This window comes from Haloferax elongans ATCC BAA-1513 (assembly GCF_000336755.1).
GTDB lineage: Archaea > Halobacteriota > Halobacteria > Halobacteriales > Haloferacaceae > Haloferax > Haloferax elongans.
In genome coordinates this window covers 57,129-112,181 of sequence record NZ_AOLK01000018.1, presented here as the reverse complement: position 1 = coordinate 112,181, position 55,053 = coordinate 57,129, and the positions used below count along the sequence as shown (strand labels likewise).

The 55,053-nt window shown below is 62.3% G+C and carries 61 protein-coding genes, 1 tRNA gene and 1 pseudogene (2 of these 63 running past the window's edge); 37 read left to right on the top strand and 26 right to left on the bottom strand.

Translation table 11 applies throughout. The features are described from left to right. From C453_RS10750 to C453_RS10740, 3 genes and pseudogenes are all read left to right on the top strand, one after another. On the top strand, positions 1–161 hold the 3' portion of the coding sequence (locus tag C453_RS10750; RefSeq protein ID WP_008324491.1) for a hypothetical protein. It extends 70 nt beyond the left edge of the window; the window shows 161 of its 231 coding nt (coding positions 71–231); the start codon falls outside the window, past its left edge; its stop codon occupies positions 159–161. A 370-nt stretch (positions 162–531) separates the two neighbouring features. Beyond that, the gene (locus tag C453_RS10745; RefSeq protein WP_008324489.1) at positions 532–1,839 is read left to right on the top strand and encodes an MFS transporter; all 1,308 of its coding nucleotides are present in this window, start codon (positions 532–534) and stop codon (positions 1,837–1,839) included. A 48-nt stretch (positions 1,840–1,887) separates the two neighbouring features. After that, positions 1,888–2,396, top strand: a pseudogene (locus C453_RS10740) (pyridoxamine 5'-phosphate oxidase family protein). Between the two features lie 182 nt (positions 2,397–2,578). Here C453_RS10740 and C453_RS10735 read toward each other — a convergent pair. After that, entirely contained in the window at positions 2,579–3,382 is an 804-nt protein-coding gene (locus tag C453_RS10735) for a sugar phosphate isomerase/epimerase family protein (protein ID WP_008324487.1), read from the bottom strand. 289 nt (positions 3,383–3,671) lie between these two features. On the opposite strand from C453_RS10735, the gene C453_RS10730 reads away from it, so the two are divergent. Together C453_RS10730 and C453_RS10725 are read left to right on the top strand one after the other, a co-directional pair. Next, on the top strand, positions 3,672–4,316 hold the full coding sequence (locus C453_RS10730) for an archaellin/type IV pilin N-terminal domain-containing protein (RefSeq protein ID WP_008324486.1): 645 nt from the start codon (positions 3,672–3,674) through the stop codon (positions 4,314–4,316). 134 nt (positions 4,317–4,450) lie between these two features. After that, positions 4,451–5,884: a hypothetical protein gene (locus C453_RS10725; protein WP_008324485.1), complete on the top strand. Its 1,434-nt coding sequence runs from the start codon at positions 4,451–4,453 to the stop codon at positions 5,882–5,884. A gap of 31 nt (positions 5,885–5,915) precedes the next feature. Here the strand turns inward: C453_RS10725 and thrS are convergent, their stop codons facing one another. Next, the gene (gene thrS, locus C453_RS10720) at positions 5,916–7,847 is read right to left on the bottom strand and encodes a threonine--tRNA ligase (protein WP_008324484.1); all 1,932 of its coding nucleotides are present in this window, start codon (positions 7,845–7,847) and stop codon (positions 5,916–5,918) included. Between the two features lie 160 nt (positions 7,848–8,007). Here thrS and malQ point away from each other — a divergent pair, with 160 nt between their 5' ends. Further along, positions 8,008–9,498 carry a 4-alpha-glucanotransferase gene (malQ, locus tag C453_RS10715; protein ID WP_049907634.1) on the top strand — a complete coding sequence of 497 codons (1,491 nt, stop codon included), beginning with the start codon at positions 8,008–8,010 and terminating at the stop codon, positions 9,496–9,498. Positions 9,499–9,612: 114 nt separating this feature from the next. Here the strand turns inward: malQ and C453_RS10710 are convergent, their stop codons facing one another. Next, entirely contained in the window at positions 9,613–9,819 is a 207-nt protein-coding gene (locus C453_RS10710; protein WP_049907633.1) for a hypothetical protein, read from the bottom strand. A gap of 166 nt (positions 9,820–9,985) precedes the next feature. On the opposite strand from C453_RS10710, the gene C453_RS10705 reads away from it, so the two are divergent. The 4 genes from C453_RS10705 to C453_RS10690 all read left to right on the top strand — a co-directional run bounded on the left by C453_RS10705 (position 9,986) and on the right by C453_RS10690 (position 12,932). Then, positions 9,986–10,429, top strand: coding sequence for a GerW family sporulation protein (locus C453_RS10705; RefSeq protein WP_008324479.1), 444 nt, complete (start codon positions 9,986–9,988; stop codon positions 10,427–10,429). A gap of 69 nt (positions 10,430–10,498) precedes the next feature. Beyond that, positions 10,499–11,443, top strand: coding sequence for a mechanosensitive ion channel family protein (locus tag C453_RS10700; protein WP_049907639.1), 945 nt, complete (start codon positions 10,499–10,501; stop codon positions 11,441–11,443). A gap of 95 nt (positions 11,444–11,538) precedes the next feature. Beyond that, positions 11,539–12,453 carry a DNA-3-methyladenine glycosylase family protein gene (locus C453_RS10695; protein ID WP_008324477.1) on the top strand — a complete coding sequence of 305 codons (915 nt, stop codon included), beginning with the start codon at positions 11,539–11,541 and terminating at the stop codon, positions 12,451–12,453. Positions 12,454–12,512: 59 nt separating this feature from the next. Then, on the top strand, positions 12,513–12,932 hold the full coding sequence (locus C453_RS10690; protein ID WP_008324476.1) for a DUF555 domain-containing protein: 420 nt from the start codon (positions 12,513–12,515) through the stop codon (positions 12,930–12,932). A 148-nt stretch (positions 12,933–13,080) separates the two neighbouring features. Here the strand turns inward: C453_RS10690 and C453_RS10685 are convergent, their stop codons facing one another. Beyond that, positions 13,081–13,317 carry a UPF0058 family protein gene (locus C453_RS10685; protein ID WP_007540537.1) on the bottom strand — a complete coding sequence of 79 codons (237 nt, stop codon included), beginning with the start codon at positions 13,315–13,317 and terminating at the stop codon, positions 13,081–13,083. 253 nt (positions 13,318–13,570) lie between these two features. Between C453_RS10685 and C453_RS10680 the strand changes: the two genes are divergently transcribed. Next, positions 13,571–13,978: a translation initiation factor IF-2 subunit beta gene (locus C453_RS10680; protein WP_008324475.1), complete on the top strand. Its 408-nt coding sequence runs from the start codon at positions 13,571–13,573 to the stop codon at positions 13,976–13,978. Between the two features lie 23 nt (positions 13,979–14,001). Here C453_RS10680 and C453_RS10675 read toward each other — a convergent pair whose 3' ends face one another. The 6 genes from C453_RS10675 to C453_RS10650 all read right to left on the bottom strand — a co-directional run bounded on the left by C453_RS10675 (position 14,002) and on the right by C453_RS10650 (position 18,285). Continuing rightward, positions 14,002–14,181 (bottom strand): DUF7836 family putative zinc-binding protein, encoded by a 180-nt coding sequence (locus C453_RS10675; RefSeq protein ID WP_007540533.1) that lies wholly within the window; start codon positions 14,179–14,181, stop codon positions 14,002–14,004. A gap of 89 nt (positions 14,182–14,270) precedes the next feature. Next, entirely contained in the window at positions 14,271–15,266 is a 996-nt protein-coding gene (locus C453_RS10670; RefSeq protein ID WP_008324474.1) for a transcription initiation factor IIB, read from the bottom strand. A 227-nt stretch (positions 15,267–15,493) separates the two neighbouring features. Then, entirely contained in the window at positions 15,494–16,477 is a 984-nt protein-coding gene (corA, locus tag C453_RS10665) for a magnesium/cobalt transporter CorA (RefSeq protein ID WP_008324472.1), read from the bottom strand. A 201-nt stretch (positions 16,478–16,678) separates the two neighbouring features. Beyond that, entirely contained in the window at positions 16,679–17,335 is a 657-nt protein-coding gene (locus C453_RS10660) for a DUF6517 family protein (RefSeq protein ID WP_008324471.1), read from the bottom strand. A gap of 86 nt (positions 17,336–17,421) precedes the next feature. Next, positions 17,422–17,793 (bottom strand): hypothetical protein, encoded by a 372-nt coding sequence (locus C453_RS10655; RefSeq protein ID WP_008324470.1) that lies wholly within the window; start codon positions 17,791–17,793, stop codon positions 17,422–17,424. A 69-nt stretch (positions 17,794–17,862) separates the two neighbouring features. Next, positions 17,863–18,285, bottom strand: coding sequence for a hypothetical protein (locus C453_RS10650; RefSeq protein WP_008324466.1), 423 nt, complete (start codon positions 18,283–18,285; stop codon positions 17,863–17,865). A gap of 240 nt (positions 18,286–18,525) precedes the next feature. Between C453_RS10650 and C453_RS10645 the strand changes: the two genes are divergently transcribed. The 7 genes from C453_RS10645 to C453_RS10615 all read left to right on the top strand — a co-directional run bounded on the left by C453_RS10645 (position 18,526) and on the right by C453_RS10615 (position 23,587). Next, positions 18,526–19,365: an NOP5/NOP56 family protein gene (locus tag C453_RS10645; RefSeq protein ID WP_008324465.1), complete on the top strand. Its 840-nt coding sequence runs from the start codon at positions 18,526–18,528 to the stop codon at positions 19,363–19,365. Next, the gene (locus C453_RS10640) at positions 19,362–20,000 is read left to right on the top strand and encodes a fibrillarin-like rRNA/tRNA 2'-O-methyltransferase (RefSeq protein WP_008324464.1); all 639 of its coding nucleotides are present in this window, start codon (positions 19,362–19,364) and stop codon (positions 19,998–20,000) included. The genes C453_RS10645 and C453_RS10640 overlap by 4 nt, the downstream gene beginning before the upstream one ends. Before the next feature lie 113 nt (positions 20,001–20,113). Next, a complete protein-coding gene (locus C453_RS10635) occupies positions 20,114–21,190 on the top strand; it encodes a glutamate--cysteine ligase (RefSeq protein WP_008324463.1) in 1,077 nt (358 codons plus the stop codon). Positions 21,191–21,278: 88 nt separating this feature from the next. After that, a complete protein-coding gene (locus C453_RS10630; RefSeq protein WP_008324462.1) occupies positions 21,279–21,743 on the top strand; it encodes a winged helix-turn-helix domain-containing protein in 465 nt (154 codons plus the stop codon). 93 nt (positions 21,744–21,836) lie between these two features. Continuing rightward, positions 21,837–22,340 (top strand): phosphopantetheine adenylyltransferase, encoded by a 504-nt coding sequence (locus C453_RS10625; protein ID WP_008324461.1) that lies wholly within the window; start codon positions 21,837–21,839, stop codon positions 22,338–22,340. 115 nt (positions 22,341–22,455) lie between these two features. Continuing rightward, entirely contained in the window at positions 22,456–23,271 is an 816-nt protein-coding gene (locus tag C453_RS10620; protein WP_008324460.1) for an alpha/beta fold hydrolase, read from the top strand. Between the two features lie 106 nt (positions 23,272–23,377). Continuing rightward, entirely contained in the window at positions 23,378–23,587 is a 210-nt protein-coding gene (locus C453_RS10615) for a hypothetical protein (protein ID WP_008324459.1), read from the top strand. A gap of 43 nt (positions 23,588–23,630) precedes the next feature. On the opposite strand, the gene C453_RS10610 is transcribed toward C453_RS10615, so the two are convergent. Further along, positions 23,631–23,939 carry a cyclin family protein gene (locus tag C453_RS10610; RefSeq protein WP_007540506.1) on the bottom strand — a complete coding sequence of 103 codons (309 nt, stop codon included), beginning with the start codon at positions 23,937–23,939 and terminating at the stop codon, positions 23,631–23,633. Positions 23,940–24,019: 80 nt separating this feature from the next. Here C453_RS10610 and C453_RS10605 point away from each other — a divergent pair. The 7 genes from C453_RS10605 (at position 24,020) to C453_RS10575 (ending at position 28,934) form a co-directional block, all read left to right on the top strand. After that, positions 24,020–24,102: transfer RNA gene (locus C453_RS10605), tRNA-Leu, on the top strand. Between the two features lie 339 nt (positions 24,103–24,441). After that, on the top strand, positions 24,442–24,768 hold the full coding sequence (locus tag C453_RS10600) for a hypothetical protein (RefSeq protein WP_008324458.1): 327 nt from the start codon (positions 24,442–24,444) through the stop codon (positions 24,766–24,768). Between the two features lie 182 nt (positions 24,769–24,950). Beyond that, positions 24,951–25,313, top strand: a complete 363-nt coding sequence (locus tag C453_RS10595) for a group I truncated hemoglobin (protein ID WP_008324456.1) — start codon at positions 24,951–24,953, stop codon at positions 25,311–25,313. A gap of 76 nt (positions 25,314–25,389) precedes the next feature. Next, positions 25,390–26,199 carry a diadenylate cyclase gene (dacZ, locus tag C453_RS10590; protein ID WP_008324455.1) on the top strand — a complete coding sequence of 270 codons (810 nt, stop codon included), beginning with the start codon at positions 25,390–25,392 and terminating at the stop codon, positions 26,197–26,199. Position 26,200: 1 nt separating this feature from the next. After that, positions 26,201–27,013 carry a mechanosensitive ion channel domain-containing protein gene (locus C453_RS10585; RefSeq protein WP_008324454.1) on the top strand — a complete coding sequence of 271 codons (813 nt, stop codon included), beginning with the start codon at positions 26,201–26,203 and terminating at the stop codon, positions 27,011–27,013. 112 nt (positions 27,014–27,125) lie between these two features. Beyond that, on the top strand, positions 27,126–27,833 hold the full coding sequence (locus C453_RS10580) for a hypothetical protein (RefSeq protein WP_008324453.1): 708 nt from the start codon (positions 27,126–27,128) through the stop codon (positions 27,831–27,833). A 69-nt stretch (positions 27,834–27,902) separates the two neighbouring features. Then, a complete protein-coding gene (locus tag C453_RS10575; RefSeq protein WP_008324452.1) occupies positions 27,903–28,934 on the top strand; it encodes a sensor histidine kinase in 1,032 nt (343 codons plus the stop codon). 15 nt (positions 28,935–28,949) lie between these two features. Here C453_RS10575 and C453_RS10570 read toward each other — a convergent pair whose 3' ends face one another. Continuing rightward, positions 28,950–29,495, bottom strand: coding sequence for an acyltransferase (locus C453_RS10570; RefSeq protein ID WP_008324451.1), 546 nt, complete (start codon positions 29,493–29,495; stop codon positions 28,950–28,952). Between the two features lie 121 nt (positions 29,496–29,616). After that, positions 29,617–30,903, bottom strand: coding sequence for a phosphoribosylamine--glycine ligase (purD, locus tag C453_RS10565; protein WP_008324450.1), 1,287 nt, complete (start codon positions 30,901–30,903; stop codon positions 29,617–29,619). 170 nt (positions 30,904–31,073) lie between these two features. Here purD and C453_RS10560 point away from each other — a divergent pair, with 170 nt between their 5' ends. Beyond that, on the top strand, positions 31,074–33,182 hold the full coding sequence (locus tag C453_RS10560) for a thioredoxin domain-containing protein (protein WP_008324449.1): 2,109 nt from the start codon (positions 31,074–31,076) through the stop codon (positions 33,180–33,182). A 12-nt stretch (positions 33,183–33,194) separates the two neighbouring features. Here C453_RS10560 and C453_RS10555 read toward each other — a convergent pair whose 3' ends face one another. Together C453_RS10555 and C453_RS10550 are read right to left on the bottom strand one after the other, a co-directional pair. Continuing rightward, a complete protein-coding gene (locus tag C453_RS10555) occupies positions 33,195–34,442 on the bottom strand; it encodes an outer membrane protein assembly factor BamB family protein (RefSeq protein WP_008324448.1) in 1,248 nt (415 codons plus the stop codon). A 70-nt stretch (positions 34,443–34,512) separates the two neighbouring features. Then, complete coding sequence (locus tag C453_RS10550) at positions 34,513–34,893, bottom strand: thioredoxin family protein (protein WP_008324447.1); 381 nt, start codon at positions 34,891–34,893, stop codon at positions 34,513–34,515. A 153-nt stretch (positions 34,894–35,046) separates the two neighbouring features. Here C453_RS10550 and C453_RS10545 point away from each other — a divergent pair, with 153 nt between their 5' ends. Continuing rightward, positions 35,047–35,961, top strand: coding sequence for a PLP-dependent cysteine synthase family protein (locus tag C453_RS10545; RefSeq protein ID WP_008324446.1), 915 nt, complete (start codon positions 35,047–35,049; stop codon positions 35,959–35,961). Positions 35,962–35,994: 33 nt separating this feature from the next. Here C453_RS10545 and C453_RS10540 read toward each other — a convergent pair whose 3' ends face one another. Next, positions 35,995–36,447, bottom strand: coding sequence for a DUF5804 family protein (locus C453_RS10540; protein ID WP_007540480.1), 453 nt, complete (start codon positions 36,445–36,447; stop codon positions 35,995–35,997). Positions 36,448–36,544: 97 nt separating this feature from the next. Beyond that, positions 36,545–37,705, bottom strand: coding sequence for a tRNA sulfurtransferase (locus tag C453_RS10535; RefSeq protein ID WP_008324445.1), 1,161 nt, complete (start codon positions 37,703–37,705; stop codon positions 36,545–36,547). Positions 37,706–37,958: 253 nt separating this feature from the next. On the opposite strand from C453_RS10535, the gene ppk1 reads away from it, so the two are divergent. Further along, positions 37,959–40,502, top strand: a complete 2,544-nt coding sequence (gene ppk1, locus C453_RS10530) for a polyphosphate kinase 1 (RefSeq protein ID WP_049907637.1) — start codon at positions 37,959–37,961, stop codon at positions 40,500–40,502. A 78-nt stretch (positions 40,503–40,580) separates the two neighbouring features. Here the strand turns inward: ppk1 and C453_RS10525 are convergent, their stop codons facing one another. Both C453_RS10525 and cyaB read right to left on the bottom strand, forming a co-directional pair. Further along, positions 40,581–41,801, bottom strand: a complete 1,221-nt coding sequence (locus C453_RS10525) for a methionine adenosyltransferase (protein ID WP_008324443.1) — start codon at positions 41,799–41,801, stop codon at positions 40,581–40,583. A 94-nt stretch (positions 41,802–41,895) separates the two neighbouring features. Beyond that, positions 41,896–42,453: a class IV adenylate cyclase gene (cyaB, locus tag C453_RS10520; protein ID WP_008324442.1), complete on the bottom strand. Its 558-nt coding sequence runs from the start codon at positions 42,451–42,453 to the stop codon at positions 41,896–41,898. 184 nt (positions 42,454–42,637) lie between these two features. On the opposite strand from cyaB, the gene C453_RS10515 reads away from it, so the two are divergent. The 7 genes from C453_RS10515 to C453_RS10485 all read left to right on the top strand — a co-directional run bounded on the left by C453_RS10515 (position 42,638) and on the right by C453_RS10485 (position 48,881). After that, positions 42,638–43,156 (top strand): DUF6789 family protein, encoded by a 519-nt coding sequence (locus C453_RS10515; protein ID WP_008324441.1) that lies wholly within the window; start codon positions 42,638–42,640, stop codon positions 43,154–43,156. 140 nt (positions 43,157–43,296) lie between these two features. Then, positions 43,297–44,055: a cytochrome c oxidase subunit II gene (gene coxB, locus C453_RS10510; protein ID WP_008324440.1), complete on the top strand. Its 759-nt coding sequence runs from the start codon at positions 43,297–43,299 to the stop codon at positions 44,053–44,055. After that, complete coding sequence (locus C453_RS10505) at positions 44,052–46,634, top strand: cbb3-type cytochrome c oxidase subunit I (protein WP_008324439.1); 2,583 nt, start codon at positions 44,052–44,054, stop codon at positions 46,632–46,634. The genes coxB and C453_RS10505 overlap by 4 nt, the downstream gene beginning before the upstream one ends. Before the next feature lie 10 nt (positions 46,635–46,644). Beyond that, positions 46,645–46,905, top strand: a complete 261-nt coding sequence (locus tag C453_RS10500; RefSeq protein ID WP_049907636.1) for a cytochrome C oxidase subunit IV family protein — start codon at positions 46,645–46,647, stop codon at positions 46,903–46,905. After that, positions 46,902–47,174 (top strand): hypothetical protein, encoded by a 273-nt coding sequence (locus tag C453_RS10495; RefSeq protein WP_008324437.1) that lies wholly within the window; start codon positions 46,902–46,904, stop codon positions 47,172–47,174. The genes C453_RS10500 and C453_RS10495 overlap by 4 nt, the downstream gene beginning before the upstream one ends. A gap of 60 nt (positions 47,175–47,234) precedes the next feature. Continuing rightward, entirely contained in the window at positions 47,235–47,450 is a 216-nt protein-coding gene (locus C453_RS10490) for a hypothetical protein (protein ID WP_008324436.1), read from the top strand. A gap of 180 nt (positions 47,451–47,630) precedes the next feature. After that, on the top strand, positions 47,631–48,881 hold the full coding sequence (locus C453_RS10485) for an RNA-guided endonuclease InsQ/TnpB family protein (protein WP_008324435.1): 1,251 nt from the start codon (positions 47,631–47,633) through the stop codon (positions 48,879–48,881). A gap of 76 nt (positions 48,882–48,957) precedes the next feature. Here the strand turns inward: C453_RS10485 and C453_RS10480 are convergent, their stop codons facing one another. From C453_RS10480 to C453_RS10470, 3 genes are all read right to left on the bottom strand, one after another. After that, positions 48,958–49,257 (bottom strand): DUF7410 domain-containing protein, encoded by a 300-nt coding sequence (locus tag C453_RS10480; RefSeq protein ID WP_008324434.1) that lies wholly within the window; start codon positions 49,255–49,257, stop codon positions 48,958–48,960. After that, on the bottom strand, positions 49,254–50,648 hold the full coding sequence (locus C453_RS10475) for a hypothetical protein (RefSeq protein ID WP_008324433.1): 1,395 nt from the start codon (positions 50,646–50,648) through the stop codon (positions 49,254–49,256). The genes C453_RS10480 and C453_RS10475 overlap by 4 nt, the downstream gene beginning before the upstream one ends. Before the next feature lie 86 nt (positions 50,649–50,734). Next, complete coding sequence (locus C453_RS10470) at positions 50,735–51,196, bottom strand: hypothetical protein (RefSeq protein ID WP_008324432.1); 462 nt, start codon at positions 51,194–51,196, stop codon at positions 50,735–50,737. A gap of 153 nt (positions 51,197–51,349) precedes the next feature. Here C453_RS10470 and C453_RS10465 point away from each other — a divergent pair, with 153 nt between their 5' ends. Then, on the top strand, positions 51,350–52,285 hold the full coding sequence (locus C453_RS10465) for an FKBP-type peptidyl-prolyl cis-trans isomerase (RefSeq protein ID WP_008324431.1): 936 nt from the start codon (positions 51,350–51,352) through the stop codon (positions 52,283–52,285). A 68-nt stretch (positions 52,286–52,353) separates the two neighbouring features. Continuing rightward, on the top strand, positions 52,354–52,620 hold the full coding sequence (locus C453_RS10460) for a hypothetical protein (RefSeq protein WP_007540449.1): 267 nt from the start codon (positions 52,354–52,356) through the stop codon (positions 52,618–52,620). A 39-nt stretch (positions 52,621–52,659) separates the two neighbouring features. On the opposite strand, the gene C453_RS10455 is transcribed toward C453_RS10460, so the two are convergent. From C453_RS10455 to C453_RS10440, 4 genes are all read right to left on the bottom strand, one after another. Then, complete coding sequence (locus C453_RS10455; protein ID WP_008324430.1) at positions 52,660–53,283, bottom strand: RAD55 family ATPase; 624 nt, start codon at positions 53,281–53,283, stop codon at positions 52,660–52,662. 21 nt (positions 53,284–53,304) lie between these two features. Next, on the bottom strand, positions 53,305–53,907 hold the full coding sequence (locus C453_RS10450) for a nucleotide-binding protein (protein ID WP_008324429.1): 603 nt from the start codon (positions 53,905–53,907) through the stop codon (positions 53,305–53,307). A gap of 109 nt (positions 53,908–54,016) precedes the next feature. Then, positions 54,017–54,391, bottom strand: a complete 375-nt coding sequence (locus C453_RS10445) for a YlbF family regulator (RefSeq protein ID WP_008324428.1) — start codon at positions 54,389–54,391, stop codon at positions 54,017–54,019. 66 nt (positions 54,392–54,457) lie between these two features. After that, positions 54,458–55,053, bottom strand: partial view of an alpha/beta hydrolase gene (locus C453_RS10440; protein ID WP_008324427.1) — the 3' portion only. Its footprint extends 58 nt past the window's final position; 596 of the gene's 654 nt are visible here — the last part of the coding sequence; its start codon lies off the right edge, out of view — the gene reads right to left on this strand; it ends in the stop codon at positions 54,458–54,460.

Sequence of the window (55,053 nt, the reverse complement as noted above, 5' to 3'; positions counted from 1 at the left end):
TCGCGGTTGGCATCCCCGACCACTTTCGGGCAGACCGGTTTCTCGTGTCGCTCACGCCAGACTTCGCCGTCTTGTTCGGAAGCGACGTCATCGCGGGGACGGTTCTCGTCGTTCTGTTCGCTGGTCTCGTCGGCGGTGCCAAGATACTACTCGGACCCTAGCAATCGAGCGCGAGCCACGTGTTTCCGCGTCCTGGCGTCGGCGCAAGCGTGAGCGTCACCGTTTCTCCCGCTGCTGTCCGTTCGAGTGCACGACGAACACTCGGTGACCCGTACCCCACCAGTGTACGGCATTCACCGGAATCGACTACGCGGACAGTCATTGCTCGATGGTCGTTCATCTCCCGTTCCACCCTAACACGCCGTGTTTCGGCTCGCTCGGCCGGCTTGCTCCCACCACTTTGACTCATGTTAGCATGTCTAGACACGGCTCAAATAAAATACCTGGCCACAATACAGAGTGCATTTACCAGCGTCCTCACGCCGGCGACAGTTTCGAAATATCTTTTCGGTCGATACCTAGAGACGACGTATGGACCGCACCCGCCTCAGGTTCTGGGCGCTGTACTTCACTCGGTTCGCTGGCGGGTTCGGTTTTATTACCCTCGTCACACTCCTCCCGAAATACATCAACGAGCTAGACCCGACCGCGTTAGTGCTCCCCGAAATCGCAGTCGGAAGCGTCGTTCTCGGCGGCGCAACGCTCTCGCGCGGATTCGTCATCGGGATGTACACGACGGGGTTCACGTTCGCACAGACTGTCGCCGTCGTGCCACTTGCGTGGGCGGGCGACCGCTACGACAAACGGTTAGTTCTCGCTGGAACGGTCGGCGTCGGTGCTGTCGTCTACGCCGCCTTCCCGCTCGTCGATTCGAGCCTTTCGTTCGTCGTCGCACGTGCCGCTCAGGGGGTTGCTGTCACCGGTGCTGGTCTCATGTCGCTCGCGCTCGTCGGCGAACTCGCGTCGCAGGGCACTCGTGCGAATCACATCGGTAAGGCGAATGCCGCCCGATTCGCGGCGTCGATTCTCGGGAGTCTCAGCGCGGGGTTCCTCTACGACGCGTTCGGATTCACGCCTACCTTCGTCGTCATCACGGTCTTGATGACTGTCGCAACCATCGGTATCTGGGTGTTCCTCCCACCGGACGAGACGACAGTCCACGGCTTTCCCTTCACCGACCTCGCGCTCAACGAGCGTATCTTGACGATGGCGACGTTCCGGGTGCAGTACGCCGTCTCTGTTACACTCGTCCGCACGTGGGTTCCTATCTACGCGGGCGTCGCTGCCGCGTCGGGCGGCCTCGCATACGGTGGGATTGCTGTCGCGGCCACAGTCGTCGCGGAGAAGTTCACCAATATGCTCTGTCAGCCCTTCACCGGCCGGGCTTCAGACACCTATGGCCGAGCCCGATTCGTCTTCGTCGGCGGCGGCCTCTACGGCTTGGTCGCGCTCGCCGTTCCATTCTCGCCCGCCATCGGTGAGGCGCTCGGGCTTCCGTCGATGTTTCCCGTCTTCGGTCCACTCTCGCCTGCGTTTCTGCCTCTCGTCGGATTCGCCGGCCTCCTCGGAATCGCGGACAGTATCCGCGAACCGGCCAGTATGGCACTGTTCGCTGACGAAGGCTCTGACGGCGCAGGTGTCGCCAGCAGCTTCGGTATTCGCGAGTTGCTGTGGCGACCCGGCAGCGTCGTTGCACCCCTCCTCGGCGGCTACCTCATGACCGACGTGGGGATGGAGTGGGTGTTCTACGTCGGCGGTGGGTCGGCTCTCACCGGTGTCCTCTCCTTCCTCGGCGTGCTCGTGTGGTCCCACGGGACTGGCGCGCTCGGACAGTGGTGAGTCTGGCCCTGACTTCGTAGTTAATTCTTCTCCTGCCGTACGGTGTGCATGACTGACGAGCCAACGCGCACACCGATACGTGACCGGCCGGTGACAGAGCCAAGTTACGGGATTCCAAAGCGGGAGTCGGGCCTCATCGAGTGGTCGACAGTCGAGCAGACGTTCGACCGCGAGCGGGTGTTTTGGTATCGACGACGCGGCCGGACGGGCGTCCACACGCACGCCCAGTGTGGGGCGTCTGGGTCGACGGCGCGTTCCACTGCGGCGGTGGTGAGCAGACACGGTGGGTCCGAAACCTCGACACGAACCCGAGGCTCACGGTTCACACCGAAAGCGGAACCGAGGTCGTCATTCTCGAAGGTGTCGCCGAGCGACTCGGCGCGGAACGAACCGACACTGAGACAGCCACCGAAAAGACACTCACCCGAATCGACGACGCGTACGAAGCGAAGTACGACGTTCGTCACGGTACGCCCGTGTTTCGAGTTCGCCCACAGCGCGTGCTGGCGTGGGCTGACTTCCCGACGGACGCGACACGCTGGCGGTTCGAGGAGTGAGATTGTTGCAGTGGTACTGTTCGTCGTTTTCAGGTGACGCCAGCACCATTTGATATAGCGATAATAAGTTCATCTATTAGTCTTCGTGCAAATTCACAGTTGATGCTATCCGGTCCCCAATTATCCGAGAAATAGCACGTCGACGGTTTCACCGCCGCTCTCGCAGCGCACACTCCTTCGAGTCAGTCCCTCGCCAGCAACTCGTCGAAGTACGGTTTTCCATTCCCGCGGTGGACTCGCGAGTAGTTGAAGGTGAACACCTCATGCGTACAGGTTCCCGTCCAGTCGGTGTCGACGAGTGCGGCAGCGAGCGGTTCGAAATCGACCCGTCCCAGTCCGACAGGCAAGTGCTCGTCGTCCGATTCGATTCGGGTGTCGTTCAGGTGGATGTGGGTGATTCGGTCGCCGTGGTCGCGTAGCAGCTCGGCTTGCTCGCCCCCGTCGACCCCCGTTACGAATGCGTGGCCCGTATCGAGACACATCTTGGCTTCGGGGTGGGCGTCCGCAAGGAGTTCTGGGAGTTCGGCCGCATCGACGAGCCCCTTCAGATTCTCGGTGACGACTTCGAACCCTCGCTCGGCACCGTAGTCTGTCATTCGGCGGACCGTGTTTCGGATTCCCTCCCGAATCGGTTCTTCCCCGATTCGACCCGGTCTCGCTAGGGAGTCAGCGTGGATGACGCCCTTCTCTGCGCCCATCTCAACCGCTACATCTATCGCCGCCTCCAACTCCCGACACGCCCCGTCGCGAACGTGCTCGTGGGGCGAACACATGTCGAACCGGTACGGGAGGTGGACCGTGAGGTCCAGATTGTTCGCCGCTGCGGCCTCACGGACCGACGTGGGGTCGATTCGAGTTCGGTGGAACGCTCCTTCCATATTGAGTTCGACGTAGTCGAAACCGGCCGCAGCAGCGTCTTCGAACACTGGTCGATACTCTTCGGGCGAGTCTGCCCACGAGACGAGGAACCCTTGTCGGACGGACATGGTCGGTACCTAGTAGCAAACTAGTTATAAATATAACATTCTTCTGTTGCTATCGCACGCCCTATTCTCGATTCTTATTCTAGAAAGCGATAGCAGATGATAGTGTATTTGTGCTAAACCACAGTAGATGGTGTTTGGATGCGGTTCTATGGTGGTTGAGTTATGAGTATTACATTATCGTTATTGATTCTGAATTCCCTAGAATTATGTTACTCGATTGTATTGTAAGCGCCACTGTCTCTTTCATTCTGCCAAGAGGATGAGGGACCGACCAAACGATTCACAACACATGTTCGAATCACTTCGCAACGACGGCCGTGGTCAAGTCGGTATCGGGACACTCATCGTGTTCATCGCGATGGTTTTGGTCGCTGCAATCGCGGCGGGTGTTCTCGTGAACACTGCCGGGTTCCTGCAAGCGACTGCGGAAGATGCCGGACAGCAGAGTGTGAACAAGATAACAAACCGAGTCGAGGTGCTCAACGCACACGGCGTGGTCGGGACTGCAAACAACATCAAGGATATCAAGATGAATCTCCGACTCGCTGCGGGGTCTGGAAGCGTAGACCTCAACACCACGACGATTAAGTATATCAGCACTACGTCGGTTCAGACGCTGACGAATCAGAGCACGACCGGGGGTGACGACGGGACTCCACAAACCCCGGACGCGAACGAGTTCGCAATCGAGAAAGTGACTGCCGACGATGGCACCTTCGGTGTGTTGAACACGATGGGTGACCGCTACACCATCACAATCGCCGCCTCAGACGTCGAAACCGGAACTAACGGCGCAGCAGACGACAAGGGGCTCTCGACGGGTGACCAACTCACGCTCGAAGTAACGAGTCGAAACGGCGGCACGACACCTGTGATTCTGAACATGCCCCAACAGTTAGCGAGCAGAGACGACGGCGACCCGGTCAAACTCTGAATTTTTCCCTCTCGTGTCGTTTTCAGACGCTTGGCTGACATCCATCTGAACGACGCTACTTCGTTTTCCGTCCAGTTCTCGCCTTGTGACAACACGGGCCTAGGGTCATTAACGTGTCACGCGTATCACAACCCATGGACCACCTCGAAACGTCCGCGGTGCATCGACTGCTGACCTCTCCCGCTGGGCGATTATTCACGTCTCGCCCCTTCGAGGCGCTCAAGACGCGGACGCTGCCGCGCGAATTTAGTGTCGTCCGCGCCCGCGCTGCCGCCGACGTCGCACTCAGCGCGGGGCCGGATGCCTTCCTCCGAGAGATCGATGCCCCACCTGCACCGCACCTCCACGACAGAATCGAGCGCGCACTCGCCGAGTACGCCCGTATTCGGGACGCCTACGACGAGACTATGGAACGCTGGAACAGCGTCTTCTGGGGAGACTACGAGTCACTCCCAGACGAGCGTGTCGCTATCGAACGTGAACGCCGCGAAATCTCACAACAGCGTGCGAAACCGAGTGACGTCTTCGGGTTCCTTTCGAAAGACCACTTCGTGCCGCCGGTCAAGTTCGAGACGCCAGACCCGGAGGCTGCGAAGGTTCGATGGCACCACGAACTTGCCGAGCCGGAGCGTCTCTACGGCTTCGCTGAAGCGCGGGTGACAGAGGAGTTCCCCCGGGTCGAACGCTCTGCGACCGTTCGCGGACCGGACACTGTCGAGTACCTTCTCAGGTTCACGTCGCCATCGCCGCACCTCGGCGACAAGGCGACTGCGCGGGTGTACGAACCGGACGACGCAGACGGCGACCTGCCGACGCTCATCTTCCACTCCGGCTGGGGGATGTTCGACGACCAACTCGTCTACTGGCCCGAAGAGGAGTACCTCGGACGGACGCTCGCTCCGGAGGGATTCCGCGTCATCCTCCCGGATGCACCGTGGCACGGCTGGCGCGAACTCTCGGGATACTACAGCGGCGAACCGTACATCGCTCGCGCACCCGTTGGGTTGTTCACGCTCTACTCGGCCGCGGCGCTCGAAACCGGCGTCCTCGTCGATTGGGCGCGAACCGAGGGCGCACCCGCTGTCGGTGTCGGTGGCGTCAGTTTGGGTGGGATAACCGCCCTCCACGTCGGCGGTCGCTGTGACGACTGGCCGGAGTCGATGCGACCGGACCTGCTGTTCCCCGTTGGAATGCCGGGTGCAGTCGACCAGACCCTCCTTTCGGGCGAACTCACGAAGCTCCTCGGCATCGATACCGTCCTCGACGCCGCCGGCTGGACCGGCGAGACGCTTCACGAGTTTGCACCGCTTCTCAATCCGCCGAAAGAGCCAGCAATCGCTCCCGAACGTATCTTCTCGTATATCGGCACCCGAGACGAGATGGCCCCGTCGCGGACGGCGCGCATCCTCCTCGACGAGTGGGGCGTGCCGACGCAGAACCGACGCCAGTGGAACTGTGGCCACTTCGGCGTCCTCTCGAAGTTGATTCGCGGCGACGAGTTCCAACAGACCGTCAGACGGGAACTCGGGGCGGCTGCACAGGGCGAACACCCCCGAGTAACCGCCTAAAAACCAGCGCTAGAGGTGAGAGTCGCCGTGCCTATTCCTCGTCGGCGAGGAAGTCAGGCTCGGGGCGCTTTTCGGCTGCTTCGCCTTCGAGGTGGTCGCGGAATTCCTCCACGGTCACGTCCTGTTCCTCGCGTTCCTTGCGGTCACGCACGGAGATGGTTCCGGCTTCTTCCTCGTTGCCGCCGACGATGACCATATACGGGACGCGGTCGGTCTGCGCCTCGCGAATCTTCCGGCCGAGCGTCCACGAGCGGTCTTCGATGGTGGCGCGGAAGTCGCCGAGTTCGTGCTTGAGCTTCTTCGCGTAGCCGATTTGGTCGTCCGAGATAGGCAGGATACGGACCTGCTCGGGGGCGAGCCAGAAGGGGAACTTGCCGTTGTAGTGCTCGATGAGGACCATGAAGAAGCGCTCGAAGGAGCCGTAGAGGGCGCGGTGAATCATCACCGGGCGGTGTTCTTCGTTGTCCTCGCCCGTGTACGACAGTTCGAACCGCTCGGGCATGTTGAAGTCGAGTTGGACCGTCGGGCCGTCCCACTTGCGGCCGAGGGCGTCTTCGAACGCGAAGTCGATTTTCGGGCCGTAGAAGGCACCGTCACCGGATTCGACGACGTAGTCCATCTTGGAGGCGTCGAGGACGGACCTGAGCTGGGATTCTGCTTGTTCCCAGATTTCGTCGGAGCCGACGGACTTCTCGGGGCGCGTCGCGAGCGCGACTTCGTAGTCGAGGTCGAACGTTTCGAGGACTTCGAGGATGATGTCCATGATGTCCTCGACTTCCTGTTCGATTTGGTCGGGGCGGACGAACAGGTGGCCGTCGTCGATGGTGAACGCCCAGACGCGCGAGAGCCCGGAGAGTTCGCCGCGCTGCTCTTTCCGGTAGACCTTCCCGTTTTCTGCGTAGCGAACCGGCAGGTCGCGGTAACTCCAACTCCCCTGCTTGAAGATGGTCGCGTGACCCGGGCAGTTCATCGGCTTCAGGCCGTATTCCTCGTCGTTCACGTCGAGGAGGAACATGTCGTCCTGGTAGTTGTCGTAGTGGCCCGACTGCTTCCACAGTTCCGTCCGGAAGAGGTGTGGCGTCTCGACGTAGTCGTAGCCGTAGTCGTCGTTCAGGTCGCGGCCGTAGTTTTCCAGCGCGTCGAGGACCTTCTTCCCGTTGGGGTGATACAGCGGCAGGCCCGGCCCCGTGACGCTCGGAATCGAGAACAGATCGAGTTCCTGTCCGAGTTTGCGGTGGTCGCGCTCTTCGGCCTCGGCGCGCATTTCGAGGAACTCTTCGAGGTCGGATTCGGACTCGAAAGCCGTCCCGTAGACGCGCGTCAGGGTGTCGTTTTCTTCGTCGCCGCGCCAGTAGGCCGCGGAGATGTTGAGAAGCTTGACAGCACCGATTTCGCCCGTCGATTCGACGTGCGGACCCTTACATAGGTCTTCGAACTCGCCCTGTTCGTAGAACGAGAGTTCGTCGTCCCCGGCGGCCTCGGTTTCGAGGATGTCGCGCTTGTAGGGGTTGTCGGCGTACTTTTCGAGTGCTTCCTCGCGGTCGATAAGGGTGCGCTCGATGTCGAGGCCTTCTTCGATGATGTTCCGCATCTCGTCTTCGATGGCTTCGAGGTCCTCCTTTTCGAGGTCGACGTTCGTCACGTCGTAGTAGAAGCCGTCGTCCGTCCACGGGCCGATGGTCAGTTTGGCCTCGGAGTAGAGCCGCTGGAGTGCCTGTGCGAAGACGTGGGCCGCAGAGTGGCGAAGCACGTCGAGATACTCATCAGACTGGTCGGTGACGATGACGAGATTCGCGCCGTCGTGGAGCGGCGTCTCCTTGTCCACGAGGTCACCATCGACGACGCCGGCTACGGTGTCCTTGCCGAGGCCGGGGCCGATTTCGAACGCGGCGTCTCGCACCGTCGCACCCTCCTCGACGGAGAGTTCCGTTCCGTCTGGGAGGATGACAGCGATATCACTCATACGCGCACGAAACCGACGGGGGAGAATAAGTGTTGTTGAGACGGGCGCGCGAAACGCGCTTACGCGGCCGAATCCGTGCTATTTGGTACCGAATATTGGAACGTGTGAATGACCTGTCCCGACCCAAAGGACCAACTGGGTTGCACCCCGTGCAATTGGTATGCGATTCACCCGACAGAGCGGCGTCTTCATGCACGTCACTTCGCTGCCCGGCGCACACGGCATCGGTGACCTCGGAGACGGTGCCCGCGAGTTCGTCGACTTCCTCGCGGACGCCGAGCAGTCGATGTGGCAATTCTGTCCCCTTGGGCCGACCTCGCCCGCGCACGCGAACTCACCCTATCAGTCCTCGTCGTCGTTCGCCGGAAACCCACTTCTCATCGACCTTACGGACCTCGAACCCCGTGGTTGGCTGACCGACGACGACCTCGAACCCGTTCCCGACTTCGACGACCACGCCGTCGAGTACGAACGCGTCGGCAACTACAAACGCTCGCGCCTTCGGGCCGCCTTCGACCGATTCGAGGCGGAAGCGTCCGAAGACGACCACGCTGCGTTCGAGGACTTCTGCGAGTGCGAAGCCGGATGGCTCGACGACTACGCCCTCTTCGCAGCGTTGAAAAACGAGTTCGAAGGCGCGTGGATAGACTGGCCCGAGGAACTGAAAACCCGCGACTCAGACGCGCTCGAACGCGCCCGTGACGAACACGCCGCCGAGATTCGCTACCGCAAGTTCGTCCAGTTTTGCTTCGACGAACAGTGGCACGACCTCGCCGCCTACGCCGACAAGCAGGGCGTCACGCTCGTCGGCGACCTCCCAATCTACGTCGCGCTCGACAGTGCAGACGTGTGGGCCGCCCCGGAAGCGTTCGACCTGAACGACGACCACGAACCGGCCGTCGTTGCGGGCGTCCCGCCGAATCCGAACGATTCGGGCCAGCGCTGGGGCAACCCCCTCTACGACTGGGACTATCTCCGTGAGAACGGCTACGGCTGGTGGCTCGACCGCCTTCGTCGCCTGTTCGACCTCGTCGACGTGACCCGCATCGACCACTTCAAAGGCTTCGACGAGTACTGGGCTATCGACGCCGACTCGGACGACCCCGCAGACGGCGAGTGGCGAGACGCCCCCGGCCACGACTTCTTCGAGGTGGTCGACCGCGAACTCGGCGAACTCCCCTTTATCGTCGAAGACCTCGGCTTCCTCGACCCCTCGCTCGTGGACCTCCGCGACCGCTTTGCCTTCCCCGGCATGCGCGTCCCGCAGTACGCCGACTGGTGCCGCGAAGGCGACATGTACCAACCGATGCACTACCCCGAAAACTCGGTCGCCTACACATCGACACACGACACCGACACCTTCGTCGGCTACTACCAGTCTCTCGACGACCACACCCGCGACTGTCTGCACTACAATATCGGTGCCGACGGCTCGAAAATCGAGTGGTCGATTATCGACGCCGTCTGGAACTCGGCGTCCGTCCTCGCGTTTACGACGATGCAGGACCTCCTCGGCCTCGACTCACACGCCCGGTTCAACACGCCCGGCACGCAGGACGGCAACTGGGAGTGGCGCGTCACTCGCGATGGCCTCGGCGACGATGTCGCGGCCCGTCTCGCCGACCTGACGGACCTTCACATTCGGAACTGAGCTGGAAGCCTGCTTTTCCGAACCTCTGGCCCCGTCGAAATCACTCTCGCCAGCGACGCTTTGGCGAAACAGGTCAGTACGAGTGAGATACCACGCAGTGTCGCGTGCAGCGTATCACGACAGGTCGAGCAATTCAACGTCGAGATGTGGATACCGGTGTAGTACCACAGTGACGAGACCGGCAGCCAGTGCGACGAGCAACGCCCAATTTGGCTTGCCGGATAGCGCCGCTGGAATCTCGACCGCAAGCCCCACGAGCATGGTGGCTGCTGCAACTGTCCAGAATGTAATGGCCACTCCCCCACTGCTTGTGGATGTCATATGCGAGAGGGAATTCAGAAACACACTAAATTCTTATTAGATAGTCGACCACCGACTGACACTTTCTGCGGAACGTGCCTTTTCCAACGAGTCTCAGAAATTCCGAAACGCTCGGTTTACGAGGCTCACAGCGGTAATTATCCGGATTGCCGACCTACGTTATCGTATGGACTCCGACGAAGGGATTCCGAGCACAGTCGACGTGCCGCCAACCGAGGCCGACGCACCACCAGCCGAGACCGGTGCACACGAGATAGACATCGAAACGACCCACCGACGTCTGCTCTCGCCACTCGAATCAATCGTTCGAACCGACGCCCGAACTGTCTACGGCGACCCTGTCACCGTGGGCGAGAAGACGGTCATCCCCGTCGCGCGCGTTGCGTTCGGAGTCGGTATGGGCGGTGGGTCGGGAACCGACGAATCCGGCGCAGAAGGCGGTGAAGGGTTCGGTGGTGGCGGCGGTGCACAGGCCACCCCACTCGGCGTCGTCGAAGTGACCCAAGACGAGACGAAGTTCGTCAGATTTGCCGACCGGGGTCGACTCGCCAAAATCCTCGCGGTCGGTGTCGCCTTCGGTCTCCTCCTCGGTCGGCTGCTCCGGCGATAGCGCCAAAACGCGCTCTCGGAGCCGTGGTCCGGCCACATCTTTTTCATGTACCCACCCGACGGCGACGGTATGTCTCGCCGTCTGGGTCTCGGTGCCTTCGTCGCAGGTCTCCTAGCCGCTGTCCTCGCGGGAGTTGTACGGGCGACGACGCCGCTTTCGGATTTCGCGATTCCGAACGCAGACGTGCTCTTCTCGAAGGCACTCTCCGCGCTCGCCGTCGCGCTCGTGACGTACGGCATCTACCGTCTCCTGATAACCGTGTTCGTCGACCGCCTCTCCGATAGACGCCGCGCCCACGACGCCCGGAATATCCTCAGATTGGTCTTGGGTCTCGTCGCGCTCGTCGGCGTCCTCGGCGCGTTCACAGAGCAGTGGCTCGGCGTCCTCGTCTCGTTCGGCGTCATCGGGTTCGCAATCACGTTTGCGCTTCAGCAACCGATTCTCTCGCTTATCGGCTGGGTCTACATCGTCATCAAGCGCCCCTACGCCGTCGGCGACCGGGTGACGGTTGCGGGCGTCTCCGGCGACGTGGCCGAAGTCGATTTCCTCGTCACGACGCTCTGGGAAGCCGGCGGCCAACTCGCGTCGAACCAACCGACCGGCCGGACGGTCACCGTACCGAACTCGCTCGTCCTCTCGTCGGAAGTCGTCAACCACGGGGACCTGTTTAATCGGGTTTGGGCCGAAGTCCCCGTGCAGGTCGCCTATGAGACGGACCTCGCGTTCGCCCGCGAGGTGATGTTGGACGTGGCCGAAGCGGAACTCGGCGACGACATGCGGGCTGCCTTGCGGCGGTATAGCCGCCGACTCGACAACTCGCCACTCGAGTTGGACGTGGCGGACGGTCCGACGGTCAACCTCGCACAGGAGGAGTCGTGGGTCGTCCTCAGACTTCGGGTGCTCGTCCCGCCGACCCGGGGCCAACGCGTTCGAAACCGTCTGTACGAGCGTATCCTCTCTGAACTCACCGACCACCCGGAGCGTGTCCAGTTCCCCGTGGGGCGCAACCGCTGAGAGTCGGGCACGTACTCCCGAGTCACGAGTGGGGTACGGTTCGGACCCGCCCCGGCATCGAAACCCGCAAATCCCCCGCGCCCAAGGTGGAAGCGATGGAGACGGGTGTCATCGACCTCGCGGACCTCGACGGCGCGTTCGACCTCCAATCGACGCTGGAGAGTGGCCAGTCGTACCTCTGGGACCGGCCGGACGGCCGGATGTACGAACGCGACGCGGCCTACGGCGGCGACGCGTGGTATCAGACGGTCGTGCCGCCGCTCGATGGCGTCTCGGACGAGACAGCGGTCGTCCGGGTTCGCCAACGAGACGGCCAGTTGGAGTGGAAATCGACGACCGACGCGGTCCCGATTTTGACGCATCTGCTCCGCCTCGACGACGACCTCGACGCGATTCGCAACGCAATGCCCGACGAACCACTGGTCCAGCGCGCGTACGACGCCTACCCCGGCATGCGACTCGTTCGTGACCCGCCGTTCGGGTGTCTCATCTCGTTTATCTGTTCGGCGCAGATGCGCGTCTCTCGTATCTTCGGCATGCAAGAGCGCCTCCGAGAAACCTACGGCGAGGCAGTCGAGTTCGACGGAGACACCTACTACGCGTATCCGCCCGCCGAGCGACTCGCCGAAACCTCCGAGGACGAACTCCGCGACCTCAGTCTCGGGTACCGTGCGCCCTACGTCCAGCGGACCGCAGAGATGGTCGCGACGGGCGAGGCGGACCCAGCGGACGCTCGCGGGCGCGACTACGAGAGCGCGCGTGAATTCCTCACCTCGTTCGTCGGCGTCGGCGACAAGGTGGCCGACTGCGTGCTTTTGTTCTCGCTTGACTACCTCGAAGCGGTGCCACTCGACACGTGGATTCGCTCGGCCATCGCCGACCACTACCCCGACTGCGACCGCGGAAATTACACGGATACGTCACGAGCCATACGCGAGCGCCTCGGCGGTTCGTACGCGGGATACACCCAGACCTACGTGTTCCACTACTTGCGCTCTGGCGGCGAGTGAGTCCGTTTTTCATCTGGCAAGAAGGTTGATACCCTTCGCGCTACAACTTCGTACCAATCATGGACTGCAGAGTCGTCGTCGAAGCCGCGGTCCCGGTGTACGACGTCGAGAACGAAGACGAGGCGATTCGCATCGCCATCTCGAAGACGGGTGAGATGCTCAACCCGGACCTCAACTACGTCGAAATCAACATGGGGACGCGAATCACTCCCGGCGGCGAGGAGTTACCCCCGGCATTCATCGCCGCAGACGAGGCCCTCGTTGCCCTCCAACTGGAGATGACTGTGTTCAACGTCGAACAGGAAGAACACGCGTCCCGCATCGCTCGAAAAGAAATCGGGCAGCGCCTCGAAAACGTCCCACTGAAAGTCCTCTCTGTGGACCGTCTCGAAGTCGAAGAAGAGACGAAGACAGACGGAAACGGCGACGGCGACTCCGACCTCATCCCTGAGTTCGACGACCTCGTCGAAGACGACTAAGACCCTTCGACGCTCGCCGTCGAGACTCGTCGGTTCGATTAGTGGGGCCTGCTGCCGCTCGCGGTTATTTCTAGAACACTATCGACACAGAACACTCGCTGGTGGGTCGTAACTTCGTGGAGGAGAACGCGTAGTCGTTGCCTTCGATTCAGTCTGCTTGTGGGGCGACGGGTTCCGGTTCGGCTGCTTCCATCGCTCCAGTGATTCCCTTTGCTAACTTAAACACGGCTGCCTTGTGGTCAGTTTTGGATTTATGGATAGATGTCGGTCGGACACCAAGAGAATTGTATTCGACGAGTTCAATCTCTTCATCTTCCCATGCTTCCATCTGCGTGTGTACCTCGGCGAGCAGGCCGTGCAGGTGGATGAGTTCCTGCTTCTTCATGAGCAACGCTGGCTTGAAACCGGAGGGATATAGTATTATCTTGAGTCACGTTAGCATGCAACTTTCTTAAACGCCCGATTATCGGCGTTTCAGGCAAAATTAAGTGTTAATAATCTTCCAATTAGTTTCCTGTTTTCGGATTCTGTCGGAAAACCCCGTCGAAATCTCCGGAGCCCTTTATACCAATATGTACCGCGCGCTCTCTCGCGCAGTTGGCGTGAATGTTTTAGGCGGCGCTGTGAGTATGTCAGATATGGGCTACGAAGACCACCTCGACCGGGCGCTCTCTGAGACGCCGGACACTGCCGAGCGAGGTGACCGATTCTCCGTCCCGGACCCGGTCGTCCGCCAGGAAGGGAACGCCACGGTCTACGAGAACTTCGCAGACACACACGACACGCTGGCGCGAGAGCCGAATCACGTGCTGAAGTTCCTCCAGACTGAAATGGGAACGAGTGCCCAGATAGATGCGGCGGGTCGCGCGCGACTCACCGGCTCGTTCAAACAGCGCCGCGTCGCCGACGCCCTCGACGAGTACGTAGAGTCGTTCGTTCGCTGTAGCGAGTGCGGCTCTCCCGACACGCGATTCGTCACCGAACAAGGTGCGAAAGTGATGAAGTGCGATGCGTGCGGCGCGCTCTCGGCGATTCCTGATATCTAAAAACTGTCCTGATCGCGGCGCTTTTACTCGAACTGCTTGAGTGTCTGAAGATCACGCTCCGTCCGCATGAATTCCGCAGTTCGCCGTGTCGTTCCGCACCCCTGACACGAGAAGTTGTCACGGTGAGGAGGAAGGTCGGTCGGAGTAGTCTCCCAGTCCTTTCCACATTCGGGGCACAAGAGTCGGACGAATGCTTCGACCATACCCCGATATGCTCCGGGAGCGCGGATAAATCTTGTTACGAATTCGCACAATAAAGAAGTAGCTCGTCCACCGGGTCCACCACGAACGCTTAGGCGAGCATGTTGCTGTCTTGGACCTCGAGCAGTTCCTTGTAGCGGTTGCGGATGGTCACCTCTGAGATGTCGGCCACCTCAGAGACCTCACTCTGGGTCACCTTCTCGTTGGTGAGGAGCGCGGCGGCGTAGACAGCGGCCGCTGCGAGTCCGACCGGGGACTTCCCGGAGTGGACGCCGGTTTCTTTCGCCCCGCGGAGCAGCTCCCGCGCCTGTCGCTCTGCTTCGTCGGAGAGTCCGAGTTCGCTGGCGAATCGTGGGACGTACTGCTCGGGGTCGGCGGGCTTGATTTCGAGCTTCAGCTCGCGGACGATGTAGCGGTACGTCCGCGTGAGTTCCATCTTCTCGACTCGGGAGACCTTCTCCAGTTCGTCGAGCGACCGTGGGGTATCGGCCATGCGGGCGGCGGCGTAGAGGGACGCCGTCGCTACGCCCTCGATGGAGCGGCCGGGGAGCAGGTCGTCGTTGAGGGCGCGGCGGTAGATGACCGAGGCGGTCTCACGGACGTTCTCCGGGAGGCCGAGGGCCGAGGCCATGCGGTCGATTTCGCCGAGCGCCTGCTTGAGGTTGCGTTCCTTGGAGTCTCGGGTGCGGAACCGCTCGTTCCACGTGCGGAGGCGTTGCATCTGCTCGCGCTGCCGCGGCGACAGGGACTTCCCGTATGCGTCCTTGTTCTGCCAGCCGATGTTGGTCGACAGACCCTTGTCGTGCATCATCTTGGTTGTCGGCGCACCGACGCGAGACTTGCTGTCGCGCTCGGCGGCGTCGAATGCACGCCACTCGGGACCGCGGTCGACCACGGTGTCTTCGACGACGAGTCCGCACTCACCGCAGACGGTCTCGCCGTGTTCGTTGTCTTGGACGAGGTTGCCACCACATTCGGGGCAGACCTGTTCTTCGTCGTCTACTCGCTGCGATTCGTCTCGCTCGGGCTCGATTACGTCTCGAGCCGTCGCGTCTTTGCTGTACGTTCGGGTGGTGGTGTCAGTCATTATGGGTCGGAGGGCGCGGACACGTCTCGGCCGGTTGAAATGAAGAAGACGAAAGAGGATACTCCGGCGGGGGACGTGTCCTTACCAGTAGTAAGTTCGAAAAGTATTTAAATCTTTCTACGTTGTGAGAGGAGAAATCGAACGAGGTAGCCGTTGTGTTGGCTCAAAACGGACGTGAATCGCGACCGGCCTGCGGTCCACGGAATATGTTAATACTTTCGTTCAGACTACAGCCATCCCTCCCGTCGAAAGTAGACGAGAAGGATGCCTGCGACCCCGGCCATCCCGAGCATCGTGGCGAGGTACCCGTATCGCCAGCCGAGTTCCGGCATATTGAACGAAGACGCGGCAGGGTCGAAGTTCATGCCGTACACGCCCACGACGAATGTGAGCGGGAGGATGATGGTCGCAACCACGGTCAGTGTCTTCATCACCTCGTTGGTCGACTGCGAGAGCGTGTTGAGATACATCTCGCGGGTGCCACGAGCGAGGTCACGGTACGTCTCTGTGAGGTCGACCAGTTCGACGAGGTGGTCGTAGACATCGCGGTAGTACTTCTCGGTCGGCTGTCTGACGAATTCAGGGTCGCCGCGAGCGAGCACTGCGGCCGCTTCGCGAGTCGGCCAAACCGTCTTTCGAAACGAGAGCAGGTCGCGTCTGACGGCGTTCAACCCCTCTAAGACCGATTGGTCGGTCCCTTCGAAGACGGCGTCCTCGATGGTCTCTATCTCTTCGCCGACCTCGTCCAACAGGTCGAAGTACCCGTCGACGATACGGTCGACGACACGAGACGCGACGAAGTCGGGACCGAAGCGAAGCATCCGCTGTTCTTCGCGTTCGATTGCATCCCACACGTGGTCGATTGGGGAGAGTTCGCGCCGCGTGAACGTGACGAGCCAGTCGTCGCCAAAGCAGAGGCCGACAGGTCTGGTCAGAACCTCTTCTTCGAACGGCTGGTCTCCCTTTCGTAACGTCGCGATTCGAACCAGAACGAAGGTGTAGTCGAGATACTCTTCGGTCTTCGGCCGGGCGTCGTTGCGGATGTCTTCGACCGAGAGCGGATGAATTCCGAACTTGTCGGCGACCCGGTCGAAGTCGGCTTCGGCGGTCGCTCGGACCCACGTCGTCCCGTCGGCGTCGCGGGCCGCAGCCAGCTCTTCGGCCGGGTAGGTGGTCACGCCGCCATCGCCGTAGACGAGCGCGGATATCACGTGTCGCCTCCGATGGCCCAGAGTGTAATACCGATCATGAGCGCGGTTAGGGAGAACGCACGCCCGGGATACGCGAACGAAGACGCCGCTCCCGTAGCCGACCACCCCGAGGGCCGTCACGGCTACTCCGACGTTTCGCATGCGACTCATAGACACACCGACCGGCGGCGACGAGAAAAAGTCTCGCTCAGTAACGGGGTTTCAGCCTTCTGCTTCCGCCGGGTGTTCGACAGAGCGCATCAGTTCGAGGATATTACTTTCTTCGTCCCCAAGCTGCTGCGGGTAGAGGCCGAGTGCGACGATGAAGTCGTCGTTGTGGCGGACCTTGGTGACGTGGACGTAGACGTCGAGCGTCTGGCCCTTGACGCGCGCAGTGGCGCTGTACTTCGTCACGTTGGCCGTCTCACCGAGAACCTGAACGTTCCGCGAACTCACCTGCTCGACGTCACTGAGACCCTGGTAGCGACTCTGAATGAGTCCGACTAACTGGTCGTTCGAGTAGTCGCCGATGGGGTTCAGCGTCTCGCCAGCGACTTCGACCGCCGGTGTGGAGATGACACTGAACACACCGAGTTTCACGTCACCGAAGAGCCCGAGGTCGAGCGATTTCTCGTAGGTCGTGACGTGGTTGCTCGCGACTACTTTGCGTTCCTGTCCGGCGACAGAAAACGAGCGGTTGACTTCGAGGGTCTGGGTGCCGTTCGTTTTGTATCCGGCGTCAGCGGCCACTGTCGCGTCTGCGGCCGCAGGTTCGGACGACAACTTCAGCGCTTCCTCGCCTGTCAGGACACCGAGACACCCGCTTGTGACCACCAGCAACGCGAGTGCAGCGACAGTTGCGAAACGTTTGGTACTCATCACCGGTCGTTCCGTGCCGTGGTGTATAAGTTCGGTGGCTGGACACTGTGAGACCCTGAAATGTCAGGCCAAGAGGAGTCAGCGACTCACTCCGCGACGTCACGCGACTCGTTTTCGCGGCGAATGACGCGACGACTGTAGAGGTAGTACGCCGGTGCGACAAACGGGAGCGCGAAGGCCGCACCGAACCAGATGTGCCGCGAGAATCCCCAGTCGAGTCCCTGGCTTCGGAGTGACTTGATGTCGGCTCGGATGAGCCCAGCGTAGAACAGGTGCGTGACGAGATAGACTGCGAACGCCGGTTCGGGGCCCATAAAGAGCGAGACGACGACGAAGATGACCAGTCCGATGCCGTAGATGACCGGCAGTACACCGCGATACCGACCGTGAACCGCCCGTTGCTTCTTCTCACGTTCGCGTTCGACCGCCCGCCCGCGGCGGTACTCGTCGGTGCTCATGTCCTGACCGTCTCGCTGGCATCGAAAAAGTGGTTCGTTCGAGAATGACTGTCACGCACACGAAGCTGGCTAGCCGAGATACTTCACCGCGACTTCGTGAGCGCCGGACTGCGTCGGAATCGAAATGCTGTCTCGAAGGTGGTCGCGCACTGCTGTTCGCCACTCCGAGACAGCCGCTGTGTGTCGCTCGTGGTGGGTCTCCACGTCGTACGGTTCGGGGCGCGTCTCGTGTGTCTCTGGGTATGGCGGGGCCGTTTCGGCGAGAAAGTTCTCTGGGGAGAGATGCAGCGGCGATGGCTCTCCGTAGTCGCTTGCCTCTCCACCGGCGAGGTGAATCCGCGCTCGCATCCGCCCGTAAAACGGCGGTGTCACCCGAAGGACGGCCGTTTGGCTGCTTCGCTGGTTCGCTTCGAGCGCCGTTACGAGGTCGTCAGTCGTTACTGCAAGCGAGCGGATATCAGTCGGGTCCGACGACGTTCGCGGACCGCTCACCCACCTGCTGGGTGGCGGTTCGTCGCCGACCCGGGCCGTAGTTCTCCTTCGCAATCCGGACAGTTCGCTCGGTACGACGACGCACTCACCGTTGTCCGACAGTTCCGACAGACGTACGATGCCCGTTCCATCGAATACTCGTTGGAAGTGGTATGTGTTAAACCTTACCACGGGTGAACAAAGGAGTGGGACGGCCCTCGGTCCGAGTCCTTTTACGTGGACCGGACACAACCCGCCACCATGACAGACGCATGGTTCGCCGGTGTGGACCCAGATGACCCCGCTGCAGGAGCGACAGGGGTCCGTGAGGGGAGCGCAGACGCCCCCGCGGACTGGCCTGCCGAGGCCGTCCAAAGCGGGTTCGTAGCCGACGAATCCGAGTATTACGAGCGTCTCCGGGAGGCGACTATCGAAGCCGCGAGCGACGAAGTCGCCGAACGCGAGGGTGCAGACGACGTACAACTCACACACGCGGTTCGCGCCATGGACGACGCCGAGCGAACCGCCAACGAACTCGCCGAGCGCGTCGTCGAGTGGGCGGGAACGCTCTACGAGGACGTCCCACGCGGACTCGACGGTGTCCGCGATATCGCCGACCGCGACCCGACGACCCCCGCGGAAGAACGGGTCGTCTCGTACGCGACTCGTGCGGTCGACCTGCTCGACGAGCGCGACGAACTGCGGGCGTTCATCGAAGAACGCGCCCCGTCGGCCGCGCCGAACCTCGCCGAGATGGCCGGTCCAGTCCTCGCCGCCCGACTCATCTCGCTGGCTGGCGGGCTCGACAAACTGGCCAAGGTACCCAGCGGAACCGTGCAGGTACTCGGTGCCGAAGACGCCCTCTTCGCGCACTTGAGCGGCCGCGCGTCGTCGCCGAAACACGGCGTCATCTTCACCCACGAGTATGTCAACGGGACCAGACCCGAAGACCGCGGCTCGGCCGCGCGTGCCTTCGCCGGAAAGCTTTCTATCGCTGCCCGAATTGACCACTACTCCGGCGACTACCGCCCGGAGGTTCACGCCGAACTCACCGACAGAATCGAGACGATTCGCGCCCGCGCCGAGGAGGGAGACGAATGAGCAACGACCTTCCAGCGGGCGTCGAGCGCCGGACCTACGACGGCCGTGAGCGACTCGCCACGCAGGGCGAACCGGTGTACGGCGAACCAACCGATTCGGACGGCTGGCGGGCGTGGGACGCCGGGCGGTCGAAGCTCGGTGCGATGCTCGAACTCGATATGGATACCGGTCTCGACGGCGGCGAGACGGTCTTGTACCTCGGTGCCGCGTCGGGGACGACCGTCTCGCACGTCGCCGACTTCGCCGGTCCGACCTACGCCGTCGAGTTCGCACCGCGTCCCGTCCGCGACCTCGTCGGCGTCGCCGAGGACCGCGACAATCTCTTCCCGCTTCTGAAGGACGCGCGCGACCCCTCGTCGTACGCACATGTCGTCGAAGCTGACGTAGACTGTCTGGTGATGGACGTCGCGACGCGGGGACAGGCGACGGTCGCCATCCGCAACAAGCAATTCTTGGCCGACGACGGCCGGTTGCTGATGGCCGTGAAAGCCCGCAGCGAGGACGTGACTGCCGAGCCGGACGACGTGTTCGACGACGTGGTTTCGGACCTCGAAGCCGAGTACGAGATTCTGGAGACGGCGCAATTGGACCGATTCCACGCTGACCACCTCGGTATCGTCGCTCAGCCGAAGTAGGCCGCCGAGGGAGACGACCGCCCGTTTCACTGGTGGTCAGACCGGTTGCGGTTAGGCGAACGGTTCGCCGGGGTCCACGACGTTTTTAATTCGGCGACTCTAACCGCGTTTCGATGGAACTTGGGTCGGCGGACGCCTTCGAACGGATGGGTACACTCGGTGTCGAAGAGGAGTTCTACATCGTCGATGCCGACGGCCGGCCGGTGTCGGGAACTGAAGACCTCGTCTACGGTCCGACACCGCCGGAGCCGCTCGCCGACCGCATCGACCACGAGTTGTTTCAGTTCACTATCGAGACACAGACGCCACTTATCGAGGACCCCGCGGAGGCTGCCGACGCGATAACGACAGTCCGCGAGGCGCTCGTCGAACACGCGTCGAATCAGGGCTACCGCATCGCCGCGGCGGGCCTCCACCCGGCGGCGAAGTGGCGCGAACTCGACCACGCGACGAAGCCGCGGTATCAGGCACAACTCGACCGAATCCAGTATCCACAGCACCGAAACACGACCGCTGGCCTGCACGTCCACGTCGGCGTCGACGACGCTGACAAGGCCATCTGGATTGCCAACGAACTCCGCTGGTATATCGCCCCGCTCTTGGCGCTCTCTGCGAACTCACCTTTCTGGAACGGCTTCGACACCGGCCTCGCCTCGGCGCGGGCCAAGATTTTCGAGAACCTCCCGAACACGGGAATGCCGACTGCGTTCGACGACTTCGCGGACTTCCAGACGTTCGAGCGCCGGATGGTCGAACACGGCTCTATCGACGACAGAGGCGAACTCTGGTACGACGTGCGCCCCCACACCGGCCACGGCTCGGTGGAGATTCGCACCCCGGATGCCCAGACCGACCCCGACCGAGTTGCGGACTTCGTCGAGTACGTTCACGCGCTCGTCATGGACCTCGCGGACCGATACGAGTCCGGCGAAGACGGCCACGACATCCGTCGTGAACTCCTCGACGAGAACAAGTGGCGAGCCACGCGCTACGGCCGCGACGCGAGCTTTATCGCGCCCGACGGCGAGGGCGTCGTCTCTCTCGAATCGTTCGTCGCGTCCGAATCCGACCGCCTCGGTACCTCAGCCCTCAGAAACCTTCTCGATGCCGAGTCCGGGACCGAGATTCAGCGGCGTATCCACGCCGAAGAAGGACTCGACGCTCTGTGTGAGTATCTCACTCTCGAATAGCCGAAATTCTACGGGTGGAGGGTCCAAACGGCGGGTCTGACGAGAAACATTTTTTACCGCCTGTGTTTTGTCCTTTTCCGTAGCACAAATGCCTGCGAATCAGCCCACCGGGAAGCACGCAGAGTCGACGGACGAGAAACAGGACGACAGCGCGGCGGACCGTGCTGTCTCCGAATTCGACGACGGGTTGGTGGACCTACTCGCGTGGATTCTCGACACGGAAACGCGGGCGCGCATCTACGTGTACCTCCGGAAGAACCCCCACTCGACGAGCGAAGAGGTTGCCGAAGGAACCGGTCTCTACCCGAGTACCGTCCGCGAGGCACTCGCCGAACTCGCCGACGACGAGACGGTCGACCGACGAAAGCGAAAGAACTCCGGCGCGGGGAACAACCCCTACGAGTACGTCGCCATCCCACCGAGCGAACTCGTGCATGGTGCCGTCGGACAGGTCCAAGAGCAACTGAACGCGGTGTTCAACATCGACCGCCGTCTCGGTGCCGACTGCTCTGACGAGACCGAGCCAGTCTCGATTACCGTCCGCGAAGAGTAAGTCACGCACTCTCCTCCCGTCGTGCGTAAACTCCAGCAAATTTCACTCCAGTAACCCGACCCGCTTAAGTTGCGGGGCCTCTACCCCGAGTGTATGCACGTCGCGCTGGGCGGGACGTTCGACCCTGTCCACGATGGACACCTCGCGCTCTTCGAGCGCGCGTTCGAGTTGGGCGACGTTACGGTTGGACTCACGAGTGACGAACTCGCGCCGAAGACCCGCCACGTCGACCGCTACGTTCGGCCGTTCGAAGACCGGAAGGCGGACCTCGAAGCCGAACTCGAACCACTGGCCGAGGAGCACGGCCGCGAGTTCGAGGTTCGACAACTGGACGTTCCCACCGGCATCGCAACCGAACCCGGATTCGACGTTCTCATCGTCTCACCTGAGACCCGCGAGGGCGGCGAGAAGGTCAACGAGATTCGTGAAGAACGCGGACTGAAGCCCCTCCAAATCGAGGTCGTCGACCACCTCCCCGCCGATGACGGCGAACGTATCTCTTCGACCCGAATCGTCATGGGCGAAATCGACCGCCACGGGAACCTCACACCCGACCGAGAGGGCCGCGGCCGAACCCCACCAAGCACCGACGAATAGTTTTCTCGGTGCACTTCTGTAACGGAACGGATATCGTGGAATTCTGGCGGCCTGCGGCTCTTGTCGTGGCTTCCGACGGCAACTTCATCTCGTGTGCTAGTCTATTGCTAGGGGGATGCCGACCGTTCAGACGAACGACATCGAGACCTTCTACGAGGTGCGTGGAACTGGTCCACCTATCATCTTCATCCACGGCGCACTGGCCGACCACTCAGCAGCAGTACGACAGTTAGCGGCGTTCAGCGACGCGTACTCTGCCACTGCATACGACCTTCGGGGTCACGGAAGCACCGCAAACCCGAAGCACGAACCGTATTCAATCGACTTGTTGGCAGCGGACCTCCACGCGTTCATCACCGAACTGGGTCTTGAGAACCCGGTTCTCTGTGGGGTCTCGATGGGCGGGATGGTCGCGCAAGTTTACGCAAGCCGGTATCCGAATCAGCTTCGTGCCCTCGTGCTCGCCGACACCTTCTCCCCAGCGTTCCTCGGTTGGCGCGACCGCATCGAGCGATTCAGTCTGGTGAACGCCATGGCGGGACTCATTCGACTTGTGGGGTACAACCGCGCGAAGGGGATTCTGCTGTGGTTTGGACGGAAACTAGAGCGGGACCAGACGACAAGTCTCCGACCCGAGGGCTTCCCGGATATGGAGACTGTCGATGCCGTAAATTCCCTCAAGGCAGCCGCCGGCTTCCACACTACCGATATCGACCTCACCTCGATTACCGTCCCGACGCTCGTTCTCTACGGCGAACACGAACCCTCCGTAATCAGCCGCCATGTGCCGGTACTCTCTGCCCGAATACCTGACTTGACCGTCCAGGAAGTCCCCGACGCAGGCCATGCATCTCCGTGGGATAACCCGGAGTTCTTCAACAGCACAATTCGCGCGTTTCTCACGAACCGAACCCAAATCGAAGTCGAGTAGACTGGCACGTGCTTGCTATATCCTCGTGCTGCATGTTGCAGTAGCGCTGTCTGACAAGGTTGGTTTCAACAGAGACGTTTTCTGCCACCCTTTCGTAGTGTCATCCATGCGTCACCCGCTTTTCGCCAGCTTCGCGGTCGGCCTCATCTCGGCTTTCGTGGTCGGCATCGGCGTCACGGAAGTCGCGTCCCGATGGATTGCCTTCTCGCTTTTCGTCGGCATTCCCACCGGTCTCGTCGCTGGCGTTGTCGGCGTGGCCGTCGCCTATGCGATTCCCACGCGGAAAGTGGCTCCCGTCGTAGAGAAGACGGACTGAGTCGTGCTGCCGGGGGTCGAGCACGGCGCGCTGTCTTATCGCTTCACCAACTCGGCGGCCGGAACCCGGCGTCGCGGAGGAGGTCTTTCCACCGCTGTTGGATACTGAGTCGCGACACGTCCATCGCGTCGGCGACAGCGCTTTGGGAGCGTTCGTCGCCAGCGATGAGCGCCCCGGCGTAGAGGCTCGCCGCGGCGACGGCGTTCTTCGAGCGGTCTTCGTCGGGGAGTTGCGAGAGAAACAGGTCCGAGGCGAACGACCGGGCTTCGCTACCGAGTTCGAGACTGTCGGCCGCGGCGTCGATGTTGGCCAGCCACTCTTCGTTGTCTCGTTGGTCTCGGGCGCTGTACATACTCGGCGTTGCGGCCGGGCGTACATAACCCCGACGGCGAACGACAACTTGATAGGCCGGATGGAGTTACTCGAAGATGCGCGCGGGTAGCCAAGTGGCCAAAGGCGCAGCGCTTAGGACGCTGTGGTATAGACCTTCGCAGGTTCGAACCCTGTCCCGCGCATACCGTCTCGAACACCGTGAGAGACGTGTCTGCGCGCCAAAGGATTCGAATCAGGGAGCAACTCGGAGAGTTGTGACCGTGGTTCGAACCCTGTCCCGCGCATTTTCTGTCTGAACACCACGAACGGCGACGCCGTGAGCGACAGCGAGGGCGAAACTCGTGGCTCATCTGCCAACAGGACTATCACCGACCCGCACGCCCATCCTCGTGAAGCGGGAGAACTTCGACATAGGGACGAGCTTCCCGCTTCGTTCCTCGTTATCGGACCGAAGTCGACGACACCCGGCGACCGATGGTGCCAAAACTCATTCGTCTGTCGTCCATCGACTGAAACGAACGATGGGCCGGACATTCGAGATTTCGGGTAACCCGCTCATTCTCGTGCTGTATGTGTCCCAACTGGTCGCGGTTCTGCTGGCCCTCGGCTTCGTCGTGTTCCCGCTCGATAGTTCGGCCAACGTCGTGTTAGGACTCTTATTCGGAGCCATCACTCTCGCGGTGGTGTTCGGGATGTGGCGGCGGGCGACCGGAAGCGATGGAGGTAGCCACCTCGGTACTGCGGAGGATATCACCTACGACCCCTTTGCAGACCCCGGACAGGCGGCCAAAGACAGATGGGAGAAGGTTGTCCGCCGACTCCCCGGTAGTGACGACGTCCGGGACTGAACACTGTCGCCAGCAGCGACGCGTGCACACCCGAACTGGAATTCCGAATTCTGAATCACCTACAGCCAAATATGTGGTATGATACCAATCATCATTTAAATACCTGTTTTCGTCATTACTCAAAAGCACCCCGAATTTGTTCGGAGTCAAACTTACTGGTGCGATGGACAACCCACCGATGGATGCAAGACCAGTCCCTCTACAGTGAAATCGGTGGCCACGAGGCCGTCGACGCAGTCGTATCGGACTTCTACGACCGCGTGCTCGCCGACGAGTCTGTCGCCCACTACTTCGACGACACGGACATGGCGAAGCAACACGCTCACCAGGTGCAGTTCATCAGCGCCGTCGCCGGTGGGCCAGTCGAGTACGACGGCGAAGACATGCGCGAAGCACACGCGCACCTCGGCCTCACGGGCGACGATTTCGACGCCATCGCCAACCACCTCGAAGTGGCCCTCCGAGACAATGGTGTCTCCGAGTCGAATCGGGCAGCGATTCTCGAGGAAGTAGAAGCGCTTCGCGCCCCAATTCTCAATCAGTGAAATAGCGTCGGCCGGGCGCACGACAAGCGTCAGACACGACACAACCCTTTTTCTCACCCGGCGTGTGTCTCCACCAATGGTGGCGCTATCCGAAATATTGGACGACCTCGTGTCGGATGTCGACGGGCTGTTTCTCTTCACGCCGAGCCACTCGCATTACGAGCGGTTCGACGACCTCGATGTCCCGACGGTCGTCATCGCCCCGGAGAACACAGTCGAGGCCGAGCCGTTCGTCGAACTCCCGCTCCAATTCCAAAATGTGAAAGACCGCATCCGATTCGGGGTCGAGGGTGCGATGGAACAGAGCATCGTTGAGGCGGGTGACGACATCGCGTGCAACGTCGGCATCTTCGGCGGCGACCCCGACTCGGTGGTCCGCGTTCGCGTCGAAGAGAACATGCGCTCGGGCATCTACGACTTGTTCGCCAACTCCCGCGCGGACCCCGGCGTCATCCGTGACGTGTTCGAGGTCGCTATCGAACTCGGAAAGAAAGGACAGAAGGGCGAACCCGTCGGCGCGCTGTTCATCGTCGGCGACGCGGGGAACGTGATGAACAAGTCCCGCCCGCTTTCGTACAACCCCTTCGAGAAGTCCCACGTCTACGTCGGCGACCCCATCGTGAACGTCATGCTCAAGGAGTTCTCGCGTCTCGACGGCGCGTTCGTCATCTCCGACTCGGGGAAAATCGTCTCCGCCTACCGCTATCTCGAACCCTCCGCCGAGGGCGTGGACATCCCGAAAGGCCTCGGCGCGCGCCACATGGCTGGCGGCGCAATCACCCGCGACACGAACGCGACTGCAATCGTCCTCTCGGAGTCTGACGGACTAGTTCGCGCGTTCAAGGGTGGCAAGATGATTCTCGAAATCGACCCGGAGGATTACTGAAATGACGGGGTTCGTCGCGCCCCTCCCACTCCAACCGGCCGATACCATCGTCACACGAATTGTCGAGTTGGTCGGCCTGCGATTCATCGGCGTGCTGGCTGTCCTCTTTGTCGGGCTCATCTTGGCCTACGCGACCGGGACAGCCGTCCAGCGACTCCTGGTTCGCGTCGGCCTTCCCGACGCCATCGAGGGCACGGCGTTCGAACGGACCGCCCGCGACTTCGAGACTTCGACCGTCGAAATCCTCTCGTGGTTGACGCGGTATTTCCTCCTCGGCGTCACCATCTTCGCCGCACTCTCCTTTGCGGGTGTTAACTACGCAGACAGGTTTTGGAACCTCGTCATCGCCATCCTCCCGCAGCTGTTCATCGCCATCATCGTCCTTATCATCGGCATCGTCGTCGGCGATAAGGTGGAACTCCTCGTCGCCGAGCGGTTCCGCGGCGTGAAACTCCCACAGGTGAACATCCTGCCGTCGCTCGCGAAGTACACCATCTTCTTCCTCGCGGCACTGGTGGCACTCTCGCAGGTCGGCGTCGCGACGCTCGCTCTCGTCGTCCTCCTCGGTGGGTACCTGCTGGGTCTCATCGTCCTCAGCGCCGTCGCGTTCCGTGACCTCCTTCGGTCCGGTGCGGCCGGGACGTATCTGCTGTTTTCACAGCCCTACACCATCGGTGACGAAATCGTCGTCGGCGACGTTCGCGGTGTCGTCCAAGAGTTCGACGTCTTCGTCACGCGCATCGAGTCCGAAGATGAGGAATACATCGTGCCGAACGCCCGCGTCTTCGACACGGGCGTCGGACGCATCAGGTAACGCTCCCTCGGCGTTTTTGACTAATTTCGTCGGCGGATTGTCGTTTCATTTCAGCACCACAACAGTTTAGAGCGGTACCGCCGATTCAGTCATATCGGAATCCCTGAATTCGATGATGACAGAACTGCCGACTCTCGATGCGTCGCCTCCAACGACCCGCGCTCTCGACGCGGCTGAGTCCGTCCTTTTGGGGTTTTACCATCAGGACCTCCGCGAGACGCATCTCTCTAACTGCGAGTTCGATGCGGCGCGAGCGGCCGCCGAGAGCGCCGAAGCACACATGTCTCGGGCGTTCCGCTTCGAATTCCCGGACGCTCCAGCGGCGAGGGCGGACCGAGCAGGCGAGTTATTCATGCGTGCGCTCTTCGTGCAGGACGAAATCGAGAATCAGGAGTCGTTCACTCAGTGTTTTACCCACGAGGTTCCCGACGACGTCTTCGTCTCCGACGTGGAGGCGATGGTCCAGACCAGTATCGACGACGACGCTCGGTGGGCAGACTGCGAGCGACTCCTCGAAGCGGCGTGTGATGAGGTGGGTATTGACCCCGAGTACGCCACGCTTCACGTCCGTTTTTGGCGGATGCACGGACAGAAACGCGAGGGATGGCGTGCTGCCGCTCGTCGTGCGCACCGCATCAAACTCGCTTGCATGGTTCCAGCAGCAGATACGGACACCATCGAGACGCTCGCCCAGTACTTCGTCGCTGGCGCAGAACGCCACGACGAGTGGGCGCGCCGAGACGTCCATCAGGAAGTCGGTTCGGCTCTCGATATCGTCGCCACGTACTATCAGGCTATCTTCGACCTGAGAGACAGGTGACATTATTTTCACCATCTGAACCACCGCTGATAATAAGTATTGGTGGGGCAATCGTATCGCAGGAACAGCATGGTGGACCACAATCCGGGGCTGTATCACGAAGTCTTTCACAGCACGGGCGTTCCGATGCTGATTACGGACACGAACTTCATGTTCCGGGATATCAACACTGCCGGACTCGACCTCCTCGGCTACGAGTACGACGAAATCGTCGGGGAGTCGGTCGGCATCATCGCCGGCGATACCGAGACGTACCACCAAATCGTCGAGGAACTCGCCGCCGGGGAGACGTGGTCCGGTGAGTTCGTCGTCTGCAGACGCGACGACCGTGTCATCTACGGAAACGGGTTCGCCACTCCAATCGTCGTCGACGACGAGGTCAGAGGGTTTCTGGCGCTCTTTCTCGACAACACGAAGCAACAGCAGTACGAGAGCACGTCCGAGGTCCTCAACCGCCTTTTGCGACACGACTTGCGTAACGAGTTGAACGTCATCTACGGCTATACACAGCAAATCGAAGACCGAGTCGAAGACGAACAGGCACTCAAAGAGCTCCGACTGGTCCAAGACCGGGTGCTCGATATCGTCCACAAATCGGAGCGTGCCCGTAACCTTCGAGACCTACTTGAACGATCTCACGGCTCGTCGAATAGACCGGTTCGACTCGACGTGGTCCTCCAAAATGCAGTCGTCGATGCCATGATAGAGTTCACTGATGCGGAGTTCGAGTTCGGCGAGGTTCCGACGCTCTCGGTCGTCGGCGACGACTTGCTCGGTGAAGCACTCGAATGTCTCCTCGAAAACGCCGTCGAACACAACGACAAGGAGACCGCGACCGTCGAAGTCGGGGTCGAACGCGACGGCGACGACGTCGTGGTTCGTGTCGCCGACAACGGTCCGGGCGTCCCCGAAGACCAGCGTGACCTCATCTTCGGCCGCGAAGAGTACGACCAACTCCACCATGGCACGGGTATCAGCCTCTTTTTCGCCGACAGTGTCATCTCGTCGTACAACGGCGACATCTGGGTCGAGGACAACGACGACGAAGGCGCGGTCTTCTGTCTTCGCCTCGAAGTCGCAGACGAAGACCCGACCGAGTGACCGCTGCTCGCAGGGTTACTCGTCGTTTGGTTCGTTCGCTTCGTCCGCTCGGTTCGTTCCCTCCGACATCGGTCGCGCCGGAACGCCCGCCACGGTCACACCGGGCGGCACGTCGCGCGTCACAAGTGAGTTCGCGGCCACCTGCGCGCCCTCGCCGATTTCGACACCGGGGAGAATCGTCGCTTTTGCACCAATCATCGCCCGTTCGCCGACGACCACCTCGCCGGTTCGGTACTCGTCTTGCAGGAACTCGTGACAGAGGATGACTGAGTCGTAGCCGATTATCGCGTGGTCTTCGACAGTCACTAACTCCGGCCAGAACACGTCCGGTGTCGCCTCTAATCCCCACGAGACGCCCGTTCCGACCGTGACGCCGATTTGCCGGAGCGCCCAGTTTCGAATCCGAAGTGATGGGGCGATGCGGGCGACGAGAACGAACACGTAGTTGAGCATCACCCGCCAGACTGGCTTCGCGTCGGTCCAGTACTGCAGCGAGTTCAGCGGTCCGGGTGTTGGATGGTGGTCGATGCGGTCGTGTCGAGGGGTGTCGTCGTCGGTCACGCCAGTCGGTTCGGTGGCAATGGTAAAAGTGGCACCGTCGTCCGTCGGAAAAATCGCGGGGCTGCTGGGGTGTCACCCGCCGCAGCCTACTGGGCCGTTCTCGTCCCGGCCTGCTGGGCTGTTATTCGTCGCGGAGGTCGGCCATGTGGTCGATGCGCTGCTGGACGAGCGCCTCGGTACCGATGTCGTGGCGAATGTGGAAGCCGTCGCCAGCGGCGGCGAGAGCGTCCTCGGCGAGTTCTTCCGCACCGGAGATACTGTCTGCGACGCCGACGACGGCGAACGACCGAGAGGTCGTCGTGTACAGGCCGTCGTCGCGGGCGTCGACGCTCGCGTAGTAGAGGAGCGCACCGGCGTCCTCGTCCACCTCGACTTCTATCTTCGCGCCCGCCTTCGGGTCGGTCGGGTAGCCCTCGGGGACAGCATACTTGCAGACGGTCGCCTGGTCGGCGAAGTCGAGTTCCGGAAGCGACTCGCCTTCACGCGCCGCGACGAGCACGTCGAGGAACGGTGTTTCGAGGACCGGAAGCGTGTTCATCGCTTCCGGGTCGCCGAAGCGGGCGTTGAATTCGATGACCTTCGGTCCCTCGGTGGTGAGCATGAACTGACCGTAGAGGATTCCCTTGTAGTCGGGCAGCGCGTCCACGACGGCTTCGATGACCTCGACTGCGGCCTCGTAGTCACCGTCTTCCATGAACGGGAGCGATGGCGTCACGTCGGTGTAACTGCCCATGCCGCCGGTGTTCGGGCCTTCGTCGCCCTCGTAGGCGCGCTTGTGGTCCTGCACGGCGGGCGTGACGCGGAACTCGCCGTTGGCAACGAACGCCTGAATGGTGAACTCCTCGCCGACGAGGCGCTCTTCGAGGACCACGCGCTCGTAGTCGGAGTCGCGGAGGTACGCCTTGGCTTCCTCGGGCGTCACCTGGTCGCCGATGACTTTCACGCCCTTACCGCCGGTCAGCCCGGCGGGCTTGACCGCGAGATCGCCGTCGTACTCGTCGATGTAGTCGCAGGCGGCTTCCATGTCGTCGAAGGTGGCGAAGTCCGGGTTCCCCGGAATGTCCTCGTCGCGCATGAACCGTCGCTGGAACGCCTTGTCCGTCTCGATGCGGGCCTCGGCCGCCTGCGGGCCGAAGGTGTAGATACCCGCCTCGTCGAGCGCGTCGGCGACGCCCGCGGCGAGTCCCGCTTCCGGGCCGACGATTGCCAGCGTCGCGTCCACGGACTCGGCGTAGGCGACGATGTCGTCGGCGGCCGTCTCGGAGATGGTTTCGAACTCCGCGGCCAACTCCGCGATACCGGGGTTTCGGTTGCTCGCACAGGCGTACAGGTCGCAGTCGGGGGCCAGCGCGCGGGCAATCGCGTGCTCGCGGCCGCCGCCACCGACCAGCAGGACGGTCTCGCTCATACTCGCATACCCTGCGCACGGGAGTGTAAAGATTGCTCTTCTACTACAATGAAATATGCATGATTGTGGTTATTGAGTGCTGATGTCTCACTCTCTTGCGGACTCGGGGAGACGCGTTGCAATCGGCCGTCTCCACGCCGCTTTAGTTCACGGGGTCCCGACTTCGAGACATGACCGACCCGGTGGGACGCAACCGACTCGACGACGAACAGAGTCCCTATCTTCGCCAGCACGCGGACAACCCCGTCAACTGGCAACCGTGGGACGAGACGGCGCTCGAAGCCGCCCGCGAAGCGGATAAACCCATCTTCCTCTCTATCGGCTACTCGGCGTGTCACTGGTGTCACGTCATGGCCGACGAGAGCTTCTCGGACCCCGACATCGCCGAGACGCTCAACGAACACTTCGTCCCCGTCAAGGTTGACCGCGAGGAGCGACCCGACCTCGACCGCATCTACCAGACTATCTGCCAGCTCGTCACCGGCGGCGGCGGGTGGCCGCTTTCGGTCTGGCTCACTCCACAGGGCAAACCGTTCTTCGTCGGGACGTACTTCCCGCCGGAACCCCGACGCGGTGCGCCCGGATTCCGAGACCTCGTCGAAAGCTTCGCCGAGTCGTGGCAGACCGACCGCGACGAGATAGAAAACCGCGCCCAGCAGTGGACCAGCGCTATCCACGACCAACTCGAAGACACACCCGACACGCCGGGCGAAGCACCCGGTTCGGAGATTCTCGACCAGACGGTTCAGGCGGCCCTTCGCGCTGCCGACCGCGACGACGGCGGCTTCGGCGGCGGCCCGAAGTTCCCGCAACCCGGCCGCATCGACTCGCTCCTTCGAGGCTATGCAATCACCGGTCGCCGCGAAGCTCTCGACGTTGCGGTCGAATCGCTCGACGCGATGGCAAACGGCGGCCTGCGCGACCACCTCGGCGGCGGCTTCCACCGCTACTGCGTGGACAAAGACTGGACTGTCCCGCACTTCGAGAAGATGCTGTACGACCAGGCGGGACTCGTTCCTCGCTATCTCGACACCTACCGACTTACCGGAACCGAGGCATACGCCGACGTTGCGGTCGAGACCTTCGAATTCGTCCGCAGAGAACTCTCCCACGACGACGGCGGCTTCTTCGCCACGCTCGACGCCCAGTCCGGCGGCGAGGAAGGGACGTTCTACGTCTGGACACCCGACGAGGTTCGTAGTCTCCTTCCCGAACTCGAAGCCGACCTCTTCTGTGACCGCTACGGCATCACGCCCGGCGGCAACTTCGAGAACAAGACGACGGTGCTGAACGTCTCGGCGACCGTCTCCGACCTCGCCGAGGAGTACGACCTCTCGGAAGACGAGGTCGAGGACAAACTCGCAGAGGCTCGGAAAGCCCTCTTCGCCGCTCGCTCGGGCAGAGAGCGCCCCGCCCGCGACGAGAAAATCATCGCTGGCTGGAACGGCCTGATGATTTCAGCGTTCGCGCAGGGCGCAGTCGCCCTCGAAGACGACTCGCTCGCCGACGACGCTCGCCGCGCGCTCGACTTCATTCGCGAGCATCTCTGGGACGCGGATGCGGAACACCTCTCGCGGCGCGTGATGAACGGCGAGGTCAAAGGCGACGGCTACCTCGAAGACTACGCCTTCCTCGCCCGCGGCGCGTTCGACCTGTATCAGGCCACCGGCGACGTCGAACCACTCGCCTTTGCGCTGGACCTCGGCCGGGCGATTCACCGCGAGTTCTACGACGACGCGGCCGGGACGCTCTACTTCACGCCCGAAAGCGGCGAAGCTCTCGTAACGCGCCCGCAGGAAGCCACCGACCAGTCCACGCCGTCGAGTCTCGGCGTCGCCACCTCGCTGTTCCTCGACCTCGAACACTTCGCGCCCGACGCTGGCTTCGGCGAGGCCGCCGACGCCGTCCTCGAAACCCACGCGAACCGCATCCGCGGCAGCCCGCTCGAACACGTCTCGCTCGCGCTCGCGGCCGAGAAAGCCGCCAGTGGAGTTCCAGAACTCACCATCGCAGCCGACGAGATACCCGCCGAGTGGCGGGAGACGCTCGCCTCGCGTTACCTGCCGGGACTCGTCGTCGCCCCCCGGCCAGCCACCGACGACGAACTGGACGCGTGGCTCGACGAACTCGAATTGGACGAGGCACCGCCCATCTGGGCCGCCCGCGAAGCAGACGGTGGCGAACCGACCGTCTACGCCTGCGAGAACTTCACCTGCTCCGCGCCGACTCACGACATCGACGAGGCGTTGGCGTGGTTCACGGCGGGACAGGACGCCTGACTCGCCTGCTCCTCATGCCGTCTCGGTGGACTCGACGCCGACCACGTCGCCGCCCTCGCCCGCCCGGTACGACGACAGATACACCCGATTCTCACCGGCAACGGGCGCAAAGCCCATCTTCCCGTCGAGTTCGACCGACCACCGCGGTTCGCCAGTCGCCCTGTCGAGGGCGTAGGCGACCGCAGCATCGCCGCTCTGGGGGTTGTCTGTCGCGGCGACGACCGAGTTCGCAGTCACCATGGGATGGGAACGAAGGTACGTGTCGGCGTCGTAGCGCCAGCGAACGTCGCCGTCGTCGCGATCGAATGCGACTGCTTGTGTGCCGCCGGTGGCGTACACGCGTTCGTCGTCGACGGCGAGGCGGCCGAAGCGATGGTCGCCGGTTGGTTGCTCCCAGACGCGACTCCCGTCGGTCATTTCGAGGGCGTGAATCGCGTTCGCACCGGAGAGATAGAGCGTCCCGTCCGCGGCGGTAATCGGGTTGATGTTCTCGCCGCGGGCGGCTTCCCACACCACGTCGCCCGTGTGGAGGTCGAGCGCCGCGACGACGGACGCGTGGTCGTCTTCCGCTTCGTCGTTCTCGCCGTCTGGGCTGAAGACTGAGCCGACGTAGACCGTGCCATCGACGATAGTCGGCGTCGTCAAGAAGACGTGTCCCGGCTTCGAGTAGCGCCACAGTTCCTCGCCCATCGTGTCGAACGCGATGACGTGGTCCTGCTGTGCGAGACAGATGACGCCGTCCGCGGCAACAACCGGGCGATTCACCGACCCACCGAGTTGCGCGTGCCACCGAATCGCTCCGGTTCGGGCGCTCACCGCATAGAGGCTGTAGTGCCCTGCGTCGCCGACGTACACCGTCCCGCGGTAGACGACCGGCGGGCACCCGGCGTACGCCCCATGCGGGTCGCCGAAGTCGGTTCGCCATCGTTGTGCTCCCGTCTCTCGGTCGAAGGCGAAGAGCGCCCCAACGGGGAACTGGTCGCTCTCGTCGTCACGTACTCCGGCGGAGAGATACACGGTGTCCCCGGATACAGCCGGTGTCGTCACTGGACCGTCGTTCTCGATACGCCACGTCTCGGTTGGGTCGGTCACTGAAACCGACGGAGCACGGCGCTGGTTCGCGGGCGTGGGTCCCTGTTGGGGCCAGCCGGCGTCTTCGTTGGGGAGGGGCTCGGTGTCTCGTGGGCCGCAGAGGTTCGAGGTGCTACACCCCGCGAGGGCGGCGGCACCGAGTGACGCGAGGACCTGTCGTCGTCTCATCTGGTCGGCGTACTCGGCCGTCTCGTATCAGTCCACCGACACCGTAAAACAGAGAGAAATCGACTGCGACTCAGTTCGACAACTGCGCTGCGAGGTAGACCGCAATTGGATCGGCTTCTTCCTCGACGAATCGGGCGACTTCCTCGCCGTCGAGTTCGACGACGACTGTCGGGATGTACTCGATGCCGTACTCCTCGACGCGGGGGCCGATTTTCGACCCGTCGTCGGCTTTCTCGACCGGGTAGTGTTCGATGCGGTCGGAATCGACGCCAGCGGCGTCTAGGGCCGCGCCGAAGTCCGGCAGTTGGTCTTGGCAGTCGCCGCACCAGTCGCCGCCCCAGACTTTGAACGTGTAGTCGTCGCTGCCGAGGGTCGCAACGGCGTCCTCGTATCCGTCTGCGTCCCACTCGGGGTTCGGTTGCATCGTCTCCAGCGTCTCCGCCTGTGCCATGGGCGGGACTAACGAACGCGCGGATTTAACGGGTGCGCTCGCGGCGGGGTTCGCCACAGTCGAATTGGTGTCCTCCTCGCGACAGCCACCGGACAGTGGCCGAATCGTCCGGCTCCGCCAGTCGTTTAGGTGCGCATGGCGAACCGGAGAGCGATGGACGACAGTATCCTCGACGCTATCGGGTCCCCCTTGGTCCGCGTCGACTCGCCCGCCGGGTCGACCATCGCAGCCAAAATCGAGTCCAAGAATCCCGGCGGGTCGGCGAAAGACCGCCCCGCGCTGGCGATGGTCGAGGCGGCGGAAGACGCAGGCGACATCGAACCCGGCGACGAACTCGTCGAACCGACCTCCGGGAACACAGGCATCGGATTGTCGGTGGTCGCGGCCGCGAAGGGCTACGACCTCACTATCGTCATGTCCGAATCGATGTCTCCCGAGCGTCGAGAGATTATGCGCGCTTACGGTGCGACAATCGAACTCGTCGAGGGTGGCATCTCCGACGCGAAAGACCGCGCCGACGAACTCGAAGCCGAAGAGGGAATGTACCAACTCCGGCAGTTCGAGAACCCGGCGAATCCGAACGCCCACTACCGAACGACCGCAGAGGAAATACTCGACCAAATCGGCGACCGACAAATCGACGCCCTCGTCGCCGGTATCGGCACCGGTGGGACGATTTCGGGGAACGGCCGCCGCCTCAAAGAGGAGTTCCCGTCGATGACCGTCGTCGGCGTCGAACCCGAACAGAGCGCCGTCCTCTCGGGCCACGAAGTCGGCGACAACCAGTTTCAGGGGATGGGCCCGGGATTCGTCAGTCCCAACCTCGATACCGACCTGCTCGACGACGTGGAAATCGTCGCGGTCGAAGACGCCGAAGCCGAGTGTCGACGACTCGCCCGCGAGGAGGGTATCCTCGTCGGCCAGTCCTCGGGTGCGTCGCTGCTCGCCGCAAAACGCGTCGCCGAGCGTATCGCGGAGCCTGCTGCTCCCGAATCTGAGCAACCGCTCGTCGTCACGGTATTCTGGGACTCCGGCGAGCGATACATGTCGACCGGAATGTTCGACTGACGTCTTCTACAGTTTGTTTCGGTCGCAGTGTCGCTATCGGCCGAATTCGTCTTCACCGACGCGGACGACCACCGTCTCTTCGACGTCTCGAAGGTCGTAGGAGGGGACCGACCCATCGACTCGCGTCACGTACATCGGTTCGACGAGACGGCCGTCTTCGACGCCGTAGATTGCGAGGTGGTCGCCCGTCTCTTCCGGCGAGACGTGACCGTCTCGAACGTCGCGGGCGAGGTCGCGAGAGAGCCACTCGTCGGCTGAAATGGAGGGTTCGAGGACGAGGCAGGCGTCTGCGAATCGGACGAGATACCAGTTGAGGTCGTTGAGAAGCGACACCGCCGCGCCGATGCTTACCGTCTCGACGCACAGCGAGTTCTCGAACGGCTCGGTGATGTCGTACGTCGAGAGCGCCGCGCGGGCGGTCTCTCGCGACAGCAACTCGTACTGGAGGTGAACGTCTTCGGACCCGACGATACAGACCTGCGTCACGTCGGAGAGGACGGTATGGATGCGGTAAAGCGGTTCCGATACTCTGGTACCGTCAGGAGGTTCCGGCGCTCTAACATCACCAAGAAAAGAGCCGGGTTCAGGTTCGCGTCCGGTTTCGCGCCGCCTCGGCCGCGAGGTCGAAAAGGTCGTCCGGTTCCGCCCGCTCGACGGCGGCGAGAGACGCATTCGTCTCGGGATACGATGGAGCGACGCGCTCGCACCCCACCGGAAGCGTGGAGTCGTGGAAGGTGCCCAATTCGCGCGCTTCGGCGACGATATCGGTCTTGTCGCGAGTCAAAAGCGGCCTGTGAACCGGGTACTCGGTCGCAGCGGACGTGACGGCGAGGTTCTCGCCGGTCTGACTCGATTTCTGGGCCAGTGATTCACCGGTCACGATGGAGTGGGCGTCCTCGTCGGCGGCGACTTCGGCGGCGATTGCGAGCATCACCCGGCGAAGCGAGAGCATCCGGGTGTCGTCGATGGTGTCCATCAGGCGCTCGACCACGTCGCCGCCGGGGACGACGTGGACGCGCATGTCGAAGTTCGGCGCGCGGCGTCCGATAGTTCGGACAGTCTGGACGGCCCGTGCTCGGTGGTCGGCACCGCCGAAGTCGCCGAGGTCCACGTAGACGGGGACGATTTCGCACCCGCGGCGCATCAGCTCCCACATCGCGACGGGCGAGTCGATGCCGCCAGAGATGAGCGCGACGGCCTTCCCCTGTGTTCCCAGTGGAATACCGCCCGGGCCATCGAATTTCTGAATCGAGACGTATGCAGTGTCCTCTCTGCACTCGACGCGATAGGTGTGGGCTGGATTGTCGAGGTCGACGGGCGCGTCGGTGGCTTCGACGACGGCGCTGCCCGCGTCGCGCTCGATATCGCGGACTGAAAAGCCGTGATTCTCTTTGGGACCGATTCGGTCGGCGTCGATGGCGAAACTCGCACCGTCTGGGTGCTCTGCAGCGAAATCGCGGCACACCGTGACCATCGAATCGAGCGTCGGGTCGCACTCGACAGTCGGTCTGGCCCAGACGACGCCGGGGACCTCGGCACACGCGGCGGCGACTGTCTCGGGGTCGTCGGCGCCGACGACGCGAAGCCGAGACCACGTTCGTTCGACGCGGCCCGAGAGGTCTCTGTCGTCGAGTACCGCCTGAAGGTTCTCTCGGAGGCGTTCCTCCATCTTCGCTCGGACGCTCGAACTCTTCGTTCCGACCTCGCCGTAGCCGACGAGGACGACGTGTGCCGTCTCGTTCACACGCCCGCTTCTCGGTCACCACGCTTCAGCGTCTCGTTCCGCTCGTCAGATGTCGTGTCAACAGTGATAATATAGTTATATAGTTGCACATAGTACCCTTTACTGAACTGTAATCAGTGGTCGAACCAATATAAACCGCTTAATACGAAACCGGCCGTGTACTGTTTGTAGATACGACCAGAGCGGCATGTTGTCATATGACAGTGTCGACGACGCCGCGACGGTTCGCAAGTCGCCATTACCCAACGATGCTATGACCAACGAGTCGCCTGCCGATATCGACCTTTCCGACCCGCAGTATTATCTCAACCGCGAGCTGAGCGAACTGGCGTTCCAGTCACGAGTCCTCAACGAGGCGCTCGATGATAGAAATCCGCTTCTCGAACGTGTCCGGTTCCTCGCCATCTTCACGAAGAACCTCGACGAGTTCTTCATGAAGCGTATCGGCGGGCTGAAACAGCAAATCGACGCTGGGGTGACAGAGCGAACCACAGACGGGCGGACTCCCCGCGAACAGTGGGAAGAAGCCATCGACAAGGCTCGTCCGATGTTCAAACAGCAGGCGGCGTGTTACCGCGAGGACATACTGCCGGCGCTCGCTGCCGAGGGCATCCACATCTGTGACTACGACGAGTTGACGGCCGACGAGCAGTCCGAGATGCGCGACTACTTCGAGATGTCCGTGCTGCCGACGCTCACCCCGCTTTCGTTCGACCCGGCGCACCCGTTTCCCTTCATTTCCAATCTCTCGCTCTCGATGGCGGTCCTCACGAGCGGTGACGACGACGAACCGACGTTCACTCGCGTGAAGATACCGCAGAACCGCCCTCGACTCGTCGAAGTCGACACCGACACTGACGAGATCCGGTACGTGCTCCTCGAAGAAGTCATCCGTGCGAACCTCGACTTACTGTTTCCGAACGTCGAGGTGCTCGACACTGCGGTGTTCAAGCTGACGCGAAACGCCGAAGTCAGGCGCAACGAGGAGGTCGCAGAGGACCTCATCGACATGATAGAAGAGGTGCTCGAACAGCGCCGGTTCGCGACCGTGGTGCGTCTCGAAATCGAAGACGACGCGCCCGACTCGGTGAAAGACCTCCTCGTCGAGCAGCTAAACCTCGACGAGCGAGAGGTCTTCTCGCTCCCCGGCCCGCTCGACTACCGTGAGTTCATGGACCTCACCGACCTCGACAGGCCGGACCTCAAACTCGACTCGTGGACGCCGCAACCGCACCCGCGACTGCACGACTTGGGTCGCAACGAGGCTGGTTTCAAAACCGACAAGGAGACGATATTCGACGAAATTCGCCGGAAGGACGTGCTGTTGCACCACCCGTACCACTCGTTCGGTGACACGGTACAGCAGTTCCTCGACGCCGCGGCGAACGACCCGAACGTCCTCGCTATCAAGGCCGCCATCTACCGGACGGCCTCGGACTCGAAGGTCATTCAGGCGCTCATCGACGCCGCCGACAACGGCAAGCAGGTCGCTGCGATGGTGGAACTCAAAGCCCGGTTCGACGAGCAGAACAACCTCGAATGGGTTCGCAAGCTCGAAGAGGAGGGTATCCACGTCGCATACGGAACTATCGGGCTGAAGACGCACACGAAGACGGCGCTCGTCGTCCGCGAGGAGGAAGACGGCGTGCGTCTCTACTCACACGTCGCGACCGGAAACTACCACTCTGAAACTGCCAAGGGGTACGTCGACCTCGGTATGCTCACCGCCGACCGCGACATCGGACAGGACCTCGTGAAGGTGTTCAACTTCTTCACCGGTCCCTCGCTCGACGAGGAGTTCCGCAAGCTCCTCATCGCACCGGTGACGATGCGCAACGAGTTCACGAAGTGCATCCGGCGTGAGGCTGAGCACGCTCGGGCGGGCCGCCCCGCCCGAATCGTCGCGAAGATGAACGCGCTCGAAGACCCCGGTATCGTCGAAGAACTCTACAAGGCGTCGATGGCGGGCGTCGATATCGACTTGCTCGTCCGCGACATCTGCCGCCTTCGTCCCGGGATCGACGGGCTCTCGGAGACGGTGACGGTCCGAAGCGTCGTCGACCGCTTCCTCGAACACTCCCGTATCTTCTACTTCGAGAACGCCGGCGACCCGGACTACTACATCGGCTCTGCGGACTGGATGACTCGCAACCTCGACAAGCGCGTCGAGGCCATCGCTCCGGTCGAAGACCACGATATCCGCGAACAACTCCGATTCATCCTCGAACTCGGGTTCGCCGACAACCGTAAGGCGTGGGAGATGAACACCGATGGCACGTACGACCAACTGACGCCGGGCGACGACCCCGAAGTCAGAATGCAGTCGATACTGATGGGCCAGGCGCTCGCCGCGAACACGCAATCGGAACTTCCCATGGGAATGCCAGCGTTGCACCCGAACGTCCCCGAGACGCTTCTCGTCGAGTCGAACCCGACGTTTATGACGTCCCGAGAGGACACAGACCAGCTAACAGCCGATATCGAGAACGGTTCTCTACGGCCGATGGAAGTGTCCAGTGATACGGCCGCCTCAGAGCCCACTCTCGTCGACGAATCGGGACAACCACTCGACGATGTATCGGACCAGTCCCGAAGCGGTGAGGCAACCGAGGCGGTCGCCTCCGAGAACGGTGACCCGCGTGCGATTCTCGACCGCTTCCCCGAGAAGTGGTACGTCCCGAAGAGCAACCACTACGAGTACGCCGTTCGGACACCCGAGGGCGACCGCGACTACCGCAAGACCGCAGCGGCGGCCGCGAAGCTTCTCACGAAGTACTACGGTTCGGACGCGCAGTAACCGGTTTTTCCACTGGTCGACTCCATATTTTCACGGTTCGAACGAGAGAACAGCGCTGTGCTGCGCCGACTCGTCTTCTTAGAACGTGCTGAGTTCGCCTTCGATAGTGCGACGGGTGATGTCGGTCACGTCAGCGAGTTCGCGGTCCATGATTGCGACGACGTCGTCTTCGATGTCGGCGATGGTGACGCCGTCGTGGGTGACGACCTTCGCGTCGGCGACGTGCGGTTCGTCGATGGGGCGACCGATTTGGGAGAGCAGACGGACCTGCAGGTCGCGGATGCCGTCGACTTCGTCGACGACCGTCTCGGCGATGTGGGTCGAAAGCAGGTTGTAAATCTTCCCGATGTGGTTGACGGGGTTCTTGCCTGAGGTCGCTTCCATGCTCATCGGGCGGTTCGGCGTGATGAGACCGTTGGCGCGGTTGCCGCGGCCGACAGACCCGTCGTCACCTTGCTCGGCCGAGGTGCCGGTCGTCGTGAGGTAGATAGAGCCTTCTTCGTAGTCGTCGGCGGTGTTGACCTCGACGTTGACCTCGCGGTCGGTGTACTCGGTTGCGAGGTCCGAAACGAACTCACGAACGTCCTCGACGGCGTCGATGTAGTCTTCCATGCCGTCGATGTAGGCGTCGACCATGGCGGCGGCGACGGTCACGTCGATAACGTCGCCTTCGCGCTTGCCCATGATTTTGATGTCCTGTCCGAGTTCGGGGTGGTCGTCGCCGTAGCGTGCGCCGTTGAGGGCGCGTTCCGCCTCGTGGACGATTCGCTCGGTCTCGGTGAGCGGGGCGTGACCGACACCGAAACTGGTGTCGTTCGCCATCGGGACTTCCTGGGTCTCCTCGCCGAAGACGTCTTGGAGGTCGCCGGACCCCTCGCCGAGTTTGACGTCGACGATAACGTCGGTGCCAACGTCGAGTTCGGGGAGGTTCTCAGCCAGATACTCGCGCGCCGCGCGAAGGGCGACGGAGTCGACGGGAAGCTGAAGCGTCTCGCCGTCTTTCACGTACTTCTTCGTCGCCCGGCCGACGATGAGGAGGTAAATCGGCTCGATGACTTCACCGCCACCGAACGCGGGGGCGGCAGTGCCGGCGACGAGCTGCGTCTCGTCTGTGTTATAGTGGAGGACTTTGCCGACGCGGTCGAGATAGAGGTTCGACAGCGCACGAGAGACACTTTCGGCGATACCGTCGCAGATAGAATCCGGGTGACCGATTCCCTTTCGTTCGACGATTTCGACCTCTTGGTCCTCGATTGCCCGCTTGTCGGCGGATTCGAGGCGGATGTTTCGGTCGCTCATTGGCCAGACGTACCCAGCGGGCCGTTCTATAACTTGCGGAAACCTTGCCTCAAACGTGTATTACTATGGGGTATCAGGGTGGCAACGGTTGCCGTTATTCTTCGGGCGCGCCGAGTAACATCCCGAGGTAGGAGGTTCGAATCTGGTCGTCGGGGTCGAGTTCGAGTTTCTGAAGCACGTCGAAGGCACCGTCGCGGGCGTCGTCGAGGCCGGTCTCGACTTCGACCTCGACCTCTACGAATTCACCGAGGCCGGAGACGGCGTCGAGAGAGACGGTGTAGCCGTCGAGTGCGAAGCGTTCGCGCTCCTTTTCGACGGTCGCTGCCGGTTCGAAGCCGACTGCGCCGCAAATAGCGTCCATCGTCTCGCCGTCGTCGACATCCGTCTCGTACTCGCGGCGAGTCTTCGACGATTCGTCGACGAGCGGCCCTTTGTAGGTGAGTCGGGTCGTCTCGGAGACGACCTCGTCGCCCTCGTATCGTTTCTCACGGCGAAGACGCAGCGCCTCGTCGGTCTCGGCGAAGTCCTTGTGCGGTGCGTCGTAGTAGGTGTCGGTCTGTGTGACGCGATTGACCTGTTCGGCCCCAGTCGCTTCGAGGCGCTCTCTGACCGCCTCGTGGTTGGCGCGAACCTTGACCTCGACTTCGTACATCGACCGGAAGGTAGGGTCGCGCGACAAAAACGTCGGTGACTCACGAGAGTGGTGGAAACGAGAAAATATGTTTGGGTTGACATTGGGCGTGTTGGAGCTCCATCGTCCGAAACGGAACACTACGTATTTCTGCTATGTCAGTTGTTACCCTTTATCGTGGGGGCTATCGTAATACGAGGAGACGATGAGCCAAGAGACACCGAATCCGGCCGTGGGTGGGGTAGAACAACCAGCAGGCGAGACGCTCGAACCGGAGATAACCGGGCGCGTCATCGCGGCGGCGATGGGTGGCGGTCTCATCGGGACGATACTGATGTTGCCGGTCCTCGTCGGCATCCCCGGGGCACTCGGGCTGTTCGTCACCGAACCGGTGACGCGGTTCGCCGGGTTCGCGCTGTTCTTCGGGTTCGAACCGACGGTTACCCTTGGGGTCTTACTGTTCGGTATCGGCGGTGTCATCGTCCTCCCGTTGACGTTCGTGGTCGTCGGTGCGTTCCTCCCACCGGAGTCGCCCGAATACCTTCGGGGTGTCTCGTTTGCGACACTGTACTGGCTCGGCTTCGTACCGGCGTTCTGGCCGGGGACGGACCTCGCCGTCCTCGCGTCGTTCCTCGTGTTCTCGCTGGCCGCACACTGGATTTACGGCCTCGCACTCGGGTACACGCTCGACTTCGTGGCCGAGATTCCACAACACCAGGTCTAGTCGGCTTCGAAACAGGCCACCGCTGGTAGCCACCACAACCCACATTCTTCCTGTTTTTGCCACCTAGCGCCAAGTGACCGCCGTTCGCCGAAACAGTGATTATCATGAACGTTAATTAACATGGGTGGGTGATGTTATCAATGGGCACAACACTCGTCGGCAGTAGCCCGCTTTTCCTCCAGTCGGGTCTCGTCCCGCGGGGGTCGCGCATCATCGTCTTCGAGAGTATCTTCGAGGTGTTCCTGCTCCTCGGGACGCTCGTCGGGGTGGTGGTCATCGGCTATATGCTGTACAACGCCTACAAGTATCGCTCCGGGGCTACAAAGGGAGACGAGGAGGTCGGAGACCGCCCCGTGCTGGGCGAGCTTCCGACGGGCAGTGGGGGCGGGAGAAAACTTGCCACGTCGTTTTTCATGAGCATGATTATCGTCGTCTCGCTGATTTCGTGGACCTACCTGACGCTTCTGTACGTCGAAGAGGGTCCGTCGGCGGACAACTCGTTGGATATCGAAGCCGAAGGCTACCAGTTCGGATGGCGATTCACCTATCCGAACGGCCACACGACCGACGGCGTCCTTCGCATCCCGGCAGAACAGCCAGTCAGGTTGCAAGTGACGTCAGCCGACGTGTTCCACAACTTCGGTATCCCAGAGTTGCGCGTCAAGACCGACGCAATTCCCGGTCAGGAGACCGAGACGTGGTTCGTCGCCAACGAGACTGGGACGTACACTGCCCAGTGTTACGAACTGTGTGGCGCTGGCCACTCGTACATGTCCGCGGAGGTCATCGTCATGCCTCCTGACGAGTACGAGGAGTGGTACGAAAGCACCGGGAACGGGAGTAGCGAAAGTGTGAGCACCGAAAACCAGACCGCATTCGTGGAGGCACGACCAGCATGAGCGACACGGACCCAGAACGGACAGACGGTGGCACAGAAGTCGGGAGTGAAGTCGTCGCAGGCGGCCACGAGGACGACCACGACCACGGTCACGACTTCCCGGGGACGGGCAGTATCAAGCGCTGGTTCGTCACGACGAATCACAAAGACGTCGGCATCCTCTACATCGTCACATCGCTTTTCTTCCTCGTCCTCGGCGGCGTCCTCGCGTGGTTGATGCGCATCCAACTGTGGGCACCGCGTGCACCGGGTGAGACGATTCTCGCCCCGGTCGCGTACAATCAGGCCGTCTCGGCCCACGGGCTGTTGATGGTGTTTTGGTTCCTCTCTCCGTTCGCGTTCGGCTTTGCGAACTACATCGTCCCGCTCCAACTCGGCGCGAAAGACCTCGCGTTCCCCCGACTGAACGCGCTTTCCTACTGGCTCTATCTCTTTTCTGGCATCCTCTTCGGCGTCTCGTTCTTCCAAGGCGGCACCTTCTCCGGCGGGTGGACGATGTATGCCCCGCTAAACGTCCCGACGTTCACACCGGACGTTGGGGCGTCGACGGCGGTGTTGGCACTCGTCTTGTTCGTCGCCTCCGTCACCGTCTCGTCGGTCAATTTCCTGACGACGATGCATCGCATGCGGGCGGAGGGGCTGACACTCCGCAATATGCCGCTGTTTAGCTGGACGATTCTCCTCACCGTCTGGATGATGCTCTTCGCCTTCGCGGCGCTCCTCGCCGCGCTGATGGTCCTCTCGGCGGACCGACTGCTCGGGACGACCTACTTCGCGATGGAGTCGCCAGCGGGGGCACTCCTCTGGACACACCTCTTTTGGTTCTTCGGCCACCCCGAGGTGTACATCGTGTTCTTCCCGGCGCTCGGCGTCATGGCCGAGGTGTTCCAGACGTTCACCGGCCGCCGCATCGTCGGGCGGAAGTGGTTCATCATCGCGATGGTGCTCGTGGCGATTCAGAGCTTCGTCGTCTGGATGCACCACATGTTCCTGACGAGCATCAACCTCCAGGTGAAGACGCTCTTTATGATTACGACCATCGGCATCTCGCTGCCGTTCGACCTGATGGTCTTCGCGCTCATCTACACCATGTTGAAGGGGAAGATACGCTTCACGACGCCCTTCCTCTTCGTCTTCGGGGCGCTCCTGTTGTTCATCATCGGCGGTATCACGGGCGTCTTCCTCGGTGCTGTCGTCCTCGACTACGAGTTCCGCGGCACCTACTGGGTCGTCGCGCACTTCCACTACGTGATGGTCGGGGGTGTGACGGCGCTCGTCGGGGGCCTCTACTACTGGTTCCCGAAGATTACCGGCCGGATGTACGACGAGTTCCTCGGGAAGGTCCACTTCGCGGCCTACTTCGTCGGCTTCAATCTGCTGTACTTCCCGCTTTTCGTCGCGTGGGAGACGCCGCGCCGCGTCTTCGACTACGCACCGGAACTCGCGCCGTGGCACCAACTCGCCACAATCGGTGGGTTCGTCCTCGGGTTGTCGTTCCTCATCATGTTCTACAACCTGTTCAAGAGCGCCTTCACGGGCGACCCCGTCTCCGACAACCCGTGGGAGTACGCGACCACCGCCGAGTGGGCCGTCTCGTCGCCGCCACCGCTCGAAAACTTCGAGGGCACGCCGACCTACCGCGACGGCCACCTGTCATTCATCCTCGACAGAGAGTCTGACGTGACAGGCGGTGCAACGGCTGCCGACGGCAGTGGGGGTGCAACCGCAGGCGGCGGCGTGGCTACGTCGCCACACACCGCAGTCACGACAGAGTACGAGCCGACGGTCGAGGCCACCGAGGTCGAAGGGCCGAGCCACGCGAGCATCTGGCCGTTCGTCCTCTCACTGGGCGCGTTCCTCATCTTGCTCGGTATCTCCCCGCTGCAAGACGCTGCGTTCCCTGAGGGGATGATGGGGGCCGCCTACGCGACGACTGCAGTCGCGGGGTTCGGCGTCACGCTCGGGTCGCTCATCGCGATGGGCCTCGAACCGTTCCACGGTCCGGTCTTCGACGAGGGCGAGGCGTGGCCGTTCTCCGGCATCGACAACGGTAAGGTGGGGATGTGGATATTCCTCGCGTCCGACGTGGTGCTGTTCGGCGGCTTCCTCGGCGCGTACATCTTCACGCGATTCGCCTTCGGATGGACCGGGTGGCAACCCGTCCCGGACGACCCGATTCCCGGCCTCGTCAACACGTACATCCTGTTGACGAGCAGTTTCACCGTCGTCCTCGCGCTCGTCGCCGCCGAGAAGAAGCACAAACTGGGGCTCGTCACGAGCCTCGGTGCCACCTTCGTCCTCGGCATCGGCTTCCTCGTCAACAAGGCGTTGGAGTGGCAGCACCTCTTCCACGAGGGGCTGTGGCTCTCGACGAACGTCCGGACATCGACGTTCTTCCTCACGACGGGGCTGCACGCGGCCCACGTCATCGCGGGGCTCATCATCGCACTGTATCTGACCGCACGCGCATGGAGAGGCGCGTACCTCGAAGACAACCGGTCGGTGGAGTACTTCGGCCTCTACTGGCACTTCGTCGACATCGTCTGGTTGTTCCTCTTCCCGCTGTTCTACATCCTGTGAGGTGACGAAGATGGTATCAACAAAATTCTATACGGCGATTTACGTGGTATTGTTCGTCTCGGCGACGGTGCAGGTCCTCGTCGAGTTCGCGGGGTTAGCCTACTGGACTGCCTTCGGCATCATCATGGTCCTCTCGGCGGCGAAGGCCGTGCTGGTCGCGGCGTACTTCCAGCACCTCCGCTGGGAGCCGCGGTCGCTGACGTATCTGGTCGGCATCGGCCTCGTGGCAGCACTGGCGCTCACGGTCGCAGCGTCGTACTCGCTCCTGTGACCGTGACGCGTTCAGATTCGACAGCCGACGTTGAGGCCGACTCTGGCCCTGCCCCCGCGGTTAGCGACAGCCCCTCGCTACGCACGGCTGTCGCCTACGCGCTCCTCTTTTCGGTCCCCGTCGGCGTCGGCGTGACTGTCATGATGACTCGCGTCGTTCCCGGCAGTCTCACCACGCCGCTCGTCGTCGGCCCAGGACTCTTGCTCGGTATTGCCGTCTTTGCTCTCGTCGTTGTCGCGGCCAGAAGCGGCGAGAACGCAACGAATTGAGTCGCTTGCGAGACGGTCTTCGGGCATACCTTCTTGACGACTGGTGTGGTATCATTGTGCATGGCTGAACACTCGGTCGAGCTTGGCATCTCGTTCGTCGGCGTCGTGCTCGGACTCGTCATTCTGCTCGTCGCGGAGGCGGTCGGCGCGGGCGAAGTTGTCATCGCTGCGGGCGGTGCGGTTGCGATTCTCGGCGTCGCCGTTCTCACTGCGGTCGTGATGCGACTACCTGAGCCGGCTGATTCCGACAGCGACCACGAACACGGCCACGCGTGACGCTGACGGCGAAGTCCCGTCAGCGTAATGCAAGGTGGAGCCTCCGGCCTCAAGGAGCGACCGAAGCGTAGCGAAGGGAGCGAGTAGGCCGGAGAGGAAACCGACACGGTACGACACAACCGGCATACTCCGACCGGCCGACTCCCGGACGTATAAGTACCGTCGAGTCTTCTCTGAAGTGTGGGCGTGCGTCGAACCGCCGTCGTGAAACTCGACCTTTCCGACGAGCAACGCGACGCACTCCACCGAACCGCCGAGCAATACCTGTACTGCGCGAACCGAACCGCTGACTACTGTTGGTCCGACACCTCCTACAGCGAGTGTAAGACCAACAAGCGAGAGGTTCGTGACGCACTCTACTCCGAACTTCGAGAGGAGACGGACCTACAGGCACAACTCGTTCAAGCCGCCATCAAACGCGCTGTCGAAGCCGTCAAGGGCGTTGTCGAACGGTGGAAGAAGGGACAGCGTGTCTCTTGTCCGACGTTCACCGCCGAAACGATGGACTACGACGCACGGAGCGCGACGTTCTACCGAAAAAAGGTGTCGCTGGCAACTGTCGAGGGCCGGGTCGAACCGTCGTTCATTCTCCCGGCAGACAGTCCGACGCCCTACGAGCGATACGTTCTCTCCGAGGATTACGAGTTCCGCGAGAGTACGGTTCGGTACGACGCGGTGGATGACGAGTTCTACATCCAACTCTCGACTCGGCGGACAGACGGCGACGACGCAGAGGTTCCGGCAGATACCGGGCACCCCGACCAAACGGTCCTCGGTATCGACCTCGGCGTCAACTCACTCGCCGTCTCCTCGACCGGCACGTTCTGGCAGGGAGACGAGTACGACCATTGGTGCCGCGAGTTTGAGAAGCGGCGTGGAGAGATGCAACAGCGCGGCACGCAAGCCGCACACAACGCCTTGCTTCGACTCGGGAAGCGCGAAGAAGCGTGGCGAAAGCAGTACATCCACACGCTCGCCAACGAGCTTGTCACGGAAGCCGTCGAACACGACTGTGATGTTATCGTGTTCGAAGACTTGACCGACATTCGTGAGCGGCTTCCGCAGGCGAAGTGGCACCACGTCTGGGCGTTCCGACGCCTCTACGAGTACGTCTCCTACAAGGCACCTGAGCGGGGTGTCTCCGTGGAGCAAGTCGAACCGAACCACACGTCCCAACGCTGTTCTCGGACGGACTGTGGGTTCACGCACGAGGACAACCGCCACGGAGAACGCTTCAAGTGCCAGAAGTGCGGGTACGAGGTGAACGCGGATTACAACGGTGCGAAGAATATCGGGCTACGCTACGCTCGAAAGCGGATGCACAAACTCCGTTCCTCGCCCACGTCGGGGAGCGGAGACGCAGAAGTAGACCTGCGTATAAATGGTGGGACGTTGAACGGCGAGAGTCACCAGCCTATTGCTGGCGACTGATTGCCGGGAGTCCACATCAAAGCCCCACCCTCAAGGACCGAGGCGCGTATGCGCCGAGGAAGTAGGGTGGGGTAGTTTACAGGCTGAATCCGACCACTGCGAGCAAGAACAGCACCGCGTAGGTCGCCCCGAGTGCCCCCGCGACCTTCAGGTGGTACTGAAACAGGTCTTCGGACTCGGCTTCGACGGCCACCTCGTATGCCTCCCGTTCTGCTTCTGTCCACTCCTCGTGCACGTCACCGACGTGCAAGTCTCGGAGTCGCTCCCGGCGGAACGGTCGGTCGCAGTAGGGACACGTCGCGACTGGCTGTTCTCCCTCGGGGACGCTCGTCTCGGGGGTCGGCGTCGTCATCTTGTGTTCTCTCAGTCGGCTCATCCCGCGACACCTCCGAGAGTCGGCTGCGCGACGACCCAGAGACTCGACGCCGTATAGCAGATGGTCACGACGACGAACGGGTACTGGCTCCGAAGCGGTTGCAGTCGCCCCGGAAACACGTCGAACGACCGCGTGTGTGCTACCCAGACGGCCAGCAGATGCCCGAGAACGACGAACACGAGCTGTAGACTACCGAACCACTCCGGGATAGCTAACACCGTGATGTTCGCCGGTGGCGAGAGAGGGTCGAATGCGACTGTCGCCAGCGCGGGCGCGAGACCGACGACGTAGCCCGCGAAATGGGCGAGATGGTAGCCTGCGGCGATTGGAACCAACGCGGGTGCGAACCATCCGGCGATGAAGTCGCCGGTGACGTACGTCTCGGCGGTCTTGCGGGCCGAATCGGCTGCGCGATGGTAGACGACGAAGAAGACGAGAAAGCCGGCGACGACGCCGACGAGGTTCACTACCCACGAGGGAACTGGAGCGAGCGCGTCGAGGACGCGCCCCCACGCGACGGTCGAGACGAGGCCGTCGTACGTCGTCACCCACAAGAGGGCGATGACGAAGGCAACGTCGTCGGTGTCCATCGCCGCCTCGACGCGGGCCAACCCCGCTCCGGGGAACGACACCGAGAACCCATCGTCAGTTCGCTGAACCGGTGCGAGCAGGCCGTAGAGTCGGAACACCCGGGAGACGGGGTCGACGTGGTCGAACCACGCGTCGCCGAAGACGACGGCCCCCGCGACCGTCACGACTGAATACCCGAGTACGACGACCGCAAGCGCCTGCGGATTGGCCGAAAGCGGACTGACGACCTCGACCCAGACGAGCGCGAGCAGGCCCACGACGCTCGGCCACGACCCCACTGCCTCCGGGATGGTGCGCGTCGGAAACTCCCCGAGCGACCGGACTGCTGTGCCCAGCGTCCGCGTCGGATTCACGAGCGGCCACACGTCCACGACGAGGTAGGTCAGCATCGTGAACCCGGCCCACCAGCCGACCCAGACGAGGAGCACGCCGAGATTCGCAATCGCGGCTTTCGGCCCGAAAAAGCCGACTGCGACGACCGTACCCAACCCAACCACGCCGCCGATTTGGAGTCCTCTTCCGACGAGTTCGACGGGGCGACCGAGCGCAACGCTCCGGCGGGCGAACGCGCCGAGTGTCTCGTCGTCGGTCACGAACGCCGAGACGAGAAAGGAGACGCCGACGACACCGCCCCCGGAGACGACCACCAGCCAGAACGGTGCCGGAACCGACTGGAGCGACCCGCCAAGCGACCCGGCGTGGGCTACCACTGGCCGTGTCGCAGCCGCGAGGCTACCAGTGAGTACTGCCAGTGCGACGAGGGTGCGGCGGACGCGGCCCAGCAGACGTTGGAAACTCATCGTTCGGTGACTGTGGTGAGTCGCCTTCCAGAGGCGGTCACGTCCCGTCTTTCAGCGCCGTCCACGTCTCGCATATCTCCCACATCTCAGAGGAAGCCGAGGAGTCGCAAGGAGAGGGCGACGATGAACAACAGGCCGAGTACCCACGACCCGAGAAGCGCCGCCTGCGACCGTTCGAGGCCCCAACTCCGGGCGGCATGGTACGTCCCGTGAAAGAGGTAGGCGACGACGACGAGGACCGTGGCTGCCACGAGGACTGCACCAGCGGTGTTAGTCATCTCTTCGGACACGCCCCCGCCGCCGACGAAGAGGACAGCTATCAGGCCGAACCCGAGTGCGAGGAGGAGGAACGCGAGCGAGAGAACTGTCGGGTCCTCGGTCCAGTTCGACATGGTACTGCTCGTTTCCCCACTGCCGCCACCCGAGCCACCGCCACCGACGGGTGCACTGACCGTGTACTGTCGCCACCCGCGACCGACGTACGCCACGACGAACGCCAGTAGTACCACCCCAACGACGAACCCAAGGAACAATTCTGTCTGAGCCATGTTGACACACCTCTATTACTATAAACCGTGATAGTAACATAAACGATTCGACGGATATCGTCTGTCGTGCCCGAGTTTCGGGGGTACGTCCGACGGAACATCTCGCACCGGCGAAACGTGATTCTTAAGGGTCGCACGAATCACGTAGGGTGTATGAGCGACGAACAGCAGGCGGAGGCCGAGCAGGTCGATGAAGAAGTCGAGTCCGGTATTCAGGACGGCGACTTCGTCCGCCTCGCGTACACGGTTCGCACGGTCGAGGACGGCGACGTCGTCGACACTACGAGTAAGGAAGTGGCCGAAGAGGCCGAGATTGACGTCGAAGGCTACGAGTTCGAACCCCGAGTCATCATCGTCGGTGCGGGTCACGTCTTCCCCGCCGTCGACGACGAACTCATCGGCGCCGAAGTCGGCGACGAGGGCGACGTCGAGATTCCGGCCGCCGAAGCGTTCGGCGAGTACGACGAGGACGAAGTGCGCACGGTCAGCGCCAACAAGATTCCGGAAGACGACCGCTACCCCGGTGCCCAGGTCACCATCGACGGCGACCAGGGTCGTCTCGAGACCATCATCGGCGGCCGCGCCCGCGTCAACTTCAACCACCCGCTCGCGGGCAAGGACCTCGAATACGAGTACGAAGTCCTCGACGTCGTCGACGACCGCGAAGAGCAGGCCTCCGGCCTCCTCGGAATGTACCTCCAGCAGGCTCCTGAGGTCTGGGTCCAGACCGACGAAGTCGAAGAAGAGCAGGTCGTCGAATCTGACGACGACGAGGAAGACGAAGACGCAGAACCCGAGACGGAACTCGTCACCGTCGAGAAGGACACGCTCTACATCGAGGCGACGCCGCAGATGACGATGAACCAGCAGTGGCTGTTCTCCAAGCAGCAGATTGCACAGGACGTCATGCAGCGTCTCGACCTCGACCGCGTTATCGTCCAGGAGACCATCGAGGGCGGCATGGGCGGCATGGGCGGCCTCGGCGGCATGATGGGCGGCGCAGGCGGCGCTGACATCGAGGAAGCTATCGAGGACGTCGACATCGACGCCGACGAACTCGCTGCCGAACTCGACGCGGACGAAGAATAAGCGAGCCTCCCGTCGGTTCTCTCGAATCGGCGGCTTCTTGATACTCGCCTCCAGACCGCTTCGTAGCGATGGCTTCGTCAGACGACACTTCGGCGCTCGAGTTGCGTGACGCGACAGACCTGCACGTCGCACTCGTCGCCGGTGTCTGTACCGTTGGACTGACGCTGGCGCTCAAATACGGTGCCGGCGTCGAGGTTTCGTTCGTCTACCGCCTTTCACCCCTCGCTCCCTACTTCGCGTACGTCTTTAGCCGTGGTGCGGGTCTCGGTGGCCGCACGTGGATGGGACTCATCGTCGCTATCACGCTCGGCACGTTCGGCTTCTTCGTCGTCTAACAGGCTACTGCGTTTTCCCTGTTCGCGACGGCGTGTGATTCAGGCGATGTCGCGACTGGTGTCGACCGAGACGCGCTCGGCAAGCCGGAGTTTGATCGTCTCGTCGAGCGCCTGTCCACCGCGGAACTTCGGCACTGCCAGCCGATTTTCTATCTCCGACCCGTCTATCTTCGTGTCGAGGTCGAACACGATGTCGGCCATGTGTTCTGTCAGGTCACGGTTCTCCGGGACTGACTCGCCTTTCAGGCCGTGGAGAACGGTCAGCCCTCGCGTGTTGACCATATGGGTCTGGAGGTCGTTGAGGAACTTTCTGAAGCGAGGCGGCTCGGCTCGTTCGAGCATATCGACGACGTCGATGACGAGATTCGCACCCTCTGGGAGGTCGCGGACGAGTTTGTTCGCCACGTCGAGCGGTGCGTCGCCGCCGACGTCTCGAACCGTCGGATTCCCGGTCGGCATCGGACACCGGTCGAGCGCATCTCTGACGGCGACCTCAGAGCGAAGGGTCGTGAGCCACAGCGTCCCTCGGGTGGACGTCAGTTCGTAGAGGAAGAGTTCCGACTGGCTGGCCGGGTCTGCCGTGAGCAGAACCACGCTCCCTGCCGGGATACCCCCACCGAGTTGCCGGTCGAGGATATCGATGCCCGTCGCCAGCCGATTCATACCACGTGCTACGACAGTCAGTCATAATAGACCTTCCCCCCGAATACCGTCTGCAAGCCGCCGATACGCGGCTTTTACTGTCGGATTTGTAAGGACTGGCGAGGTCCCATCGGGAATGGTGCCGAGCAGTGGCGCGTCGAGCACGTCGCCGACGGCATCCGGGGCGACTCGCGCACGGGAGACGACGCCGCCCACGACTGGCGTGCCGAGCGCCCTCGCCATCGCGGCCGTCTTCGCGGCATCTCGGAGCGCTGGTGTACACAACGGTGTGACGACGAGCACTGCGTCAGCGGCGCGGAGCGGTGCTGCGGCGTCCGGCCCGGCACCCGCCGGACAGTCGACGAGAGCGAGACGGTCGTCGCTGGCGAGCGACTGCAACCACCGCTCGAAGGCATCGTCGTCGACCCCTCGCGGGGCGGGTGCGACCGAGACCGATGGGTCGTTCGGGTGCGACTGTACTGGTGGGATGTCGTCAGTCGGTCGCTCCACGCCAGCCATCGCGTGTAAATTCGGCATGTCGCGGTCGGCGTCGACGGCGAGGACGTCACCGTCGAACGCCTGCGCTAATCCGAGTGTCGTGGTGGTCTTGCCGCTGCCGCCTTTGCCGCCCGCGATTGCCAACATATGCGGGGCTGGTCCTGTCTTGGTACTTGAACCTGCGCCCGCGAAAACGAGTGTTGTCGGCGCGTCCGTCCGTGCGTCCGTCCATCCGCCCGCGTCTCCAGCGTGCTCGTCAGTCGTTACAGCACCCGCCAGCCTCGCCGCCGAAGTCGACTGCGAGTGGCTCGGAGATGGCTTCGTTTACCTTCTCCAGTTCGCCGACCATCTCGGCTTGCGCGAGCAGGAACTCTTCCATCACGGGAAGCGAGTGGAGTTCTTCTTGTGCCTCTTGGACCTTCTGGAGGTCCGCTTTGGACGCCTCGCCCATCTGTCGGGCGACGTTGAACTCCTCGCGGAGTTGCTCGAACTCGGAAATCTGCGCTTGGGCTTCGTCGTCGGCCTCGACCGCCGCCTTCGCCTCCTCGTAGGCTTCGTACTTCGGGTGGTCGGCGATGGCCTCGCCAAGTTCGCGGCCGAGTTCTTCGAGCCGCGTCGTCTGCGTGCTCATGCTCTCGCCTTGGGAATCGAGCGATTTCAACCTGCCGAACGGGGAACTCGGTCGTCCCGCCGCGACTCAGGCGTGTTTGTCGACGAATTCGACGGCGTCGGCCAACTCGTCTGGACCCACGCCATGTGGGACTTCGTACGTCTGGAACGTCACGCCGGCACCGAGTTCTTCGAGACGGTCTGCAGCACGCTCTGCTCGGGACGCGGGAATCACTTGGTCCATCGAGCCCGCACCGACGAAAATCGGCTTGTCGGCGATGCCGTCCGGCCTGTGGCCCGCGTGCGACTCGGCGAGGTAGCCGTGGAGCGCGACGACCCACGCGTAGTCGTCCGGGTCGTCGAGGAGTAGTGCGAGACTGGTAATCGCCCCCTGACTAAAGCCGAGCAGTCCGATTCGGTCGCGGTCGAGGTCGTACTCGTCGATGGCGGCCTCGATGGACTCTCGGACGAGGTCTCGCGACCGCTCGAACTGTTCTGCGTTAGGTTGGCTTTGGTGGAGCCCGCCGCCCGACAGGTCGAGGTCATACCACGTGTAACCGCCCTGTAGGCGGTCTGGCGCGCGGAGACTCACGACGTGGAGGTGCGGTGGGAACTCGCGTGCAATCTGCAGGAGGTCCTGTTCGTTCGACCCGCGACCATGGAGGAGAACGACGGCCGGTGCCG

Bases quoted from the DNA above. Each gene is read 5' to 3' on its own strand.
- C453_RS10745 (WP_008324489.1), top strand. From the start codon at position 532: ATGGACCGCACCCGCCTCAGGTTCTGGGCGCTGTACTTCACTCGGTTC.
- C453_RS10735 (WP_008324487.1), bottom strand. From the start codon at position 3,382: ATGTCCGTCCGACAAGGGTTCCTCGTCTCGTGGGCAGACTCGCCCGAA.
- C453_RS10730 (WP_008324486.1), top strand. From the start codon at position 3,672: ATGTTCGAATCACTTCGCAACGACGGCCGTGGTCAAGTCGGTATCGGG.
- C453_RS10725 (WP_008324485.1), top strand. From the start codon at position 4,451: ATGGACCACCTCGAAACGTCCGCGGTGCATCGACTGCTGACCTCTCCC.
- thrS (WP_008324484.1), bottom strand. From the start codon at position 7,847: ATGAGTGATATCGCTGTCATCCTCCCAGACGGAACGGAACTCTCCGTC.
- malQ (WP_049907634.1), top strand. From the start codon at position 8,008: ATGCGATTCACCCGACAGAGCGGCGTCTTCATGCACGTCACTTCGCTG.
- C453_RS10710 (WP_049907633.1), bottom strand. From the start codon at position 9,819: ATGACATCCACAAGCAGTGGGGGAGTGGCCATTACATTCTGGACAGTT.
- C453_RS10705 (WP_008324479.1), top strand. From the start codon at position 9,986: ATGGACTCCGACGAAGGGATTCCGAGCACAGTCGACGTGCCGCCAACC.
- C453_RS10700 (WP_049907639.1), top strand. From the start codon at position 10,499: ATGTCTCGCCGTCTGGGTCTCGGTGCCTTCGTCGCAGGTCTCCTAGCC.
- C453_RS10695 (WP_008324477.1), top strand. From the start codon at position 11,539: ATGGAGACGGGTGTCATCGACCTCGCGGACCTCGACGGCGCGTTCGAC.
- C453_RS10690 (WP_008324476.1), top strand. From the start codon at position 12,513: ATGGACTGCAGAGTCGTCGTCGAAGCCGCGGTCCCGGTGTACGACGTC.
- C453_RS10685 (WP_007540537.1), bottom strand. From the start codon at position 13,317: ATGAAGAAGCAGGAACTCATCCACCTGCACGGCCTGCTCGCCGAGGTA.
- C453_RS10680 (WP_008324475.1), top strand. From the start codon at position 13,571: ATGGGCTACGAAGACCACCTCGACCGGGCGCTCTCTGAGACGCCGGAC.
- C453_RS10675 (WP_007540533.1), bottom strand. From the start codon at position 14,181: ATGGTCGAAGCATTCGTCCGACTCTTGTGCCCCGAATGTGGAAAGGAC.
- C453_RS10670 (WP_008324474.1), bottom strand. From the start codon at position 15,266: ATGACTGACACCACCACCCGAACGTACAGCAAAGACGCGACGGCTCGA.
- C453_RS10660 (WP_008324471.1), bottom strand. From the start codon at position 17,335: ATGAGTACCAAACGTTTCGCAACTGTCGCTGCACTCGCGTTGCTGGTG.
- C453_RS10655 (WP_008324470.1), bottom strand. From the start codon at position 17,793: ATGAGCACCGACGAGTACCGCCGCGGGCGGGCGGTCGAACGCGAACGT.
- C453_RS10645 (WP_008324465.1), top strand. From the start codon at position 18,526: ATGACAGACGCATGGTTCGCCGGTGTGGACCCAGATGACCCCGCTGCA.
- C453_RS10640 (WP_008324464.1), top strand. From the start codon at position 19,362: ATGAGCAACGACCTTCCAGCGGGCGTCGAGCGCCGGACCTACGACGGC.
- C453_RS10635 (WP_008324463.1), top strand. From the start codon at position 20,114: ATGGAACTTGGGTCGGCGGACGCCTTCGAACGGATGGGTACACTCGGT.
- C453_RS10630 (WP_008324462.1), top strand. From the start codon at position 21,279: ATGCCTGCGAATCAGCCCACCGGGAAGCACGCAGAGTCGACGGACGAG.
- C453_RS10625 (WP_008324461.1), top strand. From the start codon at position 21,837: ATGCACGTCGCGCTGGGCGGGACGTTCGACCCTGTCCACGATGGACAC.
- C453_RS10620 (WP_008324460.1), top strand. From the start codon at position 22,456: ATGCCGACCGTTCAGACGAACGACATCGAGACCTTCTACGAGGTGCGT.
- C453_RS10615 (WP_008324459.1), top strand. From the start codon at position 23,378: ATGCGTCACCCGCTTTTCGCCAGCTTCGCGGTCGGCCTCATCTCGGCT.
- C453_RS10610 (WP_007540506.1), bottom strand. From the start codon at position 23,939: ATGTACAGCGCCCGAGACCAACGAGACAACGAAGAGTGGCTGGCCAAC.
- C453_RS10600 (WP_008324458.1), top strand. From the start codon at position 24,442: ATGGGCCGGACATTCGAGATTTCGGGTAACCCGCTCATTCTCGTGCTG.
- C453_RS10595 (WP_008324456.1), top strand. From the start codon at position 24,951: ATGCAAGACCAGTCCCTCTACAGTGAAATCGGTGGCCACGAGGCCGTC.
- dacZ (WP_008324455.1), top strand. From the start codon at position 25,390: ATGGTGGCGCTATCCGAAATATTGGACGACCTCGTGTCGGATGTCGAC.
- C453_RS10585 (WP_008324454.1), top strand. From the start codon at position 26,201: ATGACGGGGTTCGTCGCGCCCCTCCCACTCCAACCGGCCGATACCATC.
- C453_RS10580 (WP_008324453.1), top strand. From the start codon at position 27,126: ATGATGACAGAACTGCCGACTCTCGATGCGTCGCCTCCAACGACCCGC.
- C453_RS10575 (WP_008324452.1), top strand. From the start codon at position 27,903: ATGGTGGACCACAATCCGGGGCTGTATCACGAAGTCTTTCACAGCACG.
- purD (WP_008324450.1), bottom strand. From the start codon at position 30,903: ATGAGCGAGACCGTCCTGCTGGTCGGTGGCGGCGGCCGCGAGCACGCG.
- C453_RS10560 (WP_008324449.1), top strand. From the start codon at position 31,074: ATGACCGACCCGGTGGGACGCAACCGACTCGACGACGAACAGAGTCCC.
- C453_RS10555 (WP_008324448.1), bottom strand. From the start codon at position 34,442: ATGAGACGACGACAGGTCCTCGCGTCACTCGGTGCCGCCGCCCTCGCG.
- C453_RS10550 (WP_008324447.1), bottom strand. From the start codon at position 34,893: ATGGCACAGGCGGAGACGCTGGAGACGATGCAACCGAACCCCGAGTGG.
- C453_RS10545 (WP_008324446.1), top strand. From the start codon at position 35,047: ATGGACGACAGTATCCTCGACGCTATCGGGTCCCCCTTGGTCCGCGTC.
- ppk1 (WP_049907637.1), top strand. From the start codon at position 37,959: ATGACCAACGAGTCGCCTGCCGATATCGACCTTTCCGACCCGCAGTAT.
- C453_RS10525 (WP_008324443.1), bottom strand. From the start codon at position 41,801: ATGAGCGACCGAAACATCCGCCTCGAATCCGCCGACAAGCGGGCAATC.
- cyaB (WP_008324442.1), bottom strand. From the start codon at position 42,453: ATGTACGAAGTCGAGGTCAAGGTTCGCGCCAACCACGAGGCGGTCAGA.
- C453_RS10515 (WP_008324441.1), top strand. From the start codon at position 42,638: ATGAGCCAAGAGACACCGAATCCGGCCGTGGGTGGGGTAGAACAACCA.
- coxB (WP_008324440.1), top strand. From the start codon at position 43,297: ATGGGCACAACACTCGTCGGCAGTAGCCCGCTTTTCCTCCAGTCGGGT.
- C453_RS10505 (WP_008324439.1), top strand. From the start codon at position 44,052: ATGAGCGACACGGACCCAGAACGGACAGACGGTGGCACAGAAGTCGGG.
- C453_RS10500 (WP_049907636.1), top strand. From the start codon at position 46,645: ATGGTATCAACAAAATTCTATACGGCGATTTACGTGGTATTGTTCGTC.
- C453_RS10490 (WP_008324436.1), top strand. From the start codon at position 47,235: ATGGCTGAACACTCGGTCGAGCTTGGCATCTCGTTCGTCGGCGTCGTG.
- C453_RS10480 (WP_008324434.1), bottom strand. From the start codon at position 49,257: ATGAGCCGACTGAGAGAACACAAGATGACGACGCCGACCCCCGAGACG.
- C453_RS10475 (WP_008324433.1), bottom strand. From the start codon at position 50,648: ATGAGTTTCCAACGTCTGCTGGGCCGCGTCCGCCGCACCCTCGTCGCA.
- C453_RS10470 (WP_008324432.1), bottom strand. From the start codon at position 51,196: ATGGCTCAGACAGAATTGTTCCTTGGGTTCGTCGTTGGGGTGGTACTA.
- C453_RS10465 (WP_008324431.1), top strand. From the start codon at position 51,350: ATGAGCGACGAACAGCAGGCGGAGGCCGAGCAGGTCGATGAAGAAGTC.
- C453_RS10460 (WP_007540449.1), top strand. From the start codon at position 52,354: ATGGCTTCGTCAGACGACACTTCGGCGCTCGAGTTGCGTGACGCGACA.
- C453_RS10455 (WP_008324430.1), bottom strand. From the start codon at position 53,283: ATGAATCGGCTGGCGACGGGCATCGATATCCTCGACCGGCAACTCGGT.
- C453_RS10450 (WP_008324429.1), bottom strand. From the start codon at position 53,907: ATGTTGGCAATCGCGGGCGGCAAAGGCGGCAGCGGCAAGACCACCACG.
- C453_RS10445 (WP_008324428.1), bottom strand. From the start codon at position 54,391: ATGAGCACGCAGACGACGCGGCTCGAAGAACTCGGCCGCGAACTTGGC.